Source organism: Enterobacter sp. UNJFSC 003, from assembly GCF_036903355.1.
In the GTDB taxonomy this organism is placed as follows: domain Bacteria; phylum Pseudomonadota; class Gammaproteobacteria; order Enterobacterales; family Enterobacteriaceae; genus Enterobacter.
Map to the genome: position 1 here is coordinate 57,209 of NZ_JBAKHK010000012.1, position 49,608 is coordinate 106,816.

Annotated in this window: 47 protein-coding genes (1 of these 47 running past the window's edge); 24 read left to right on the plus strand and 23 right to left on the minus strand. The window is 54.0% G+C overall.

Annotated elements, in window-relative coordinates; all coding sequences use genetic code 11:
• The 5 genes from lysM to qseB form a co-directional block, all read right to left on the minus strand.
• Window positions 1-35, minus strand: the start of a protein-coding gene (lysM, locus tag V5P19_RS19790; protein ID WP_334406720.1) for a peptidoglycan-binding protein LysM. The gene continues 406 nt to the left of window position 1, outside the view; only the first 35 of its 441 coding nucleotides appear in the window; it begins with the start codon at window positions 33-35; its stop codon lies beyond the left edge, outside the window.
• A gap of 84 nt (window positions 36-119) precedes the next feature.
• Window positions 120-434, minus strand: a complete 315-nt coding sequence (locus V5P19_RS19795; RefSeq protein ID WP_334406722.1) for a putative quinol monooxygenase — start codon at window positions 432-434, stop codon at window positions 120-122.
• Between the two features lie 30 nt (window positions 435-464).
• Entirely contained in the window at window positions 465-1,046 is a 582-nt protein-coding gene (locus V5P19_RS19800) for an NAD(P)H-dependent oxidoreductase (RefSeq protein WP_334406724.1), read from the minus strand.
• Between the two features lie 105 nt (window positions 1,047-1,151).
• Window positions 1,152-2,501: a quorum sensing histidine kinase QseC gene (gene qseC / locus V5P19_RS19805; protein WP_334406726.1), complete on the minus strand. Its 1,350-nt coding sequence runs from the start codon at window positions 2,499-2,501 to the stop codon at window positions 1,152-1,154.
• Window positions 2,498-3,157 carry a quorum sensing response regulator transcription factor QseB gene (qseB, locus tag V5P19_RS19810; protein WP_334406728.1) on the minus strand — a complete coding sequence of 220 codons (660 nt, stop codon included), beginning with the start codon at window positions 3,155-3,157 and terminating at the stop codon, window positions 2,498-2,500. The genes qseC and qseB overlap by 4 nt, the downstream gene beginning before the upstream one ends.
• Before the next feature lie 139 nt (window positions 3,158-3,296).
• Here qseB and V5P19_RS19815 point away from each other — a divergent pair, with 139 nt between their 5' ends.
• The 5 genes from V5P19_RS19815 (at window position 3,297) to V5P19_RS19835 (ending at window position 10,741) form a co-directional block, all read left to right on the plus strand.
• Entirely contained in the window at window positions 3,297-3,698 is a 402-nt protein-coding gene (locus V5P19_RS19815; protein WP_334406730.1) for a NirD/YgiW/YdeI family stress tolerance protein, read from the plus strand.
• 118 nt (window positions 3,699-3,816) lie between these two features.
• On the plus strand, window positions 3,817-6,075 hold the full coding sequence (gene parC / locus V5P19_RS19820; RefSeq protein WP_334406732.1) for a DNA topoisomerase IV subunit A: 2,259 nt from the start codon (window positions 3,817-3,819) through the stop codon (window positions 6,073-6,075).
• Between the two features lie 165 nt (window positions 6,076-6,240).
• Entirely contained in the window at window positions 6,241-6,978 is a 738-nt protein-coding gene (plsC, locus tag V5P19_RS19825; protein ID WP_334406734.1) for a 1-acylglycerol-3-phosphate O-acyltransferase, read from the plus strand.
• 59 nt (window positions 6,979-7,037) lie between these two features.
• Complete coding sequence (gene ftsP, locus V5P19_RS19830; protein ID WP_334406735.1) at window positions 7,038-8,450, plus strand: cell division protein FtsP; 1,413 nt, start codon at window positions 7,038-7,040, stop codon at window positions 8,448-8,450.
• 119 nt (window positions 8,451-8,569) lie between these two features.
• On the plus strand, window positions 8,570-10,741 hold the full coding sequence (locus V5P19_RS19835; RefSeq protein WP_334406736.1) for a YgiQ family radical SAM protein: 2,172 nt from the start codon (window positions 8,570-8,572) through the stop codon (window positions 10,739-10,741).
• Between the two features lie 30 nt (window positions 10,742-10,771).
• Here the strand turns inward: V5P19_RS19835 and dkgA are convergent, their stop codons facing one another.
• Complete coding sequence (gene dkgA, locus V5P19_RS19840) at window positions 10,772-11,599, minus strand: 2,5-didehydrogluconate reductase DkgA (protein WP_334406738.1); 828 nt, start codon at window positions 11,597-11,599, stop codon at window positions 10,772-10,774.
• 105 nt (window positions 11,600-11,704) lie between these two features.
• Window positions 11,705-12,868, minus strand: coding sequence for an alcohol dehydrogenase (gene yqhD / locus V5P19_RS19845; protein WP_334406740.1), 1,164 nt, complete (start codon window positions 12,866-12,868; stop codon window positions 11,705-11,707).
• Window positions 12,869-13,063: 195 nt separating this feature from the next.
• Between yqhD and V5P19_RS19850 the strand changes: the two genes are divergently transcribed.
• Window positions 13,064-13,963, plus strand: coding sequence for an AraC family transcriptional regulator (locus V5P19_RS19850; RefSeq protein ID WP_334406741.1), 900 nt, complete (start codon window positions 13,064-13,066; stop codon window positions 13,961-13,963).
• A gap of 39 nt (window positions 13,964-14,002) precedes the next feature.
• On the opposite strand, the gene yghB is transcribed toward V5P19_RS19850, so the two are convergent.
• Window positions 14,003-14,662, minus strand: coding sequence for a DedA family general envelope maintenance protein YghB (gene yghB, locus V5P19_RS19855; protein WP_334406743.1), 660 nt, complete (start codon window positions 14,660-14,662; stop codon window positions 14,003-14,005).
• Window positions 14,663-14,805: 143 nt separating this feature from the next.
• Complete coding sequence (gene metC / locus V5P19_RS19860; protein ID WP_334406745.1) at window positions 14,806-15,993, minus strand: cystathionine beta-lyase; 1,188 nt, start codon at window positions 15,991-15,993, stop codon at window positions 14,806-14,808.
• A gap of 251 nt (window positions 15,994-16,244) precedes the next feature.
• Between metC and exbB the strand changes: the two genes are divergently transcribed.
• The gene (exbB, locus tag V5P19_RS19865; protein WP_334406747.1) at window positions 16,245-16,976 is read left to right on the plus strand and encodes a tol-pal system-associated acyl-CoA thioesterase; all 732 of its coding nucleotides are present in this window, start codon (window positions 16,245-16,247) and stop codon (window positions 16,974-16,976) included.
• 4 nt (window positions 16,977-16,980) lie between these two features.
• A complete protein-coding gene (gene exbD / locus V5P19_RS19870) occupies window positions 16,981-17,406 on the plus strand; it encodes a TonB system transport protein ExbD (protein WP_010435590.1) in 426 nt (141 codons plus the stop codon).
• Window positions 17,407-17,452: 46 nt separating this feature from the next.
• On the opposite strand, the gene V5P19_RS19875 is transcribed toward exbD, so the two are convergent.
• Both V5P19_RS19875 and V5P19_RS19880 read right to left on the minus strand, forming a co-directional pair.
• Window positions 17,453-17,911: a cytoplasmic protein gene (locus V5P19_RS19875; protein WP_334406750.1), complete on the minus strand. Its 459-nt coding sequence runs from the start codon at window positions 17,909-17,911 to the stop codon at window positions 17,453-17,455.
• The gene (locus V5P19_RS19880; RefSeq protein WP_334406752.1) at window positions 17,892-18,296 is read right to left on the minus strand and encodes a hypothetical protein; all 405 of its coding nucleotides are present in this window, start codon (window positions 18,294-18,296) and stop codon (window positions 17,892-17,894) included. The genes V5P19_RS19875 and V5P19_RS19880 overlap by 20 nt, the downstream gene beginning before the upstream one ends.
• Window positions 18,297-18,400: 104 nt before the next feature.
• On the opposite strand from V5P19_RS19880, the gene V5P19_RS19885 reads away from it, so the two are divergent.
• On the plus strand, window positions 18,401-18,904 hold the full coding sequence (locus V5P19_RS19885) for an ESA_00282 family adhesion-associated protein (protein ID WP_334406754.1): 504 nt from the start codon (window positions 18,401-18,403) through the stop codon (window positions 18,902-18,904).
• A gap of 81 nt (window positions 18,905-18,985) precedes the next feature.
• A complete protein-coding gene (locus V5P19_RS19890) occupies window positions 18,986-19,474 on the plus strand; it encodes a TIGR00645 family protein (RefSeq protein ID WP_334406756.1) in 489 nt (162 codons plus the stop codon).
• A gap of 47 nt (window positions 19,475-19,521) precedes the next feature.
• Here V5P19_RS19890 and V5P19_RS19895 read toward each other — a convergent pair whose 3' ends face one another.
• The gene (locus V5P19_RS19895) at window positions 19,522-20,562 is read right to left on the minus strand and encodes an aldo/keto reductase (RefSeq protein WP_334406757.1); all 1,041 of its coding nucleotides are present in this window, start codon (window positions 20,560-20,562) and stop codon (window positions 19,522-19,524) included.
• 233 nt (window positions 20,563-20,795) lie between these two features.
• Here V5P19_RS19895 and V5P19_RS19900 point away from each other — a divergent pair, with 233 nt between their 5' ends.
• Window positions 20,796-22,343, plus strand: a complete 1,548-nt coding sequence (locus V5P19_RS19900) for a methyl-accepting chemotaxis protein (RefSeq protein WP_334406758.1) — start codon at window positions 20,796-20,798, stop codon at window positions 22,341-22,343.
• 35 nt (window positions 22,344-22,378) lie between these two features.
• Here V5P19_RS19900 and fucR read toward each other — a convergent pair whose 3' ends face one another.
• Window positions 22,379-23,095 (minus strand): L-fucose operon activator, encoded by a 717-nt coding sequence (gene fucR, locus V5P19_RS19905; protein ID WP_334406792.1) that lies wholly within the window; start codon window positions 23,093-23,095, stop codon window positions 22,379-22,381.
• 292 nt (window positions 23,096-23,387) lie between these two features.
• On the opposite strand from fucR, the gene V5P19_RS19910 reads away from it, so the two are divergent.
• Window positions 23,388-23,990, plus strand: a complete 603-nt coding sequence (locus V5P19_RS19910) for a LuxR C-terminal-related transcriptional regulator (protein WP_334406760.1) — start codon at window positions 23,388-23,390, stop codon at window positions 23,988-23,990.
• Window positions 23,991-24,072: 82 nt separating this feature from the next.
• Window positions 24,073-24,633, plus strand: coding sequence for a helix-turn-helix transcriptional regulator (locus V5P19_RS19915; RefSeq protein WP_334406762.1), 561 nt, complete (start codon window positions 24,073-24,075; stop codon window positions 24,631-24,633).
• Between the two features lie 45 nt (window positions 24,634-24,678).
• Here V5P19_RS19915 and V5P19_RS19920 read toward each other — a convergent pair whose 3' ends face one another.
• A complete protein-coding gene (locus V5P19_RS19920; protein ID WP_334406764.1) occupies window positions 24,679-25,011 on the minus strand; it encodes a glycine zipper family protein in 333 nt (110 codons plus the stop codon).
• A 156-nt stretch (window positions 25,012-25,167) separates the two neighbouring features.
• On the minus strand, window positions 25,168-26,034 hold the full coding sequence (gene yghU, locus V5P19_RS19925) for a glutathione-dependent disulfide-bond oxidoreductase (protein WP_334406766.1): 867 nt from the start codon (window positions 26,032-26,034) through the stop codon (window positions 25,168-25,170).
• A 245-nt stretch (window positions 26,035-26,279) separates the two neighbouring features.
• On the opposite strand from yghU, the gene V5P19_RS19930 reads away from it, so the two are divergent.
• From V5P19_RS19930 to V5P19_RS19950, 5 genes are read left to right on the plus strand one after another with little or no spacing between them, the layout of a single operon-like run.
• Entirely contained in the window at window positions 26,280-27,869 is a 1,590-nt protein-coding gene (locus V5P19_RS19930) for an ABC transporter substrate-binding protein (protein ID WP_334406768.1), read from the plus strand.
• 44 nt (window positions 27,870-27,913) lie between these two features.
• The gene (locus tag V5P19_RS19935) at window positions 27,914-28,867 is read left to right on the plus strand and encodes an ABC transporter permease (RefSeq protein WP_334406770.1); all 954 of its coding nucleotides are present in this window, start codon (window positions 27,914-27,916) and stop codon (window positions 28,865-28,867) included.
• Window positions 28,868-28,872: 5 nt separating this feature from the next.
• Window positions 28,873-29,718, plus strand: a complete 846-nt coding sequence (locus V5P19_RS19940; RefSeq protein ID WP_334406771.1) for an ABC transporter permease — start codon at window positions 28,873-28,875, stop codon at window positions 29,716-29,718.
• The gene (locus V5P19_RS19945; RefSeq protein ID WP_334406772.1) at window positions 29,711-30,688 is read left to right on the plus strand and encodes an ABC transporter ATP-binding protein; all 978 of its coding nucleotides are present in this window, start codon (window positions 29,711-29,713) and stop codon (window positions 30,686-30,688) included. The genes V5P19_RS19940 and V5P19_RS19945 overlap by 8 nt, the downstream gene beginning before the upstream one ends.
• Entirely contained in the window at window positions 30,685-31,662 is a 978-nt protein-coding gene (locus tag V5P19_RS19950; RefSeq protein WP_334406773.1) for an ABC transporter ATP-binding protein, read from the plus strand. Before V5P19_RS19945 ends, V5P19_RS19950 begins: the two co-directional genes overlap by 4 nt.
• Before the next feature lie 22 nt (window positions 31,663-31,684).
• Here V5P19_RS19950 and V5P19_RS19955 read toward each other — a convergent pair whose 3' ends face one another.
• Window positions 31,685-32,233, minus strand: a complete 549-nt coding sequence (locus V5P19_RS19955; protein WP_334406775.1) for a thioredoxin domain-containing protein — start codon at window positions 32,231-32,233, stop codon at window positions 31,685-31,687.
• Window positions 32,234-32,388: 155 nt separating this feature from the next.
• Between V5P19_RS19955 and gss the strand changes: the two genes are divergently transcribed.
• Window positions 32,389-34,251, plus strand: coding sequence for a bifunctional glutathionylspermidine amidase/synthase (gene gss, locus V5P19_RS19960; RefSeq protein WP_334406776.1), 1,863 nt, complete (start codon window positions 32,389-32,391; stop codon window positions 34,249-34,251).
• 58 nt (window positions 34,252-34,309) lie between these two features.
• Here the strand turns inward: gss and pgaD are convergent, their stop codons facing one another.
• Genes pgaD through pgaA form a run of 4 tightly spaced genes read right to left on the minus strand, consistent with a single transcriptional unit; the run spans window position 34,310 to window position 40,446 of the window.
• Window positions 34,310-34,741 (minus strand): poly-beta-1,6-N-acetyl-D-glucosamine biosynthesis protein PgaD, encoded by a 432-nt coding sequence (gene pgaD / locus V5P19_RS19965; protein WP_334406777.1) that lies wholly within the window; start codon window positions 34,739-34,741, stop codon window positions 34,310-34,312.
• Window positions 34,738-36,069, minus strand: coding sequence for a poly-beta-1,6-N-acetyl-D-glucosamine synthase (gene pgaC, locus V5P19_RS19970; RefSeq protein ID WP_334406778.1), 1,332 nt, complete (start codon window positions 36,067-36,069; stop codon window positions 34,738-34,740). Before pgaC ends, pgaD begins: the two co-directional genes overlap by 4 nt.
• Window positions 36,062-37,999: a poly-beta-1,6-N-acetyl-D-glucosamine N-deacetylase PgaB gene (gene pgaB / locus V5P19_RS19975; RefSeq protein WP_334406779.1), complete on the minus strand. Its 1,938-nt coding sequence runs from the start codon at window positions 37,997-37,999 to the stop codon at window positions 36,062-36,064. Before pgaB ends, pgaC begins: the two co-directional genes overlap by 8 nt.
• 8 nt (window positions 38,000-38,007) lie before the next feature.
• On the minus strand, window positions 38,008-40,446 hold the full coding sequence (gene pgaA, locus V5P19_RS19980; protein ID WP_334406780.1) for a poly-beta-1,6 N-acetyl-D-glucosamine export porin PgaA: 2,439 nt from the start codon (window positions 40,444-40,446) through the stop codon (window positions 38,008-38,010).
• A 671-nt stretch (window positions 40,447-41,117) separates the two neighbouring features.
• Between pgaA and V5P19_RS19985 the strand changes: the two genes are divergently transcribed.
• On the plus strand, window positions 41,118-41,627 hold the full coding sequence (locus tag V5P19_RS19985) for a LuxR family transcriptional regulator (RefSeq protein ID WP_334406794.1): 510 nt from the start codon (window positions 41,118-41,120) through the stop codon (window positions 41,625-41,627).
• Between the two features lie 178 nt (window positions 41,628-41,805).
• Here V5P19_RS19985 and V5P19_RS19990 read toward each other — a convergent pair whose 3' ends face one another.
• The 3 genes from V5P19_RS19990 to V5P19_RS20000 all read right to left on the minus strand — a co-directional run bounded on the left by V5P19_RS19990 (window position 41,806) and on the right by V5P19_RS20000 (window position 43,453).
• Window positions 41,806-42,051, minus strand: a complete 246-nt coding sequence (locus tag V5P19_RS19990; RefSeq protein ID WP_334406796.1) for a JAB domain-containing protein — start codon at window positions 42,049-42,051, stop codon at window positions 41,806-41,808.
• A 146-nt stretch (window positions 42,052-42,197) separates the two neighbouring features.
• Window positions 42,198-42,668, minus strand: a complete 471-nt coding sequence (locus tag V5P19_RS19995; RefSeq protein WP_334406781.1) for a hypothetical protein — start codon at window positions 42,666-42,668, stop codon at window positions 42,198-42,200.
• Window positions 42,665-43,453, minus strand: coding sequence for a winged helix-turn-helix domain-containing protein (locus V5P19_RS20000; protein ID WP_334406782.1), 789 nt, complete (start codon window positions 43,451-43,453; stop codon window positions 42,665-42,667). Before V5P19_RS20000 ends, V5P19_RS19995 begins: the two co-directional genes overlap by 4 nt.
• 684 nt (window positions 43,454-44,137) lie before the next feature.
• Between V5P19_RS20000 and V5P19_RS20005 the strand changes: the two genes are divergently transcribed.
• The 4 genes from V5P19_RS20005 to V5P19_RS20020 all read left to right on the plus strand — a co-directional run.
• Window positions 44,138-44,527, plus strand: a complete 390-nt coding sequence (locus V5P19_RS20005) for a helix-turn-helix domain-containing protein (protein WP_334406783.1) — start codon at window positions 44,138-44,140, stop codon at window positions 44,525-44,527.
• Between the two features lie 26 nt (window positions 44,528-44,553).
• Complete coding sequence (locus V5P19_RS20010; RefSeq protein WP_334406784.1) at window positions 44,554-45,144, plus strand: LuxR C-terminal-related transcriptional regulator; 591 nt, start codon at window positions 44,554-44,556, stop codon at window positions 45,142-45,144.
• 78 nt (window positions 45,145-45,222) lie between these two features.
• The gene (locus tag V5P19_RS20015; protein ID WP_334406785.1) at window positions 45,223-46,182 is read left to right on the plus strand and encodes an OmpA family protein; all 960 of its coding nucleotides are present in this window, start codon (window positions 45,223-45,225) and stop codon (window positions 46,180-46,182) included.
• Between the two features lie 49 nt (window positions 46,183-46,231).
• The coding region (locus tag V5P19_RS20020; protein WP_334406786.1) for an Ig-like domain-containing protein at window positions 46,232-49,608 on the plus strand (3,377 nt) is incomplete at its 3' end.

The window sequence follows — 49,608 nt, forward strand, 5'->3', positions numbered from 1 at the left end:
TCGCCTGCTTCTTTCACGAAGTTAAAAAGACCCATTCTTTCCTCCTGTTAACCATGAAGTCAGAATAAGCATAGCAGGTCAGGGAGATTTCCCTCCCCGAGAGGAGAGGGAAGACGGGTTTACACCCCTTGTTCCAGAATACGGATATGGGTTTCCAGAACGTCACCTTTCACCGCGTCGCTCCACGCCTTCATATGCGCGGTCTGCAGGTGGGCTTCAAGATGTGCCACGGTTTCCCACTGCTCAACCATGATGATTGAGTCTGGCGCCGTCGCCTGGAAGCTCGCGTCAGTGGTGGCATCTACCATCGGCGCATAGCCGTGGCAGCCTTCTTCTTTCAATACGGTCGGGATAATCTTCACGAACTGATCCAGCACCGCCTGACGGTGATGTTGGCCTGGACGAGTACGGATTTCAGCAATAACGGTAAGCATGGTTAACTCCTTCTAATTCCAGGCTAACAGTTAAGCAAAAATCTCGCCGAGATGCTTGCGATATTCTGCGATATAGCTCGGGACGTCCGGCATTTTAATGACGTCATTGACGATAAAGGTCGGCAGCGGTTCCATTCCCAGGAACTGGTTGGCCTTGTGGAACGGTAGGTATGCGCCGTCGACGCCCACGCCCTCAAAGAACTGGTCTTTCTCGGTAAAGGCTTCCAGCGGGGCGTTCCAGGTCAGAGAGAGCATGTATTTTTTGCCCTGAATCAGACCGCCAGAACCGTATTTTTTGGCGGCGTCAGAGCGGGTGCGTCCGTCACTGGCATACAGCGAGCCGTGGCCTTCGGTGAAGACATCGTCCATGTATTTTTTCACGGTCCACGGGGCGCCCATCCACCAGCCCGGCATCTGCCAGATCACCACGTCGGCCCACAGGAAGTTCTGCACCTCTGCGTTAACATCGTAATTGCTGTCTGCGCGCACGACCTTAACATCATGTCCGGCGTCGCGCAGGAAACCATCCGCGACCTCGGTCAGGGTGTCATTCAGCTGGCCTTTTGAGTGCGCGAATTCTTTCGCCCCGTTGATAATCAGAATGTTGCTCATTTTTAGTCCTCGTAGATGAGAGTATGTGCAGTAGTCTACGCGCGAGGACGGTGCGGTAAAATGGGCAAAATGTGCAAAGTCTTTTGCGTAAGAAGCAATAATCAATCACCAACTGATGTTGGCTTCAAAACCGCCCTCTGCCGCATTCCCCAGCGTGACGCGCATGCCGTGCAGGGTCGCGATGCGCTTCACGATGGATAACCCCAGACCGCTGCCGGTTTCATCTTGTCCCGGCGGGCGATAAAAGCGCTCGCCGATACGCGCCAGCGCAGCGGGAGAAATGCCTGGGCCGTTATCCCGTACGGAAAAGCTGCGGGTATTCAGCGTCACATTCACCACGCTGCCGCGCGGGCTGTAGCGAACGGCGTTATCCAGAAGATTACGAACCAGCAGGCTTAAAAGCAGCTGCTGGCCCGCGCGTTTCACCTGCGGATCGTTGACGTTCAGGCGGATATCAATCCCCGCCTGCTGCGCGAGATGCCAGATATCCAGCACTGCCGACTGCAGTAAATCAGCCATCACGACCGGTTCGACGTCGTCCAGGTTATCCAGAGAGTCCAGGCGCGAGAGCGTGAGGAGCTGATCCACCAGCCTGGAGGCGCGATCGATACCCGCATGCAGCTGCGACAGCGCTTTTTCCTGCGCCTGCGGATCGTTCAGTGAGAGCTGTGCCACGTCGGTTTGCACCTTCAGGGCTGCCAGCGGGGAACGCAACTCGTGGGCGGCATCGGAGGTGAAGCGGCGCTCGCGGGCCATCATCTCCTGCGTTCGTGCAAACAGATGGTTCAGCGCGTCGAGCAGCGGGCGCACCTCTGCAGGAACGCCGCGCGTCGGCAGCGAGTCGGTGGCATCGGGCGAACGCAGGCGCAAGGTCTGCGCCAGATTTTTCAGCGGCTTCAGTTCACGGCTTAACAGAAGGATAAGTAACAGCAACATCACGGGGAGCGCCACCAGCCAGGGCGTCAGCTGTGAACTGACCACATCCAGCGCCATCTCCTGACGGTATTCCCACTCCTGGCCGACCACCACGCGGTATTTACCGTCCGGTGAGGTCAGCCATAAGAAGCGCCACTCATCGTTGTCGTCCTGTAGCCGTCCGTTATCAAATCCATCCCGGCGATAGTGATACGGAATATAGCGCCCGTTTTCACCGTCGTTGAGGATCATGTTGCCGTCGGGGGTGAAGATGGCGAAGGCCAGCGCGTCGTCATCCAGATGCCCGTGCTTGGCCTTTTTCGGCACCTCGCGCATACGTTCCGGGGCGCGTAATTCGTCCAGCTCCATGGTCATCAGCCGTTTGGCAAACAGCATTTGCTGCGTATCAAACAGCTTATCCAGCTTGTGGGTAGTCTGCTGCCAGGCGACGATGCTGGCGGCAAACCACGCCGCGAGGGACAACACGAAAAAGAGCAGCGTCAGGCGCAGCTTCAGGCTCAGGCGTTGGGTCAATTTCATGCGTCACCCAGTGTATAGCCGATGCCGTGCACGGTGCGGATAAACTCGCTGCCGAGCTTGCGGCGAAGATGGTGCACGTGGACTTCCACGGCGTTGCTGGAGACGTCATCGTCCCAGCTATAGAGTTTTTCTTCGATGTGTTTGCGCGGGAGAACGCGGCCTGCGTTGCGCATTAACAGCTCAAGCAGGGCAAATTCTTTGGGTTTCAGCATCAGCGTTTCGCCATCCAGCGTGGCGACGAGGCTAGTTGGATCGAGCGTCACGTTGCCGTGACGAAGCTTGCTGCTCGCCTGGCCATGGCTGCGGCGGACCAGCGCCTCGAGTCTTGCGGCCACCTCGATTAGCGCGAAGGGTTTGCACAGGTAATCATCGGCCCCCAGACGCAACCCCTCGACGCGTTGGTTAAGCGCGTCCCGCGCCGTCAGGATTAAGACCGGCTCGCTGCGCCCGCTTTCGCGCCATGCGCGCAGGATCTGAAGCCCGTCAATTTCCGGCAGCGTCAGGTCGAGCACCACGGCATCATAGGGGGCGGTATAGAGTGCCGCCTGGCCGGTTTTCCCGTCGGTAAACCAGTCCACGTTGAACCCCATTTTGCTTAAGCCGGCTTTGATGCCATCGCCAATTAACTTGTCGTCTTCTACCAGTAATATGCGCATGTTCCCTCCTTGATATCGCCAGTAAACCCCGCGCTGAAGCCTGCTGTACAGTAAAAATAAATAAATTTTCCCCTTAAGAAGTTGTTAAGGTTTACCCTGTTTAATGGATTTTGAAACGACATTAAAGGGAGAGATTAAGATGAAAAAATTCGCTGCACTTGCTGCCATCATGATGATGACCACCGCACCGGTCTTTGCTGCTCAGGGCGGTTTCACTGGCCCATCGGCTACCCCAACCCAGACGCAAACCCAGCAGGGCGGTTTTGTCGATAACAATGCCAACCTGACGACGGCTGCCAAAGTCAAAGACATGAAGGACGACAGCTGGGTGAAGCTGCGCGGTAGCATTACCGAGCGCCTGTCCGACGATCGCTACACCTTCCGCGATGAGACCGGTACGGTGGTGGTAGAGATCGACCACAAACGCTGGAACGGCGTGACCGTGACGCCGCAGGATAAGGTCGAACTCCAGGGTAAGGTCGATAAAGACTGGAACGAATTTGAAATCGATGTGAAGCAGGTTATTAAGCTGAACAAATAACCCAGAAAGGGCCGCTTATCCGGCCCTTTTTCTTTGTGACTCAACTCGCCAGATGAGGTAGTATCTGCGGCAATATTGCCTGAAACCCATCGGTTTCTGAGTTGAGGAATCACACGTAATGAGCGATATGGCAGAGCGCCTCGCGCTACATGAATTCACGGAAAACGCTTACCTGAACTACTCCATGTACGTCATCATGGACAGGGCGTTGCCGTTTATCGGGGATGGCCTGAAGCCCGTTCAGCGCCGCATCGTCTATGCGATGTCCGAGCTGGGACTGAGTGCCAGCGCCAAGTTCAAGAAATCCGCCCGTACCGTCGGTGACGTGCTGGGTAAATACCATCCGCACGGTGACAGCGCCTGTTATGAAGCCATGGTGCTGATGGCGCAGCCGTTCTCGTACCGTTATCCGCTGGTTGACGGACAGGGGAACTGGGGCGCGCCGGACGATCCGAAATCCTTCGCGGCGATGCGTTATACCGAATCCCGACTCTCCAAATACGCCGAAGTGCTGCTGGGCGAGCTGGGGCAGGGAACCGTAGACTGGGTGCCAAACTTCGACGGTACGATGCAGGAGCCGAAAATGCTGCCTGCACGTCTGCCGAATATTCTCCTGAACGGCACAACCGGTATTGCCGTGGGTATGGCGACGGACATTCCGCCGCACAACCTGCGTGAAGTGGCGAAAGCCGCCATCACCTTGATTGAACAGCCGAAAACCACGCTGGATGAGGTGCTGGATATCGTGCAGGGGCCGGACTATCCGACCGAAGCCGAAATCATCACGTCGCGCGCGGAAATCCGCAAAATCTACCAGAACGGGCGCGGCTCCGTACGCATGCGCGCGGTCTGGAATAAAGAGGACGGCGCCGTGGTGATCACTGCGCTGCCGCATCAGGTGTCCGGCGCGAAAGTGCTGGAGCAGATTGCCTCCCAGATGCGCAATAAAAAGCTGCCGATGGTGGACGACCTGCGCGACGAATCCGACCACGAGAACCCGACCCGTTTGGTGATCGTGCCGCGTTCCAACCGCGTGGATATGGAGCAGGTCATGAACCACCTGTTTGCCACCACCGATCTGGAAAAAAGCTACCGCATTAACCTGAATATGATTGGTCTGGACGGTCGTCCGGCGGTGAAAAACCTGCTGGAGATCCTCACTGAGTGGCTGACCTTCCGCCGCGATACGGTGCGCCGTCGCCTGAACTATCGTCTGGAGAAAGTGCTCAAGCGCCTGCATATCCTCGACGGTTTGCTGGTGGCGTTCCTCAATATCGACGAAGTGATCGAGATCATTCGTACCGAGGACGAGCCTAAACCCGCGCTGATGTCGCGCTTTGGCATCAGCGAAACCCAGGCCGAAGCGATCCTCGAACTGAAGCTGCGTCATCTCGCCAAGCTAGAAGAGATGAAGATCCGCGGTGAGCAGAACGAGCTGGAAAAAGAACGCGATCAGCTGCAGGCGATCCTGGCGTCCGAACGCAAGATGAACACCCTGCTGAAGAAAGAGCTGCAGGCTGATGCCGATGCCTTTGGTGACGACCGTCGTTCCCCGCTGCACGAGCGTGAAGAAGCGAAGGCGATGAACGAGCATGACATGCAGCCTTCAGAGCCGGTCACCATTGTACTGTCGCAGAGCGGCTGGGTGCGGAGCGCCAAGGGGCATGATATTGATGCGCCAGGCCTGAGCTACAAAGCGGGCGATAGCTTCAAAGCGGCGGTGAAAGGCAAGAGCAACCAGCCGGTGGCGTTTATCGACTCCACGGGCCGCAGTTACGCCATCGATCCGATCACGCTGCCTTCCGCGCGCGGGCAGGGCGAGCCGCTGACCGGCAAGCTGACGCTGCCGCCGGGGGCGACGGTTGAGCACATGCTGATGGAAGCAGACGATCGGAAACTGCTGATGGCCTCTGATGCAGGCTACGGCTTTATCTGTACCTTTAACGACCTTGTCTCGCGCAACCGTGCGGGCAAAGCGCTGATCAGCCTGCCGGACAACGCCCGCGTCATGACGCCGCTGGTGATTGAAAACGACAGCGATATGCTGCTGGCCATTACTTCTGCCGGACGCATGCTGATGTTCCCGGTCAGCGATCTGCCAGAACTGTCGAAGGGTAAAGGCAACAAGATTATTAACATCCCGTCGGCGGAAGCGGCAAAAGGCGAAGATGGCCTTGCGCATCTCTTCATTCTGCCACCGCAGAGCACGCTGACCATTCACGTTGGTAAACGTAAAATTAAGCTTCGTCCGGAAGAGCTGCAGAAAGTCGTCGGGGAGCGCGGTCGCCGCGGTTCACTGATGCGTGGCCTGCAGCGTATTGACCGTATCGAGATCGATTCTCCGGTTCGTCCAGGCGTGGGCGACAGCGAAGAGTAATGCGGTGCCACTCCCCCTTCATTCCGGAGGGGGAGTTTCAATAAAATTTCCCGTAAAAACGTTGTTAATTCGTGCGTTGCGATTAACAATACGCGCTCGTAATAAAGTCCTTACCTGGCCACAGATGAAGTATAATTGTCAGCTGTTTGGGCTTAAGAGGTCGCCATGCTATACATTGTTCGTCTCATTATTACCGTTATCTACTGCATTCTGGTCTGTGTTTTCGGCTGCATCTACTGCCTGTTCAGCCCGCGTAATCCTAAGCATGTTGCCACGTTTGGCCACCTGTTCGGTCGTCTTGCGCCAGTGTATGGCCTGAAGGTTGAAAAACGTCTGCCGGAAGGTGCCGAGCACTTCGGTAACGCCATCTATATCGCTAACCATCAGAACAACTACGATATGGTGACAGCCGCAAACATCGTCCTGCCGCCGACCGTGACCGTGGGTAAAAAAAGCCTGCTGTGGGTTCCGTTTTTCGGCCTGCTGTACTGGCTCACCGGTAACCTGCTGATCGACCGCAATAATCGTGCAAAAGCGCACGGCACCATTGCCGAAATGGTGAATCACTTCAAAAAGCGCAAAATCTCTATCTGGATGTTCCCGGAAGGAACGCGCAGCCGGGGACGCGGCCTGCTGCCCTTTAAGACCGGTGCGTTTCATGCTGCAATTGCGGCAGGCGTTCCAATTATTCCCGTGTGCGTTTCGAATACATCGAATAAGATTAATCTTAACCGCCTGAATAACGGGCTGGTGATTGTCGAAATGCTGCCGCCGGTGGATACCAGCAAATATGGGAAAGATCAGGTTCGCGAGCTGGCAACGCACTGTCGTGAACTGATGGCTCAGCACATTGCGCAGCTCGACAAAGAAGTCGCAGAGAGAGAATCCGCCGGCAAGATTTAAGCTGGCGTTTAAAGGGAAAACGCATTCCCGCGTTGTTCGTTGTTTCAGATGGAGCTTATATGTCACTCAGTCGGCGTCAGTTTATTCAGGCTTCGGGGATCGCTCTCTGTGCGGGTGCGATGCCGCTGACAGCCAACGCCGCCGGGCAGCAGCAGCCGCTGCCCATCCCGCCGTTGATTGAATCCCGTCGTGGGCAACCCCTTTTTCTGACCCTACAGCGTAGCCACTGGTCCTTTACCCAGGGCACGCGTGCGTCTATATGGGGGATTAACGGGCGCTATCTTGGGCCAACCATTCGGGTATGGAATGGCGATGACGTTAAGCTTATCTACAGTAACCGTACGCCTGAAAATGTGGCCATGACCGTCAGCGGTTTGCAGGTTCCGGGTCCGTTGATTGGCGGCGCGGCGCGTATGATGTCGCCGAACGCTGACTGGGCACCGGTACTGCCGATCCGCCAGAGTGCGGCCACGCTGTGGTATCACGCCAATACGCCGAACCGTACGGCTCAGCAGGTGTACAACGGCCTGGCGGGGATGTGGCTCATTGAAGATGAGGTCAGCAAGTCCCTTCCTATTCCGAACCACTACGGCGTGGATGATTTTCCTGTCATCATCCAGGACAAACGCCTGGATAACTTTGGCACGCCGGAGTACAGCGAACCGGGCAGCGGCGGCTTCGTTGGCGATACGTTGCTGGTTAACGGTGCGCAAAGCCCCTACGTCGACGTCTCGCGCGGGTGGGTGCGCCTGCGCCTGCTCAACGCTTCTAACTCGCGTCGCTATCTGCTGCAGATGAGCGATGGCCGCCCGCTTCACGTGATTTCAGGCGATCAAGGTTTTTTGCCCGCGCCGGTTTCCGTAAAACAGCTGGCGCTCGCGCCGGGTGAGCGCCGTGAAATCCTCGTGGATATGACCAACGGCGATGAAGTGTCTTTGACCTGCGGGGAAGCGGCGAGCATTGTGGATCGCATTCGCGGATTCTTTGAACCTTCCAGCATTCTGGTTTCCACCCTGGTACTGACCCTGCGCCCAACCGGCCTGCTGCCGCTGGTGACCGACAGCCTGCCGATGCGCTTGCTGCCGCAGGAGATCATGAGCGGATCGCCGGTGCGCAGCCGGGATATTAGTTTGGGCGATGATCCGGGCATCAACGGCGCGCTGTGGGACGTCAACCGGATTGATATCACCGCGCAGCAGGGAACCTGGGAACGCTGGACGGTGCGCTCTGATATGCCGCAATCCTTCCATATTGAAGGGGTTAGCTTCCTGATCCGCAACGTTAACGGCGCGATGCCGTTCCCGGAAGATCGGGGATGGAAAGACACGGTGTGGGTGGACGGTCAGGTTGAACTGCTCGTCTACTATGGCCAGCCGTCGTGGCCGCACTTCCCGTTCCTGTTCCATAGCCAAACGCTGGAGATGATGGACAGGGGATCGGTCGGGCAGATGCTGGTCAATCCGGCACCGTAAATTGCTTTTCGCCCTCTCCCTGTGGGGGAGGGCATCAGCCCGCACAATACCCCTTCATTTCCCGTATTGATCCAGCGTATAATCCCCGCCCTTTTGTCTATTTTTTCTTCGGAAGCATTATGAGCGCAATTTCCCTGATCCAGCCGGATCGTGACCTCTTCTCCTGGCCCCAATACTGGGCGGCCTGCTTTGGACCGGCACCATTCCTGCCGATGTCCCGTGAAGAGATGGACCAACTGGGCTGGGATAGCTGCGATATCATTCTGGTGACAGGCGATGCCTACGTTGATCACCCGAGCTTTGGTATGGCCATTTGCGGCCGCATGCTCGAAGCGCAGGGCTTCCGCGTGGGGATCATCTCCCAGCCAGACTGGAACAGCAAAGATGCGTTCATGACGCTCGGCAAACCAAACCTGTTCTTTGGCGTGACCGCCGGTAACATGGACTCGATGATTAACCGCTATACCGCCGACCGTAAGCTGCGCCACGACGACGCATACACCGCCGATAACGTTGCGGGCAAACGTCCGGATCGCGCCACGCTGGTGTACACCCAACGCTGTAAAGAAGCGTGGAAAGACGTGCCGGTGATTCTGGGCGGCATTGAGGCGAGCCTGCGCCGTACCGCGCATTACGATTATTGGTCTGATACCGTTCGTCGTTCAGTGCTCGTCGATTCCAAAGCTGACATGCTGATTTTCGGCAACGGCGAACGTCCGCTGGTGGAAGTCGCACACCGTCTGGCGCAGGGTGAACCGGTCAGCGAAATCCGCGACGTGCGTAACACTGCGATTATGGTAAAAGAGGCGCTGCCGGGCTGGAGCGGTGTGGATTCCCGCATCATCGATATGCCGGGCAAAATCGACCCGATCCCGCATCCGTACGGTGAAGACCTGCCGTGTGCGGATAACAAACCGGTTGAGCCGAAAAAGGCCGAAGCCAAAGCCGTGGTGGTACAGCCGCCGCGCCCTAAGCCGTGGGAAAAGACCTACGTGCTGCTGCCGTCCTTTGAGAAGGTCAAAAGCGACAAAGTGCTTTACGCACATGCGTCCCGAATTTTGCACCATGAAACGAACCCTGGCTGTGCTCGCGCATTGATGCAAAAGCACGGTGAGCGTTATATTTGGGTTAACCCACCGGCAATCCCGCTCTCAACCGAAGAGATGGACAGCGTGTTTGCGCTGCCGTACAAGCGCGTACCGCATCCGGCGTACGGCAACAGCCGTATTCCGGCGTACGAGATGATCCGTTTCTCGATCAACATCATGCGCGGCTGCTTCGGCGGTTGCTCCTTCTGCTCTATTACCGAGCACGAAGGTCGTATTATTCAGAGCCGTTCCGAAGAGTCTATCGTTAACGAGATCGAAGCGATTCGCGATACGGTGCCGGGCTTTACCGGCGTGATCTCCGATCTGGGTGGCCCGACCGCCAACATGTATATGTTGCGCTGTAAGTCGCCGCGTGCGGAGCAAACCTGCCGTCGTCTCTCATGCGTCTATCCGAGCATCTGTGAACATATGGACACCAACCACGAGCCGACGATCAATCTCTATCGTCGCGCGCGTGACCTGAAGGGCATCAAGAAGATCCTGATCGCTTCCGGCGTACGATACGACATTGCGGTGGAAGATCCGCGCTACATTAAAGAGCTGGCGACGCACCACGTCGGTGGTTATCTGAAGATTGCGCCAGAGCACACCGAAGAAGGCCCGCTTTCCAAGATGATGAAGCCGGGCATGGGCAGCTACGATCGCTTCAAAGAGCTGTTCGACACCTATTCCAGGCAGGCTGGGAAAGAGCAGTATCTGATCCCGTACTTCATCTCCGCGCACCCTGGCACACGTGATGAAGACATGGTGAACCTGGCTCTGTGGCTGAAACAGCGCCGCTTCCGGCTGGATCAGGTACAGAACTTCTATCCGTCGCCGCTCGCCAACTCGACGACCATGTATTACACCGGCAAGAACCCGCTGAGTAAGATTGGCTACAAGAGTGAAGATGTGGTGGTGCCGAAGGGGGACAAGCAGCGCCGTCTGCATAAAGCCCTGCTGCGCTATCACGATCCGGCTAACTGGCCGCTGATCCGCCAGGCGCTGGAAGATATGGGCAAAAAGCACCTGATCGGCTCGCGCCGCGACTGTCTGGTACCTGCGCCAACGCTCGATGAGATGCGCGAAGCACGTCGTCAGAATCGCCACACGCGCCCGGCGCTGACCAAGCACACGCCGATTGTGCATCAGCGTTCGAACGGTAATTCCAGTGCGAAGAAACCGATGAAGCGCAAAGCGTAAAAGAAAAACCCCGGCTCGCCGGGGTTTTTTTTAGCCACCAAACTGATCCGGGTCCGGCCCTAAACGCTTGGCCTGATCCAGCTTCGCAATCTCCCCCAGCTCATCTTTGTCCAGGCGGAAATCCCAGACGTCGAAGTTCTCGGCAATACGCGATGGCGTGACCGATTTCGGGATCACCACCAGGCCGCTGTCTAGATGCCAGCGAATAACGATTTGCGCCGGGGTCTTGCCATATTTATCCGCCAGATCGCGAATAATTTTCTGATCGAATACTCCTTCACCGCCTTGCGCCAGCGGGCTCCAGGATTCGGTCTGGATCTTATGCGTGGCGTTCCAGGCATGCAGCTGACGCTGCTGCATCAGCGGGTGTAGCTCTATCTGGTTAATCACCGGTGCGACGCCTGTTTCATCGATCAGACGCTGCAGATGATGCACCTGGAAGTTACACACGCCGATACTCTTCACCAGCCCGGCCTGCTGCAGCTCAATCATGCCTTTCCAGGCATCAACATAATGATCGATTGCCGGAACCGGCCAGTGCATCAGATACAGATCGACGAAATCGAGCTGGAGTTTATCCAGGCTCTCCTGCAGCGCATCGTGGGGGCGTTTCTGATCGTCATTCCACAGCTTCGTGGTAATGAAAAGGTCGTCGCGGGGCATGCCAGCACTGGCCAGTGCTTTCCCCACGCCGTCCTCATTTTTGTAGGCGGCGGCGGTATCAATCGACCGATAGCCGACTTCCAGTGCTTTATGAATGGCGGAGACGACCTCGTCGTTACCGGCTTTCCATACACCTAGCCCCAATTGGGGCATCACGTTGCCGTCCTGCAGCTTGATTACGGTTTGGTTTGCCATTTTTCCTCCTTCAAGTGCTCATCGTCGGAGGGCTCCCCCGACGATGTGGTGTGCATTAAGTCTGGACGAAATGTCAAAAAACGAAAGTCGGGATGACAAAAACGCTTAGCGCGCCGCTTCGTAAATGCGACGGCTCACGTCCAGGGTGATGTCACCATGCTCACCCAACTGGGTCATTCCGTGTTCTTCCAGTTTCGCTAGCAGGGCAGGGATGGAGCTGCCATCCAGGCCGTAGCCGGAGAGACGCGTCGGCACGCCCAGGCCTTCAAAGAAGCGGCGGGTGGCTTCGATGGCAGCATCAATACGTGCATCGTCAGAACCTTCGGTGATGTTCCACACGCGCTCGGCGTACTGCAGCAGTTTAGCGCGCTTGGTGTCGCGTTTTTCATTCCACAGAGAGGGCAGAACCACCGCCAGCGTCTGCGCGTGATCCAGGCCGTGCATTGCCGTCAGCTCGTGGCCCAGCATGTGGGTTGCCCAGTCCTGCGGCACGCCAGCCCCGATCAGGCCGTTCAGGGCCTGTGTCGCTGCCCACATCACGTTGGCGCGCACGTCATAGTTTTCCGGCTCTTTCAGCGCTTTCGGGCCATCTTCGATCAGCGTCAGCAAAATGCCTTCCGCGAAACGATCCTGAATTTTGGCATCAACCGGGTAAGTCACGTACTGCTCAACGGTGTGAACGAAGGCGTCGACCACGCCGTTAGCGACCTGACGGGCAGGCAGGGTGTAGGTGTAAACCGGATCGAGAACCGCGAACACCGGCTGAACGTGATCGTTCATAAAGGCCTGCTTGTCGCCGGTCGTTTTACGGGAGATCACCGCGCCTTTGTTGGATTCAGATCCGGTGGCGGGTAGGGTCAGCACAGAACCCATCGGGATGGCGCTTGTGATGTCGCTGCCGCGGGTTTCCAGGATATGCCACGGATCGATGCCGTCAGCGTAGTGGGCAGCAGCCGCGATGAATTTGGTGCCGTCCAGTACGGAACCGCCGCCCACCGCCAGCAGGAAGGTGATGTTCTCTTCACGGGCGATGCTGACGGCGTTCATCAGCGTTTCATAAGACGGGTTGGGTTCAATACCGCCGAACTCACGCACGTCCATACCTTCGAGAGCGCTGTACACCTGATCCAGCACGCCGGTTTTTTTTACGCTGCCGCCACCGTAGGTGATCAGCACGCGAGCGTCAGCGGGGATCTGCACACGCAGATCGGCGATGGCGCCTTTACCAAACAGAATGCGGGTTGGGGTGTGGAGATTAAAGTTGTTCATTGCTCGTTCCCTATCGTGGGTGAAAAACCGTGGTGGCGCAGATGGCTACCTGATGCTGCACATTGTGGCGGGCTGGGGCTATCCCCTCAATGCACATTCCTGCCGATGTCTTGCCCATTTCTACAGAGTGCTGGAGAAACCGCGAGAAAATGCGCACACTGTCAGCGTCGGAAACCGTACCCGGAGTCACTCACTATGAACCGCGAAGCCATCTGCCTTCAGCTAACGTCGCAGATTAAGAGATTGATAGATAATGGAAATAATACAGCCACATTGCTTCCGGATATTCGCCTGCTTTACGGGACGCAGCCCGGCACCCGTACGCCGGTGATGTATCAGCCAGGCATCGTTTTTCTCTTCTCGGGGCATAAAATTGGCTATATCAACGAGCGCGTGTTTCGCTACGACACCAATGAATATCTGCTCCTGACAGTACCTTTACCCTTTGAATGTGAAACTTTCGCGACAGAGGCCGTTCCGCTGGCAGGCATTCGCGTCAACGTCGATATTCTTCAGCTGCAGGAGCTGCTCATGGAGATTGGTGAAGACGAGCTTTTCCAGCCGTCGATGGCGGCGAGCGGGATTAACTCTGCAACGCTATCCGAGGAGATCCTCTGCGCGATCGAACGCCTGCTTGACGTGATGGACCGGCCGCTGGATGCACGTATTCTCGGTAAGCAGATTGTCCGTGAAATTCTCTATCACGTCTTGATGGGGCCGGGGGGCGGAGCGCTGCTGGCGCTGGTGAGCCGGCAGACACACTTCAGCCTGATCAGCCGCGTGCTCAAGCGCATTGAAAGCCAGTACACGGAGAACCTCAGCGTCGACCAGCTGGCGGCGGAAGCCAACATGAGCGTCTCCGCGTTTCACCATAACTTCAAGTCGGTGACCAGCACCTCGCCGTTGCAGTACCTGAAAACATTCCGGCTGCATAAGGCGCGCATGCTGATGATTCATGACGGCATGAAGGCCAGCGCGGCGGCGATGCGGGTGGGTTATGAAAGTCCGTCGCAGTTCAGTCGGGAGTTTAAGCGTTATTTCGGCGTTACGCCGGGAGAAGATGCATCACGCATCAGAACGATGCAGGGTGCTTAACGTTTTTCCCTCTCCCTTTTTGGGGAGAGGGTGAGGCGCTCAGGCGCTACAGTACTTCTTCTTAATCACCACCGCGATGGTTCCCACCAGCCCCGCAACCAGCAGGAACATCGGTAGAATCATCAGGAAAGTCATTACCTGATCTTCATGGTGCTTCACGAACGGGATCATATTCAGCCCGTAGCCGAGCGCCGTGACGACGCCAACCCACAGCAGCGCGCTCAGCCAGTTGAAGAACTGGAAGCGACGGTTCGACAGTCCGGAGATCCCCGCCATCGTTGGCAGCAGGGTGCGCACAAACGCCAGGAAACGCCCGGCCAGCAGCGCCAGCAGACCGTGTCGGTCAAACATGCATGTCGCGCGCTGATGATATTTATGCGGTAACTGCGCTAGCCAGCTTTTCACCACGCGGGTGTTGCCCAGCCAGCGGCCCTGAAGATAGCTCAGCCAGCAGCCCAGGCTGGCAGCAGAGGTGAGGATAATCATTGTCGGAACGAAGTCCATGACGCCTTTACCGATTAACGCCCCTGCAAGCAGAAGCAGGCTGTCACCGGGTAAAAAAGAGGCGGGCAGTAGTCCATTTTCCAGAAACAGGGTTGCGAACATCACGAAATAGACAATACCTACCACGTGAGGGTCGGCTAGCGCGGCAAAATCGTGTTGCCAGAGCGCTGTAATAATATCTTGAATAACAGCCATGGACTTTCCTGTGGAACAGCAGATATAGCGCTATTGTACTCCCTAATTAGCCCGCTGGGTTTGATCGCGGGCGCAACTCATGCAGACTTTTCTTAGCGTAATGTTCACAAAAGAGTCCAGGGAGTACATTTTCAGCCAGCACTCTACACGATACGCTCAAATCCTGCCGCTAAATCGGCAATTAAATCGTCCACATTTTCTAAACCGATATGCAGTCGGATCAGCGTTCCCGTGAAGTCTACTTCGCCACCGGGACGCAGGGCGGCAATCTGCTCTGGCTGATTAGGCAGGATCAGGGATTCGAACCCGCCCCAGGAGTAGGCCATGCTGAAGAGCGTAAAATTATCCAGAAAGCGTGCCAGCTCGTCGTTATTCAGGCGCTTTTTAAGCACGAAAGAGAACAACCCGCTGCTGCCTGTAAAGTCACGTTGCCAGTAAGCGTGGCCTTTACTGCCCGGTAGCGCGGGATGGTTAACGCGTTCAACCTGAGGGTGCTGTGCCAGCCATTCGGCGACTTTCAGGCTACTTTCATGATGCTGGCGCAAACGCACGCCCAGCGTGCGGATGCCGCGGCTGGTCATGTAGGCGGTATCGGCATCCACCATCTGACCCATCAGATAGGCATTTTCGCGCAGTTGTTCCCAGCAGCGAGCATTAGACACGGCGGTGCCGATCATGCCGTCGGAGTGACCTATCAGGTACTTCGTGGCTGCCTGAATAGAAACATCAATATCGAAGTCCAGCGCCTTAAACAGCACGCCTGCGGCCCAGGTGTTGTCAATCATGATGACGGCATCCGGCGCTTTGCTGCGCACGGCCTTCACGATGGCCGGAACGTCATGCACTTCCATGGTGATAGAGCCCGGCGATTCCAGAAACACAATGCGCGTGTTTGGCTGAATAAGCTCAGCGATACCTTCACCAATCAGCGGGTCGAACCAGCCTGTGGTTACGCCAAGCTTGCTGAGGATTTTGGTACAGAAGTCCTGGCTCGGCTCGTAGGCGGTGTTGGTCATCAGGATGTGATCGCCCTGTTCGACAAACGCCAGAATGGTGTTGGCCACCGCCGCCGCACCGCACGGGAATAGCGCGCAGCCAGCGCCACCTTCCAGTTCACACATGGCTTCCTGAAGTGAAAAATGGGTTAGCGTGCCGCGACGACCGTAAAACAATCCACCTTTTGCGCGGTTACGGGTCGCTTCTTTTTTATCCGCTAAGGTATCAAACACCAGCGAGGAGGCCCGTTGAATCACGCTGTTGACCGATCCCTGGGTGTATTTTTTGCTGCGTCCGGCCTGTACCAGCGTGGTATCAAGATGCTTCTTTGTCATGTTCGCTAACCCTGTTTTTATACGTCTGGACGTCCAGACTACCACGATTGTAAAAAACTGCATCCGCAGGCGTATCGAATAAGCAGAAAATTTTATGAAAAATACGCATAAGAAATTTTTACTGCGTAAGCGCAAGGAAAGTGAGCGGAAATTACGGCAGTATGTAAATACTAATGAGAACTACTATCAATTCGACGACGTTTTGATATTATTACGGTCAGAATTTGTAATTTGCGTCCTGGAGATACAGAGTGGGTAATAATTTGATGCAGACGGATCTCTCCGTCTGGGGCATGTATCATCATGCTGACATCGTGGTTAAGATTGTGATGATCGGCCTGATTCTGGCGTCCGTTGTCACCTGGGCTATCTTCTTCAGTAAGAGCGTCGAGCTTATTTCTCAGAAACGTCGCCTCAAGCGCGAACAGCAGCAGTTGGCTGAAGCCCGCTCTCTGGATCAGGCATCCGACATGATCTCATCCTTCCATGCGAAAAGCCTGAGTTCCCTGTTGGTGAACGAAGCGCAAAACGAACTGGAACTCTCCGCAGGCAGTGAAGATAACGAAGGCATTAAAGAACGTACCGGCTTCCGCCTGGAGCGTCGCGTTGCCGCCGTGGGGCGTCATATGGGGCGTGGGAATGGGTATCTGGCGACTATTGGCGCAATTTCTCCGTTCGTCGGTCTCTTCGGTACGGTCTGGGGCATCATGAACAGCTTTATCGGCATTGCACAGACTCAAACGACGAACCTGGCCGTTGTTGCCCCGGGTATCGCAGAGGCGCTGTTGGCCACGGCGATCGGCCTGGTTGCGGCGATTCCGGCAGTGGTTATCTATAACATCTTCGCGCGTATGATTGGCAGCTACAAAGCGACCCTCGGCGACGTTGCTGCGCAGGTTCTGCTGTTACAAAGCCGCGACCTTGATCTGAATGCCAGCTCCGTTAAACCGGTACATGCGGCGTCTAAACTGCGCGTAGGTTAATTTTATGGCAATGCGTCTTAACGAAAATCTGGACGATAACGGCGAAATGCACGAAATCAACGTGACGCCGTTTATCGACGTTATGCTGGTTCTGCTGATTATCTTTATGGTGGCTGCGCCGCTGGCGACGGTTGACGTGAAGGTTAATCTGCCGGCCTCTTCCAGCCAGCCGCAGCCGCGTCCGGAAAAACCTATCTATCTGTCGGTGAAGGCGGATAAGTCCATGTTCCTCGGCAACGACCCGGTGACGGATGCGTCAGTTATTCCGGCGCTGGACCAGCTTACCGGTGGGAAAAAAGACACCACGGTCTTCTTCCGTGCGGATAAAACCGTCGACTACGAAACCATGATGAGGGTAATGGACACGCTGCATCAGGCGGGTTACCTGAAGATTGGCCTGGTCGGCGAAGAGAAAGCGGCCGCAAAATAAAATGAAGAGCTGGCGAAAGTCAGCTTTTTTTTGCCTGAAATAAGGCTCAGCGTTTTGTTTCGCCAGGGGCGTCGGCGTGCGCATCTTCATTGAGCGCAACATACGTGACGTTTGAGGTACGATACGCACCTTCAGACAGTTTGCGCGTCAGGCGCAGCGTTGCGGTCTCTCTGGCGAGCAGGTACTGGTAATGCGCCTCCAGCCGTCCCAGGATTTTCTCTTTCAGCTCGGGCCGCTGTTCAATGATGGCATTCATTACCGCACCGTATATCTCTTCCTTCACCTGCAGAGGATAAATTTCGCGGCGGTTCTGCCATTTTAGACGTACCAGCGTTGCCGGGATCGATACCAGGTCCTGTGTAATACGCGTCATCTCAGCGTTTTTCGTGTTTTTCAATGCTTCAAGATTTTGCTTTAAGATAAACTCATCGCTTTTTTTATCATCTAAAGCTAAATAAACATTATTATCGCTAGCGGGTTTCACGTTAATTGTCCCCGAAGTCATAAAAAATGGGGTTGTTTTTTTCACGAGTAATTAGATTAAGCCAAATTTCATTGCCCGATTCATTTATTTCTTTGGTTTTTTCGGAAATTATTTGGCTGAGTTTCTGAGCATCTATTTCACCTTCGGCCTGCAGGTCATCCAGCAGATGTACCAGGGCTTCAATTTTCACGGCGCGAAATAAACGATCTTTTATATGACGGTCATGCTCTTCCAGCAGCATATTACGGGATTTGCCAGTTCCGGAAACTCCAATTAATATATCTGACTCGAAATCGGAGAGATTTCTTTTTCCCTGAGTGAAATTAGCCTCTTTTTCCGCTTCCTTCGGTTGCTGTTCCACAGGCGTAATGTGGTACTTAGCCGGGACGAGATTGTCGGGCAGCATTTTTTAATTTCCTTTAAATACAACAGGGTAGGGTTGGTAAAGGCGTGAGATTCGTTGACAATAACATGAGGCAAATTTAAAATCAAAAAAAATGGAGCCCGCCCATGAACAGCATTTTTTTTACGGTCATTACATTACTGTTACTGACTGCTGGTGTTCTTTTATTGATGCAAGAGTTCAATAAAACGAAAGAGTTTAAAGACGCCAGCGTGCCCCCGCAGCCCGAACTGATGACGAAAGAGGAAGGGGAAGATCATTTCTCCGTTTTGATGAACTCCGTGACGCCGGTTTGGTACTGGCGGGTCAACCACGAATATATCGACTTTTTGCACGCCACAATTAAGCGAATGAAAATGTCAGAAATTAATGACACGCCGGGGCTGTTTGAAGCGCAACGCCGCTGCAGCGACCTGAATTCGGCGGTCTATAAATATTATGACAATATTAAAAAGCGTTGTCTTAACGGTGAGAAGGTGTCGTATTCCGATCTGGACGTATTAAACCTGCGCCAGTGCTTTCGTGAGTTTAGCCTGGAAGCCTATCCGGAGCTGGTGGTATTGGTCTGGCCGGAGTACACGCGTCCGGAGGTAAACCCCGAGGACGTGTAGGCGTTGTGTTGGTTAGTTGTTGCAAACAGTTAGCACCGTTGCGATATACTGCGCACTGGTTTGGTTTGCAGACAGGACTTTATGGAACGCTTCTTTGAAAACGCGATGTACGCCTCCCGCTGGATACTGGCGCCCGTCTATTTTGGCCTTTCCCTGGCACTGGTCGCCCTGACGATTAAGTTCTTCCAGGAAATCTTACATGTTCTGCCGAACATTTTTTCTATTGCTGAGGCAGATTTGATCCTGGTGCTGCTGTCACTGGTGGACATGACCCTGGTGGGAGGATTACTGGTGATGGTAATGTTCTCGGGTTATGAGAACTTTGTCTCCCAGCTTAATATTGACGCACACAAAGAGAAGCTGAGCTGGCTGGGCAAAATGGATGCCACGTCGCTGAAAAACAAAGTGGCCGCTGCGATTGTGGCAATCTCTTCAATCCACCTGTTACGCGTGTTTATGGACGCGAAGAATGTCCCTGATAACAAGCTGATGTGGTATGTGATTATCCACCTGACGTTTGTGCTGTCGGCGTTTGTGATGGGGTATCTGGATAAGATCAGTAAGAAGTAAAGCATGACGACTTACCCTCTCCCCAATGGGAAGAGGGTGAATACCCACTATTTATCCGACGACGCCTGCCACAAATTCAACGCACCGTCCGTAATATGCCTATCTATCCGCTTCAGCTCCTCGTCGGTAAAACGCAGATTACTCAGCGCCTGAACGTTCTCTTCCAGCTGTTCCGGACGGCTGGCGCCAATCAGCACTGACGTCACGCGTTCATCCTTCAACAGCCAGCTTAGCGCCATCTGCGCCATCGTCTGCCCGCGCGCGTGCGCCATCTCATTCAGTAAACGCAGGCTGTTCAGGTTCTCTTCGGTGAGCATTTTCTCCGTCAGGCCGCGCACCTTTTTACCTTCGCGCTGCATTCTTGAATCTTCAGGAATGCCGTTCAGGTATTTACCGGTCAGCAGGCCCTGCGCCAGCGGGGTAAAGGCGATACAGCCGGTACCGTTCGCGGCCAGCGCATCCAGAAGGCCGGTTTTGTCTACCCAGCGGTTCAGCAGGTTATAGGACGGCTGATGGATAAGCAGCGGGATCTTCCACTCACGCAGCAGCTCGGCCATTTTCTGCGTGCGCTCCGTTGAGTAAGAAGAAATCCCAACGTACAGCGCCTTTCCGCTTTGCACGGCATGAGCCAGCGCCGCAGCCGTCTCCTCCATCGGCGTGTTTTCATCCACGCGGTGGGAATAGAAAATATCGACATACTCCACGCCCATGCGCTTCAGGCTCTGGTCGAGACTGGCGAGAAGGTATTTGCGCGAACCGCCTGAACCGTATGGCCCTGGCCACATGTCGTAGCCCGCTTTGGTGGAAATAATCAGCTCATCGCGATACGCGGCAAAATCTTCCCGCAGCAGACGGCCAAAATTCTCTTCCGCGCTGCCCGCCGGCGGGCCGTAGTTATTGGCGAGATCGAAGTGGGTTATGCCCAGATCGAATGCTTTACGCAGAAGTGCCCGCTGGGAATCAAGCGGCTGGACGTGACCGAAGCTGTGCCACAGGCCCAGCGACAGCGCGGGCAGGCGCAGACCGCTCTTTCCGCAGTAACGGTACTGCATATTCTCATAGCGGCCGGTGTAAGGGTGCCAGGACATGATGTCTCCTTTCTTATCAATGAATTTTCGAAACAATGTTTTTATTCTTTAATTATCAAATCACAAATCCTGATGAGAAGCGATGAACGCATAAGTATTAACCACTGCTGTGGTACCAATGAAGCCACGCTAATCAAAAATAATCACAAAAGGTTATAATTTCCGCTTTTCCTGCCGATAACGAGAGAAGTGTTCGCCTGCGGGCGAACTCACCCTCACGGCAAGGAAGATTTATGAATATGCTCCGTAATTTCACGATCCGTTTCGTCATGCTGATGATTCTGGGCATCTTTTGTTTAATGTGGGCGGGTGTTGGCCTGTACAGCACCTGGTCACTGTCTCGCGTTTCTGATGGCAACGAGGTTGACCGGCAGCTGGTAAAACAGATGACGGTACTCAGCCAGGGTAACGATCAATATTTTCGCTTTGTTACGCGCCTGAGCCGTGCAATGGAAACCAAAGCCGCGGGCGGTACACCGGATCTGGCCTCGGCTCAGCAGGCACTGGATAACATGACCAGCAAGCTGGCGGAGATGAAGGCTATTTCGCCCGGCCCAATGGATGAGCAAGTTTCCGCTCAGGTCATTGGCACCTGGCAAGCGTTGCTTGAGCAGGGCGTGACGCCGCAAATGCAGCAGGCAAAGCAAGGCTCGCTTGAGGGGTATCGCCAGCTGGCCAACAGCGTTACGCCACCGCTGAGCCGCGCGTTTGGCGCTGCTGCTGAAAACTTCAACAATGCTGCCGCGAAGGCACTCGACAGCACCCGCGTGGTCGTTGATGGTCTCACCAGCATGACCCGCACGGTGATTATTGCAGCCACGCTTATGGGCCTGCTGATCCTGATCTTCTCTGACCGCTACCTGGTAGCCATGCTGGTTAAACCGCTGGATCGCATCCGCCAGCAGTTCCGCCAAATTGCTCAGGGCGATCTCAGTCAGCCGATCGAGCCGTTTGGCCGTAACTGCGTCGGACAGCTGGTTCCTCTGCTGAGCGCCATGCAGGACAGCCTGCGCGAAGCGGTTAGCACTATCCGTTCCGGCAGCGAAAATATCTGGCGCGGCGCGACCGAAATTTCCAGCGGTAACAACGATCTCTCTTCCCGTACGGAAGAGCAGGCGGCAGCGCTGGAAGAGACCGCCGCCAGCATGGAGCAGCTGACCGCCACGGTGAAACTGAACGCCGAAAGCGCGCGTCAGGCAAGCGAGCTGGCGGATGTTGCGTCCACGACAGCCAGCCGGGGCGGCTCGCTGGTGGAGGATGTGGTTACCACTATGAGCGGCATCTCCGACAGCTCGAAGAAAATTGCTGAAATCACCAACGTGATCAACAGCATTGCTTTCCAGACCAATATTCTGGCGCTCAACGCCGCCGTGGAAGCGGCTCGTGCGGGTGAGCAGGGGCGCGGTTTTGCGGTGGTCGCGGGCGAGGTCCGTAATCTGGCAAGCCGAAGCGCGAATGCAGCAAAAGAGATTGAAGGACTGATCGCCGATTCCGTAGCGCGTGTTGAGCAGGGCGCGCAGCTGGTTAACGATACCGGCACGACCATGGAAGCCATTCTGCGCGATGTGACCGAAGTGACCACCATCATGAAGCAGATCGCCTCTGCGTCTGAGGAGCAAAGCAAGGGCATTTCTCAGGTTGGCATTGCCATTACCCAGATGGATGGGGTGACGCAGCAGAACGCCTCGCTCGTTGAACAGGTCTCCGCAGCCGCCGCTGCGCTTGAACGTCAAACGGAAGAACTCCAGCGTTCGGTGCAAAAATTCCGCCTGACCGCATAGTCTTCACCCCGAGGCCGCCGCGTGCGGCCTTATCATTACCGTCTGGAAACAGGATCGCCGTGAATAACCTGCGTGACCTGTGACAGCATGCCGATCCTCACCTCGCTCGACCGCTGGAATTTGCTTTTATCAATCAACAGCAGCGACTGGCTGGCGCGGCTTAACAGCTGGGCTTTATAAGCCGCGTTATGCTCAACCGGATCCCACATGGTGCCCTGCTCATCGACCCCCTCACAGGAGAAGATGAACAGATCGATCTCCAGGCTTTTAAGCTGTGTGACCAGCGCCGGATTCACATAGCAGCGATACTTACGCGCCAGCGTGCCGCCCGAACAAATAAGCGTGATGCGGTCGCGCCTGGCCATTTCATGGCAGATGGGCAGGCTGTTGGTAAAAACGGTGAGTTCAATATTCGGCAGCTGGCGCGCCAGCTGAAAGCAGGTTGAGCTGGCATCAAGGGCGATGGTCATGCCTTCGCTAATCCAGTCCAGGGCGTGGCGGGCGATATCAACCTTATCGCCATAATGGCTTTTCAACCGTGCGCCAAAGGGCTCGCCGCCGTCACGGCTCTTCGGGTGAATCAGGCGTGCCCGGCCGTGCTGGCGCAGGATCTTACCCTGCTGCTGAAGGGCGCTCAGATCGCGGCGGATCGTCTCTTTACTGACATCAAGCTTTTCTGCCAGGATATCGGTGGCTAGCCAATCACAGTTGCGCAGCAATTCAACGATATTCTGCTGTCGGCGCTGTTTCATCATCTGTCCCCGTGGGTGAAATGGAGATAAGCGTTGTCCCCCTCGCCGCGCTGCGCTTTTTCGGATTCTGGAGCGGCTGTTTTAACGCCTGCCCGGACATGCGACGATCCTTCGGAGACCAGAGTAATTCTTGCCAGTTTACTTGGCATTGTAAATATGATGTTGAAAAAAGAAGAGAATTTACGATAAGGCATTTTGTGAGTTATCGCATCCTAAATTGGATCGCATTTTCATTGAATAACATTGCCTGAGAATTATCCTGTCTCCACACTATTTATCAGGAAATTTGGTAATGAACAGCTCTTCCCCGATTAATCGGGTCATTCTTTTTGAACCTCGGGCATTGGTTCGTAGTGGAGTTTGTTCCCTCTTACACAATCATCATTGTGAGGTTGTGCATTGTTGGTCTTTGGAAAAACTTATTGAGACGATTTGCAATCAAGGGGATGACAGACAAATTTTGCTTGCAGGTCTCGGTGGCATTGGAAATATGATCCCCAGCTTTATTCGCATCTTACATTATACCCGGAGTATGTCCCTAACCTCGTTTGTTTATCTGCCCGTTCAGGATGTATTGCTGACTAAAATGTTGATGGGGGTAGGCGTCGATCTCTGCACTACTGAAGATCGGTTGGAAAGCGAGTTGAATAAGCTATTCAGTAAGCCCAGTGTGGCAAAACGGCATGGTGATTGCCTCTCTCCAGCAGAACTTAATGTTTTACTGGATTACGCTTCCGGTCTGCAAACAAAGGAGATAGCGACGCGTCGTACGTGTAATTATAAAACGGTATTCACGTTTAAGCGTAATGCACGTATTCGCCTGAACATTGAAAATAGTTCTGGTTGGATAAATTTAATGTCTCAAATTTCATTACTTACCTCACTTTATGAATAAGACCTCAACGCACACCTTTCAGATTCGATATATTGCGCAAGATAATATTTATCTGACAGGAATACGCAGCTGCCTGGAAAATATGGCGTGTAACCATAAAAATTGGGAGTATGATATTGCACCCTATTCATTCACCGGGAATGACGACATCCCGCTTCTGGTTGTAGATGCAACCCAAAGCAAAACGGTAAATGACTTACCGCCCGATGTTCTGCCCTTATTGCAATGTAAGTCTATATTGATACTGGTCAATGCGTTGCAGAAAACGTTTATACAGAGTCTGGTGAACGATTTTCGTTGCTCCCTGTTGTGTGTGGATGAAATAAATATCCATATGCGCGATATCATTGAAATGGCTATGCGTAAAAAACGCTACCTGAGTCCTTTAACTCTCCGTGCCCAACATAAACAAAGTATTGATACGGATATTAAATTCACGCCCACAGAGCATAGGATTATCACCTATTTTGGGGAGGGGCTATCGGGCGTTGAAATATCGAAAAGACTGTTTCGCAGTGAAAAAACGATAAGCAGCCATAAGCGGAGAATTATGCAAAAGATTGGCGCGAAGAACGACGTTGAGCTCTGTCAGAAGATCAATACGGTGATGTCGAAGCAACGATATCTCCGAGCCTGCCTCTGAAAACATAATTCATAGTGCCCGGTCAAAAGAACCGGGCCATGTTTATCAATGCGTTGCTTCACCAATCAGCGCGCCAGAACCGGCGCCGACAGCTGCACCTTTTAACACGCTATTGCCCGTCACCGCGGCCGCGCCTGCGCCAACGACAGCGCCAACGGCACCGCCTTTGCGTGCTGCTTTACCTTTGTCGCCATTTTTAAACATCGCGCCCGTACCGGCACCCACAACCGCGCCGCCGACGGTGGATTTCACGTCTTTGCCCGCAATAGCGCCAATGGCCGCGCCCGCGACTGCACCGGCGGCGGTTTTATCCATCGCCATGCTGGAGGTGGAAACGAGAAGTGCGCTAAGAAGAAGCGTGGTTTTGAGGTATTTCATAACAGTTCCTTGTACAGAGAGATCAGACATCGCGGTGAAGTCTGCCAGCCTGCCTGCATTCCCGGTAGGCCAATGATGCTTGTCCTCGTCATCCATTCCTGAGAACAATGATGCCGCGGGCCCTCAGCCCTGTCATGAGGGCTGAGGGCCACACGATTAACCCTGACGCTTATCTTCCGTATGGGTATCGAAATCGCTCGCCGCATGACGCTCATGCAGTTGCTCATTCAGCTCGCCGTTGGTGCGGTTCACAATGCGCCCGCGCTTCACTGCCGGGCGATTTGCCACATCTTTTGCCCAGCGCTGCACGTTGGTGTACTTCTCTGCATCCAGGAACTCGGCTGCGTTATAGACGCTGCCAAGCGCCACGCTGCCGAACCATGGCCAGATCGCCATATCGGCGATGGTGTACTCTTCACCCGCGACGTAACGACCGCGTGCCAGCTGTTTATCCAGCACGTCGAACAGGCGCTTGGCCTCCATGGTGAAGCGGTCGATCGCGTACTCAATTTTCACGGGCGCGTAGTTGTAGAAGTGGCCGAAACCGCCGCCGAGGAAAGGTGCGGCCCCTTGCAGCCAGAACAGCCAGTTCAGGGTTTCAGTTCGTCCCGCCGGATCTTTTGGCAGGAAGTGACCAAACTTTTCTGCCAGATACAGCAGGATATTGCCGGATTCAAATACGCGCGTGGGTGGCGTTGTGGAATGGTCGCGCAGTGCCGGTATTTTCGAGTTCGGGTTCACCTCAACAAAGCCGCTGGAGAACTGATCGCCTTCACCGATACGAATTAACCATGCGTCGTACTCCGCTTCCGTCACGCCCAGCGCCAGTAGCTCTTCAAGCATGATGGTGACTTTCTGGCCGTTTGGTGTTCCCAACGAGTAGAGCTGCAGCGGATGCGCGCCGACAGGCAAGTCTTTCTCATGGGTTGCGCCGGAAATCGGACGGTTGATATTGGCGAACGCGCCGCCGTTGTTCTTTTTCCATTCCCACACTTTCGGTGGCTGATATGCGTTGTCTGACATGTTGATCTGCCTTTTAGTGATGTGTTTGAGGCAGTGTAGCAGGAGATGTGTGAAGCGTTTAACGTTGTGAGCGCAATCAATCCCCCGCTATTCCTTCTGGCGCTTATATATATCAAAAGCGTTATAAGCTTAATCGAAAATCGCATTTTCATTGTTAATGCGTAAATACGTAAAGCTGAATATGATGCTTCAACATAAATAAAAGATGCAGTAATAAATACTTTATCAGGCAAGGAGTTAGTGAGATGCGTAAGCTTCTGTTATCGGCAGTGGTAGTATCGCTCGCCTTAGGTCTGGCAGGCTGTGATGATGCGAAAAATAAAGAAACGAATAATGCGCCGGCGGCAAAAAACGACGCGCCCAAAGAAGGCGGTTCGCTCATTATCGGCATCACCTCCGGCGACCCGCTTGCCGTGAACCCGCTCTATGCCAGCGACCGCACTACCTTAACCATTATGCAGGCGCTTTATGCCCCGCTGTACAGCTTCAACAACGGCAACATTGAGTGGGGCCTCGCGGAAAGCCTGACGCCATCCGCAGATAACCTGAGCTACACCCTGACCTTAAAACCGAACCTGAAATGGCAGGACGGGCAGCCGCTGACGGCGGACGATGTGGTGTTCACCTTCAATAAACTGCTGGATGCGAAACAGCACAGCTTCTTCCGCAGCATGTTTACCTACGGTGATAAACCCGTCGTCGTCAGCAAGGTCGACGATCGTACCGTGAAGTTCACACTGCCGCAGGTGAGCGCTGCCTTTACCGGAACGCTGGTACAGATCTACCCGATCCCGCAACACGTGTTCGCCAGTGAAGGCGACCTGGAAAAGAGCAGCAAAAACGATGCGCCGGTGGGTTCCGGGCCGTTCAAGTTTAAGGAGTATCGCGCCGGGCAGTATTATGCCCTGACCCGTTTTGACGATTACTGGAACGGCAAAGCGAAGCTCGATTCCGTCACCTACCGTTTTGCGAAAGACAGCAACTCTGCCAACCTTGCGCTACAAAATGGGGAAATCAACCTCAAGATGGTTGACCCGCAGGACGTGAATCGCCTAAAAAACACCGGCAAGTTTGACTTCGTGGTCTATCCGGAAGGTCGCCTGGCTTACATGACCTTCAATCAGAACGTGCCGGTCATGAAGAGTAAGGAACTGCGTCAGGCCATCGCTTATGCCATCAATAAAGACGAGCTGACCCAGACCGCGTTTACCTCTCTGGATTACGCCAAACCGGCGACCTCCTTCCTGACGCCGGATACGCTCTACCAGACCGACGATGTGGAGCAATACCGGTTCGATCGGCAAAAAGCGAAAGATCTGCTCAAAGCCTCCGGCGCGCCGGATAACCTCAAGCTGCGCCTGGCGTACGTGAACACCAACAAAACCCAGGAGAGCATGGCGCTCTACATTCAACAGGCGCTGAAGGGGATAGGGGTGAACGTGGAGCTGATGCCGCTGGATTCCAACGCGATGTCTCAGCGCAGCCTGGACATGAACAACACCGCGTGGGAGCTGAATCTTGGGGGCTACATCATGGGCTCAGAGCCGGACGGCTACAAATCGCTGTTTATGAGCAACGAGGCATATAACTACGCGCACTACAAAAATCCGCAGTTCGATGCCCTCTGGGATAAAGGCGCCGTGGAGTCCGATGCCGCAAAACGCGCCGATATCTATCGGCACATTCAGCAAACCGTGGCGAACGACATGACGTACTACCCCATCGCCTATACCAATGCGACCGTTGCGGTGGATAAACGCTTCGGCGGCACCCAGGAAGCGGAACCGAAGCCGGTTTACCTGTTCCAGGATCTGTCAAAAATCTACCAAAAATAAGCTGTTGCCCCGGTCGACGGATCGGGGCTTTTTAAGGGCATGTCGTGAACACATTACTTACGCGTCGGCTGCTGCAGCTTCTGCCGATGCTTTTCTTTATTTCACTGGTGGCGTTTTTGCTGGTCAAACTTGCGCCCGGCGATCCGGTGGCGGCGTACATTACGCCGCGCATGGCCCCGGACGATATCGAGCGTATTCGCCAGAGTATGGGGCTGGATAAGCCGCTGGTGACGCAGTACGTCCTGTGGCTAAAAAACGTTTTGCAGGGCGATCTTGGCTATTCGCTGATCTATCACCGTCCCGTGCTGGAGATGATCGGCGAGCGTATACCGGCTACGCTCGGATTGATGGGCGCGTCGCTGCTGCTGGCCATCGTTCTAGCTGTACCGCTGGGTCTTCTGGCAGGGGCGTTTAAGCATCGCTGGCTGGATCATGTGCTGAATCTGTTCGCCTATATTGGCATTTCGGTGCCCATTTTCTGGCTCGGTATTCTGTTGATTACCGTTTTTGCCGTGCAGCTCAACTGGTTTCCCAGCATGGGAATGCGCACCATCGGCATGGACGACAGCTGGCTGGATGTGGTGCGCCACGGCGTACTGCCGTGTATTGCGCTTACCTTTTACAACCTTTCCAGCTACGTGCGTTACATCCGTTCGAATACCATCTCGCAGCTTTCTGCCGACTATGTGCAGACCCAGCTCGCCTACGGCGCTACGCGTTCCAGCATTCTGTTCCGCCATGTGCTGAAAAACGTGCTGTTGCCGGTCATCACCCTGTTTGGCCTGTCGTTTGGCGAGCTTGTTGTCGGCGCCTACGTGACGGAAAGCGTCTTCTCGTGGCCGGGGATGGGGCTGCTGGGGATCCAGTCGATCGCCTCGCTGGACTATCCGCTGATCATGGCGATCGTCATGCTCTCTTCAATGATGCTGATCGTTGGCAATCTGATCGCCGATTTGCTTTATCGCTTCGCCGATCCCCGCATACGTACCCTGAGGTAACCCGGATGAGCAGATGCTGGCAACAGGTTCGTCACCAGCTGCGCCGCAACCGTCCGGCGCAGTTCTCGCTATTTATCCTTTTCATTTTTATTGTCGCCGCGCTTTGCGCTGGGCTGAGTCCGTACGATCCTGACCAGATGGCGCTCGGCGCGCGCACGCTGCCGCCCGATGCCGCACACTGGTTTGGTACCGATGAGTACGGCCGGGATTACTTTACCCGGGCGCTTTACGGCGGACAGATTTCACTGATGGTCGGCATTCTTGCGATGATCTTTTCCACGCTGATTGGCACGGTGGTCGGGACGGTAAGCGGCTATTTCGGTGGCTGGCTCGATAACCTGATGATGCGCGCCGTCGATATTCTGATGGCTATACCGGCATTCTTTCTGCTGCTGGTGGTGAATGCCTACCTCAAGCCGGGCGTAGACAACATCATTCTGATTATCAGCCTGCTGACGTGGATGAACATGTCGCGGCTGGTGCGTGCAGAAACCCTCTCGGTTAAAGAGCGTGAGTATGTGCTTTATGCCCGCGCATCGGGGGAACATCCACTGCGCATTATCCTGCGGCATATTGTCCCCGGCGTGCTGCCGACCATCATCGTGGCCGCCACGCTGAATATCGCCTCTGCCATTTTAATGGAATCCACCCTGAGCTTTCTGGGGCTGGGCGTGCAGGCGCCTGCAGCGTCATGGGGAAGCATGCTCAATAACGCGCAGTCTTACATTGGTGAGGCCTCGTGGTTGGCCATATTCCCCGGCATTCTGATCCTGCTGACGGTGTTCAGTTTTAACGTATTGGGCGACGTATTCCGCACCGCCTTTGAGCCGGGAGCGAACCGCGATGAGTAACTTATTAGAACTCGATAATTTGCACACCACGTTCCGCACGCGCGATGGCGACGTACACGCGGTGCGCGGCGTGAGCTTTCACGTTCAGCCGGGTGAACTGGTTGGCATTGTCGGTGAATCCGGCTGCGGGAAAAGCGTAACCTGCAAGTCGATCGTTCAGCTTCTGGGAAACAACGGGCGGATCGCCGGGGGGAGCATTCGTTTTCAGAATGACGATCTGGCGCAGAAAACGCCCGAGCAGATGCGCACCATTCGCGGCAATGAGATCGCAATGATTTTCCAGGATCCCATGACGGCGCTGAACCCGGTGCTGACTGTCGGCAAGCAGATGTCTGAGATCCTGGTGCGAAATAAAAAGCTTTCTAAAAAAGCGGCCAAAGCGGCGGCGATAGCCATGCTGGAGCAGGTAGGCATTGTGGAAGCTGAGCGCCGCTACGGTCAGTACCCGCACGAGTTTAGCGGCGGAATGCGCCAGCGCGTGATGATCGCCATTGCGCTCTCCTGCCATCCGAAGCTGCTGATTGCCGACGAGCCGACGACCGCGCTGGACGTGACCATTCAGGCACAGATTTTGCGGCTGCTGAAAAGCCTGCAGCAGAAGACCCAAACCGCGATTTTGCTGATCACCCACGATCTCGGCGTGGTGGCGCAGGTGTGTAGCCGGGTCGTGGTGATGTACGGCGGGCTGGTGATGGAAGAGGGGAGCGTGGAGGACATTTTTTATCGTCCGGCACACCCGTACACTCAGGGGCTTCTGGCTTCTTTGCCCCGCCCGGATGCGGTGAATCAGCGTCTGTCACCTATCGAAGGCACGCCGCCGGGCTTGCTTATTCCCCCGCCGGGCTGCCCTTTCGCCGAACGATGCCCGATGCGGATGCCGCAGTGCGATAGACAGCCGACGTTTTACACCGCCGGAGAAGGCCATCGCGCCGCCTGCTGGCTATGGGCAGATCGGGAGGTTCAGGCATGAGCGAAAAACAAACGCCGTTAGTGAGCGTGCGCGAACTGCGTAAACATTATCAGCTGAACGCGGGGCTGTTGCGTAAAGGCCTGGCAATAAAAGCGGTGGATGGCGTGAGTTTTGATATTCAGCGTGGCGAAACCTTTGGCCTGGTAGGGGAGTCCGGCTGCGGAAAATCGACCCTCGGACGCGCCATCCTGCGCCTGTTCGACATCACCTCGGGCGAGATCCATTTTGACGGTCAGGCGATTGCCCACGCCCGTGAAAAAGAGCTCAAGCCGCTGCGTAAACGCATGCAGGCGATTTTTCAGGATCCCTATTCCTCGCTCAATCCGGGCATGACCGTGCAGCAACTGGTGGCCGAGCCGATGCAGATCCACGGCTACAGCCGGGAAGAACAGCGGGAACGTACGGAAACGCTGCTCTACAAAGTCGGGCTTAAGCAGGAACACCTTGAACGGTTCCCGCATGAGTTCAGCGGCGGGCAACGACAGCGTATTAGCATTGCGCGCGCGTTGTCCGTACGCCCGGAGTTCGTGCTCTGCGATGAGCCGCTTTCGGCGCTGGATGTCTCGGTGCAGGCCCAGGTGGTGAATATTCTGCAGGACCTTCAGCAGGAGCTGGCGTTAACCTATCTGTTTATCGCCCATGACCTGTCGATGGTGCGCCATATCTCCAGCCGTATCGGGGTGATGTATCTCGGCAAGCTGGTGGAGGTTGCGCCGGCGAATGCGCTGTATCAGCACCCGGCGCACCCGTACACGCGTGCGCTGCTGGCGGCAGTCCCCCAGCCCGACCCGCGGGTTCGCCACCTCGAAGACACCACCTTACGCGGCGAAACCCCCGGGCCAACCTCGGTTCTGCCAGGCTGTAAGTTCTGTAGCCGCTGTCCGCACGTCATGCCGGTTTGCCAGGCGCAGGAACCGGCGATGCAGGAGATTGCCCCAGGGCATTTCGCGGCGTGCTGGTTATTTAAGGTTTGAGATCTGAAGGTGTCGGGTGGCGCTAGCCCAGGATCCGCTTCACCCACACCTCAATGTCATCGCCGCTGCCCAAATCCACCTGCACCAGTCCGTTGACCATAAAGGTAGGCGAGACGTGAATACCGTTCTGACGCGCGTATTTACAGTGCCATTTAATCTCGGTTTGCAGTTCAGGGCGAGCAAAGGCCTGCGCGACCTGCACCCCGCTGTAGCGCTCAATCCGGGCGATGATCTCTTCCGGCGTAGCCTGCATATTTGGGCCGCTGCAGTGGTCGGTAAATTCAAACTCATCACGACGATCGGCCACCGCCTGCATCACTTTATGTGCCGCCGCTTTGCCATCGGGCAGGGTGGATGCGGCCAGAATACAGCGCACAATCACCCCGGAGAACAGATGCCACGGCTGCGACTGTAAACGGATTTTAAGCGTGACCTTGTCTTCGCCCGCCTGTTCCAGAAACGCGTTGAGCTTATTGAATGCTTTAACCGAGAACGGGCAGGTCGGTTCCAGGAACACTTCGAACGTGCGGGGGCCGTGACCCCATTCCAGCGGCTGCGCCTGTATGCTCATGTTGACTCCTGATGATGTGAATATTTTCGACATTGTTGCGACGAATAATTTGCCACGCAGGTGTATGATAAATCCACCTCTGTCAGGTTAATTACAACGTGCAGACGACGACAACCCCTCAAAAATTGCCGCCTGCCTGTTTTTAGGTTGGATACATGCGTAAAGGAAAGTTAAGCAGTGACGCTCCATTTGGAACGTTGTTAGGCTATGCGCCGGGTGGCGTGGCGATTTACTCTTCAAACTACGGCAGCCTGGATCCGCGCAACTACCCGGAAGATGCGGAATTCAGAAGCTATATCAGCAACGAATACATGGGCCACAAGTGGCAATGTGTTGAGTTCGCCCGCCGTTTCCTGTTTCTCAACTACGGTTTTGTTTTCACCGACGTCGGCATGGCGTGGGAGATTTTCTCCCTGCGTTTTTTGCGCGAGGTGGTGAACGATAATATCCTCCCGCTTCAGGCTTTTGCCAATGGATCGAAACGCGCGCCGCAAACGGGGGCGCTGTTGATCTGGCAAAAGGGCGGCGAGTTCCATGAAACCGGCCACGTGGCGGTGATCACCCAGCTGTTGGGTGACAAAGTTCGTATTGCGGAGCAGAACGTTATTCACTCTCCGCTTCCGCTGGGCCAGCAGTGGACGCGTGAACTGCGCCTCAGCGTGGAGAACGGCAGTTATCGGATCCACGACACCTTCAACGACACCGACATTCTCGGCTGGATGATCCAGACGGCGGACACCGAACATAGCGAACCGGCGCCAGGAATTGACGGCGAGCTGCTGAAAATCAGCGGTGCACGGTTGAAGAACACGCGTCAGTTCGACGGGAAATGGCTCAACGAAGACGATGCCTTACAGCAGGCGTATGTCCGCGCGAATGGGCACTTTATCAATAAAGATCCTTGCCAGTATTTCACCATCACCGAAAGCGCCGAGCAGGAGCTGATTAAAGCGACCAACGAACTGCATCTGATGTATCTGCACGCGACCGACAAAGTGCTGAAAGATGATAACCTGCTGGCGCTTTTCGACATTCCCAAAATCCTCTGGCCGCGCCTGCGCCTCTCCTGGCAGTGGCGTCGCCATCATATGATCACCGGTCGTATGGATTTCTGCATGGATGAACGCGGTATCAAGGTGTATGAGTACAACGCCGACTCCGCCTCCTGCCATACCGAAGGGGGATTGATCCTCGAAGAGTGGGTGAAAAACGGCTATCGCGGCACCGGACACAATCCGGCGGAAGGTTTGCTGGAAGAACTTACCGGAGCGTGGAAGCACAGCAACGCGCGTCCGTTCGTGCACATCATGCAGGACAACGACATTGAAGAGGACTACCATGCGCTCTTTATTCAGCGTTCGCTGATGCAGGCCGGGTTTGAAACCCGGATCCTGCACGGGCTTGGCGCGTTAAGCTGGGATAGCGCCGGGCAGCTGATTGACGACGAAGGCCGACACGTCAACTGCGTGTGGAAGACCTGGGCATGGGAAACGGCGATTGAGCAGATCCGTGAGGTGAGCGAAACCGAGTACGCTGCCGTGCCGATCCGCACCGGACATCCGGCAGGCGACGTGCGTCTGATTGACGTGCTGCTGCGCCCGGAAGTGCTGGTCTTCGAACCGCTGTGGACGGTGATCCCCGGCAACAAGGCGATTCTGCCGGTGCTCTGGCAGCTGTTCCCGAATCACCGTTACCTGCTGGATACCGATTTTGAGGTTAACGATCTGCTCCGACAGACCGGCTACGCCGCCAAGCCCATTGCCGGACGCTGCGGCAGCAATATCGATCTGATCGGCGCTCAGGACGAACTGCTGGATAAATCCAGCGGCAAGTTTGTTGACCGTAAAAATATCTACCAGCAGCTATGGTGCCTGCCGAAGGTTGACGGTAAGTACATTCAGGTGTGTACCTTTACCGTTGGCGGGAATTACGGCGGGACCTGCCTGCGCGGGGATGAAACGCTGGTGGTGAAGAAAGACAGCGATATTGAGCCGTTGATAGTGGTGAAGGATAGCTAGCCCATCCGGACGGTAAGCGAGCCTCCGCACGATGTCGTGTGGAGGCTTTTTGTTCCTGTTATTCGGTGTCGTCCTGCTGTTCACTGATCTTTAAATCAATAATGCGCCCGATCTGGTCATGATATACCGTCAACAGGTTGTACTGGCTCATCTCGGACATGATTTGCGGGGTGACGTTAAAGCTTCTGGCCAGCTCATCATGCTGCAAGTCGCCCGGACGGCGGCGGCGCACATGGGCGCGGCGGCGATTATATTGATACCAGAGGATCAGCAACCAGCCGTTGAGCGTGGCGACCAGCAGATAGATCAACACCGTATTAAAAGAGGCGATAATGACCCCCCAACGGTAGGTGTTCTCTTCGGTTATCTGCATCCACAAATTGGCATAGAGGAAAAACAGAAATCCTCCCCATGCCAGCACGGTCAATACCGCATCGAACAAACGGGGTAATAGCCGATGTTCAGTCAAAATTAACGTGTTTTCGTTCATTGAATACTCCCTTTGCCTCTATCCGGGCTGATCCAGCGCGCGCGCGACCGCTGACGTTTAAGCATGACTTTTGGGAAGGCGACGAGGGTGGTGAACAGACCGATCATCCAGTACACCATCGGGAACCAGATCACCCAGAAAAGCGAACTCGCCACCTTCCGTTCATAGCGCCGCTCGATGTACAAGCTGACGAGAAACTGCAGCAGGCACATGACCCCCAGCAGCAGCCCGGTAAACTCCGGCGGGAACAGGCTCGCGACGGTCAAGTTTGCGGGAAGCGGGGTGAGATGGCTGACGACGAATAACACGACGGTCACCGCGTAGGCGAAAGCCCACAGCGTCGACAGGGCATACTCTAAAAACAGGGGCCACATGCGGTGATGCTCCCAGCGCACTATCTTGCGAAGATTGACCAGAAACACCTCCGCGCCGCCCTGCGCCCAGCGTAGACGCTGTTTCCACAGCCCCTTTAGGGTCTCCGGCATCAGGATCCAGCACAGCGCCCGCGGTTCGAAAAAAATGTCCCAATGGCGAAGCTGGAGTTTCCAGCTGATGTCGATGTCTTCGGTGATCATATCCGGACTCCAGTAACCCACATCCGCCAGCGCCTGGCGGCGAAAGGCCGCAATCACGCCGGAGACGGTGAATACCCTGCCATAGATGCGCTGCGTCCGTTTAATGAGCCCAATGATCGATGAGAATTCACCCACCTGAATGCGGCCAATCAGCGTGGCGCGCGTGCGAATGCGCGGGTTGCCGGTGACGGCCCCCACGTGGGGATACTGAATGAGGGGGGCGACCAGATAAGCGGCGGTATCGCGATCGAGCAGGGCGTCGCCATCAATGCAGACCAGCAGATCCCCTCTGGCCGCCGCTGCGCCCGCCTTCAGCGCCAGTGCTTTCCCCTGATTTTCCGCAAGATGAATCACGCGCAGACGCGGCTGTTCTTGCGCAAGCTGCTGAAGCACCTGCGCGGTGTTATCGGAAGAACCGTCGTTGATCGCGATAACCTCAATATTCGTGTAGCGCTGATCCAGCGCGGCACTGATGGTCTCCCGCGCGTTTCGTTCCTCATTGAAGCAGGGGATGAGAATTGAAATTAACGGCTCGCCGGGCAACGTTGGGGCGGGCGTTTGCCTGTTCCATGACCAGTGTCGTTCAAGCTGAAACCAAAAATAGAGACCGCCCGTTATCCAGAACACGGACATGAACAGCGGCCAAAAGAAGACAAAGTCCAGAATCAGTTCGCCGGTGAAAATAGCCGCCACGCCTAATGGCAGCCCGAATACCAGGCATAAGATTGAGAAGGCGATGATGCGATCAGTCATTGTCAGGATACCAGTACGAAGAGAATTCAGGCCTGATGCGTGAAATATCAGGTTGGTTATTGATGAAATCGTCGGGGTAGTAACCATAGTTTTTGATGCCGTTAAGCTGGAGCACGCGCATCCACTGTGCAAGCTGGCTATTGGAAACGGCGCGCTGCGGCTTCCGATCCCAGTCCCTGGCCTGCAGCTCGAAAATGGTTTTATTGAGCGCGTGGGGCCGTTGGGCAACGGCGTTAACCAGACGCGTCAGCCAGGCGTTGCTCTCGTCGACCGGGACAGACTCCATCAGCGGCATGGCCATCGGCACCGTCCAGTCATAGGCAGCCAGAAAATCATCAAGATTCTGCGCAAACCACGCCTCGCTTTCGGGTTCGAGAATGGGCAGGGCGAAGATATTGCGCGCGGTTTTGACCTGCGGACCCCGTATGTTTTTCACCGCCTCGCTCAGAGTGCGGGTAAACCCGATCAGCAGCTGGCTTTTCTGACGCGTCGTCTCCTGTCCGGCATCGTCCACGTCCGTCAGCACCGCATCGTCATGGAACAAGATCCCATTGAAGCTGGCATAGCGGGCCAGATCTTCATAGATTTCAGTCACCTCTTGGCGTACCTGCAGGTCCCAGGGGGAGAGCCGGATATAGGGCTCGGCGGCATCGCTCAGCCGGCCGGTCTGACGATCCCGGCGCTGCACGCGCGGCAGGGCAGGATCGAGATCGAACGAGAGCACCGGCATCCACGCGAAGACTTTTACCCCCGCGCGGGTTTGCAGCTGCCAGGCGACAAAATTAAAGAGATCGGCCCGGACCGGAAGCCGGCGATTGGGGAAATAGAGCGCCTTGATCCTGCCGTCGCCCTGCGGATCGGCAAACGCCTGCAGAAACACATGGCTGATTTTCATGTCGTAGACCCGCTGGACGAGCTTATTGATGTTCCTGGTTTGTTGCGCCAGATCGCTGTCGTAGACATAGTCCAGATCGACATGCATGACGCGTACGGGATCTTCCTCCTGAATCTGCGCGAGGGTACTGGCAAAGGATTTGAGCGAGGGGTTGCCGGAAATCAGCAGACGCGGAATGTTATCGAGATGACGCACGTCCGCCAGCCCGTCTTCAAGCGTGAAGGCCAGCTGATAGCCCTGCTTTCTGGCGATGGCAAACGACGTACCGTTGGCTGCCCCGTAGGGCCAGACCCAGGCGCGCGGTGCTTTACCCGTTACCTGGGCGATTTTGCCGGTGATTTTTCGCACGTCGTCGCCAATACGCTGGCTGAACTGTTGATCAGTTTCATAGCGCCCCGTCGCGTTATCATAAAAGCGGTTGGCGATGGCCGGCTCGCGGCTTCCCTGAGGGTTGGCGGGTATGCCGTAGTGGGAAGCCCAGGTATGTGAACCAATCTCGACCAGGGGAGACTGGCTGAGCTCCCGCACCATATCCCAGGTTGCAAAACGGTCGCGGGAGGTCATCAGCCCGCCGAAGTTGACCTGCCGATTGGCTGGTGTATCCACCCAACTGCCTACCGGCGCCCACAGCGCAGGGACGTTCCAGGCCTGAAGCAGCGGCCAGACGCGGGTGTAAAAGCTGCTGTAGCCGTCGTCAAAACTGAGCAAGAATGCCTTCTCAGGCAGCGTTTTTTTACCGTCATGCGCGTCCAGAATATCCTGCACGCTAACGGCGTGATAGCCGTTGTGCACAAGCCAGCTTATCTGCTCGTTTAACGCACTGGTGCGCACGGACAGATAGCGCTGATCGGCAGCATCATCTTCAACATCGTGGTAGGCCAGCACCAGAAAGTGATTCTTCGGCCACGGCTTATTCGCCTCCAGCTGCGGCCTTTCTGCGGGTGAAATAAACGAGAGGGCCTGGGCGCAGACGCTCGCGCTCAGACATAACCAGCCGATAACGATCAGGCTTACGGGAAAACGTTTCATCAGCATATTCATCCTTAAAACCGTAAATTCGCATCAAACGTGACGGAGAGATTGCTTTCGCGTTTGCCGTCGTAGGGGCGCTTATCCCAGTTCAACATCACGCCAGTCTCGACGACGTTGTTCCACTGAACGCGCTGCCCGTAACCGAGCAGGGTGATGGCTCCTGCGGGCTGATGTTTCTGCCAGTAACGTCCGGCTCCAGCAAGTAACTGCTGGCTCCAGAGGGTGTCGTAATAGCGGTATAGCTGGTGATCGGCGGACAGCGCCGCCGTTGCGGACAGATCTCGCTCGGGGTTGTAATAGAGCGTATCCCGCCGGCTATTGGCGCTGGCCGATAGGCCCGGTTCGAGATCCAGCGTCAGGGAAGGGGTTTGCCAAAGACGTTCTTTGCCCGTGAGGGCATATTCCTGCCGGCGGTTACGATCGGAAAAGTCGCTGGCTGCGGCGCTTAGCTGATACTCACGACGTTCGTTTTGATACCAGCGAACCCAGCCTTCTCCACGGTTAGCGCTTATCCCGTTGCGCAATGCGCGTAAAGGCGTGGTGCGCGAGATGCGTTCCAGACTGCCACCTACCTGCCAGTTATCCGTCAGGCTGTACCGCCCAGAGAGACGAGCGCCGGGCTTGTTTTCGCCGTGATAGCCGTTGCTGGACAGTTCCGCTTCAAGCCAGACGTCGCGCGGTCGCCATTCGACGCCCCCGAACAGGTGACGGCTGGACCCTTTGCCTTCATCAAACTTGCCCTGGGCAAAACGAGTACCGCCAAACAACCGCCAGTTATCCGCGACCGGGGGGCCATAGAGCGTGGCATCTCCGTTCAGATCGTGGCTACCGCTAACCGGGTTATCGGAGTGCAATCCCTTGCCGGCGTTCAGCCGCAGCTCGGAAAGGTGATGCACATTTCTGATCCTGTTCAGACGCTGGACGCCGCGATCGATGGGCGCGCGGGCGAGCGCGTCGTCGGCCAGTAAATCCATCTGCCGCCACGCCTGCAGGTCCATTGCGACATAGGCCTGCTGCTGCTCAAGCTCTACGTTAGACGGCTCCAGCGCCTCCGCCATTTTTAGCTTTTCCTCCGCCGCGCGCGGCAGGCCTCGCGCCTGAAGTAAGGTGGCATAATCAATCTGTAGCCCCTGATTTCCTGGCGCTGTTTCCGCCAGGCGTTGCGCCAGTTTCCCGGCTTCCGGCAGAGCGTGCGTTGCCAGCAAATACTGAAAGGTAAGCGACTTGCCGATTAGCCATCGATCGTTTGGCTGGGCGGTTGGCGAACCGAAATCGTAGCGGCTCCACGAGGCGTTACGCGTTATCCGCTCAACGTACTGGCGGGCGGCCTGATACTGCCCGGTATCCAGCCAGGCATAGAAGAGCGCATGTTCATCGTCCTGCGGGTCACGTGCATAGTCAGGATAATGGTGAAGGAGAGCCAGGGCCGCATCGGCGTTTTTCTCCTGCAGATAGGCAGAAATAACCCAGCCGATTGCCCAGTCCGGCACGGGATGCTGCGCTGAGGTCAGCGCGTGATATTCACTGATGACCTGCGGGTAATCACCCTGAGCGTACAGAGCGCCGAGCCGGTCTATGCGGGCGCGAATAATGTCTTCTGCTGCCTGCGGGTCGTGTTGCCAGCGGGCAAGCAGAACGTCATAGTGTTTTATGGCCGCGTTCGCGAGACGCATGCGTTCTTTTTCCGTGCGGGCAGGCACATCAGCAAGGCGAATCCTTTCTGCGGCTGCGTTAAGCTCAAGCTGGCGACGCTGGGCCGGGGGCAGTGCGATCCTTTCAGAAAGCGCCAGGGCAGGCGTATTGACCCGATTATCGTTTAGCGAGTTGATGAGGGCGTTGATCAGCGCATTATTCTCAGGCGCGGTCTGCAGGGCGCGAGTATCTGCTAAAAGACGATCCCAGCTTTTCCCCTGGCGTAAGTAAACATACGAGAGCGTTTCGAGACCTGCCTGGCCAGGGCGCTCCGCCACCCATTTTTGAGCTTCCTGCAGGGCCAGCCGATCCATACGGGCATCCGCCAGCGTTTTGATATAGCCGATACGGTAATCGTCGTTTTTTGGGGCAAGACGACATGCTTGCTTCCAGAGCGCTAGCGCAGGTTGCCATTTTTTTTGATTTCTCCAGGATTGAGCCGCCGCCGCTACCCCTCTGGCCGGAAGAGGCATATAAACGTTGTAACGTTGCCATACCTGAATAACGTCTTCATCGCGGCCTGCCCAGGATGCTACCTGTAGCCAGTCCGCAACTTGCTCGGGCGTCAGGGCATGTTGCTGTTGATAACGCTGAACATAATGAAGAAACGTTGTGTATTTACCATTACGAGCCTGTCGAATGTGTTGGTCATATACTGATTCTGCTGCCTGAACAAGAATGGGAAACAGTAATAGCAGACACAATAACTTTGGCGCGTGGTAAAAGAATAACGTATTGAAGCGGAGCGATCTTTCCATATCTTTTTGCCATTTGTTTATCATAAATCCATTGCACGACACGGCTGCCTTTAAACTCAGCATTAAAGGCCATAAATGAGAACATTAAATCTATATGCAGTTATGTTATGAGGTACTTACTAAAAGGTAATTATGGGTCCTTATCATCAGGAGGTGAGTGGGAGGTAATGTACACCTGATATGTTGACGGATAAATATGTTGAAAAGGCGGGGTGTGGTTTTGAGATAAATCTGTATATAAACACTTTTTGTGATTATTTTGAATTGAAGAGTGGTTTGTAACTTATTGAAAATAATTGTTTTTATTTTGATTTTTACGGGTATTTTTATATTTTAAATACCGTTCGCAGGCTCGAATTAAAGTAGTTTCTGATGCATGTTTGGGAAGATTCATGACAAAAACTCTTAATATCGAAACAAGAGTCTTTTCTGAGAAGCTTTTTTACTTATAATTAAAGTCAGCCATTGAATGATAGTCTATGGGAAGTCTTGTTAATCAATGTGTAAATCGAGGATGAGCAACGTCAGAATACATTTTTCGAAAAAATAAAAATGCTATAAACGAAAGCGAACTTCTTTCTTAAGGGGCGTGCTTGCTTTAATCTAAAAAGGGATGATTAGTGGCAACTTCAATATTGTTAGTGACGCAGGATCGCTACCTCGTCCGCGGCATGAGGATATTTTTTCCGGATATTATCCTGCTGGACTCGATTGACAGAAAGATATTTGATAATGATGCAGATGAATATTCTGTGCTGATTGATAATCGTTCACCACTCCGTTTATATGATTACCTAATACGCCATCCGGCCAGAACGAAAAAAACAATATGCTGCGTGATGCTTGATATGCATCATCGAGAGGAGAGCGTGCTTAGCATGAGGCTGTTGATGAATTCCTCGCTCGCCGCACCCGATATGGCGTCGTTATTTAATCTGGTTCTCAATACAAAGGGGAAGCGTCTGACGACGAGGTGGTTGCTTAACTTACCGCTTAGCACAGATGAAGCGATGATGTTACGGCTGCTCAGGTCGGGAATGACGATGGAAGAGGCGGCAAGTGCGCTGAAGACATCGGTTAAGAGCCTTTATCGAAAACGAACGGCGCTGACTGAACGGTTGGGGGCGCAGAATTTTAACGAGGCGTGTTTGTTTATTTTTAAAAACAAATTGCTGGATTGAGATGGGAACGATCCCTGACTTATCGGGAGCCAGAAAGCAAAAAACCAGCCCATAGGCTGGTTTCTTTGAATAGTGGTGCCGGACTCGGTGCTAAATGTCCCAGTGAGAATGCTGCGGGGGCTGATGGTGTATCGCCATCACCTGACGTTTGCTGATGATTTTCATTGCACTTTACTGCTTAAAGCCAGCCATGTTCGGAAATTGAAGCGTTATCCATACCCCCGATAACCAGGGCATCCAGTAGACAAGTATCAACCAGTTCAAGTGCCTGCTTCAGGCGCTCCGCAATCAGCCTTTCGGCTTTGCTCGGTGCAGCCCTACCCGTGGGGCGCGCAAGAAGGAAAACGGCGGCATGGTTTATCAGAGCGGACTTAACGACCTTACACGGATGTATCGTGATAGAGTTGATCGCCCCTGGGAACAGCGTGTCGTTTCTTGTCGGGCCGGACTCCGGCTAAATAACAGGGCAATCTCTACTCGTCGGCGGCTGAAGGGTGTTTAAATGATATGCCCTCTCGTCACCCTAAACCCTGCCACTGCCTGGTATATCCTTCTTTCTGCATCACCTGCTTAGCTTTGGCAATACCCTAGCGGTAGTTTGCCATCCTCGATCAGATAGTCCCCGTTCTTCTGGGCAAAAAAGCGATAGAGCAGCTTATGCCCCTCTTCAAAGAAAAAGGGGGCAACAAACTGAGCGAGTGATGCATCATCCGCTTCGTCATGGGGTGGGGTAAATTTCTTTTTTGAAATCATAAGATAATGAGAAGCGGTATGTGTAAAGGAATAGAGCATTTTTTTATTGACCACCTGTGACCCGCCGCGTTCATCGTTAACTCTCCCCGTCATCGTTACAATCCCCTCATCGCCATTAAAATCAAACCGTAATATGACATTCAGACTTAATGTATTTTTACGGGAATGGTAATGCGTATAGCAACTAAAATGTCGTTGTTGATGGCTTCTGTTGAGCAAGATAAATGTTGTCAGGAGCACCATGCTCACTGCTGTTACTAATATTCCGTAAGAAAATTGTTTTCTCATGATTCTCCTCCCTCCGTTACGAAGAATGAATCACAGTTAGGTTTGTTATAAGAGATAGGTTTTTCGCAGATTATAATAGACGCTAAAGGTAAAACGTTATAGGCGGTAATATATACATGAGGTGAGTGTGAGCATTTCTGAAGAATGAAAGGTAAAAATTTTTCATGTAAATAAGGCGGGCGGGCAATTTTATTAATGTTCAACTTACACAAATCATAGGACTTGTACAAAAAGAAATTATCAGCGAATTCCGTTTTTTTATAGGTATATTGATCTACGACCAGATAGCAAACAATCGCCAGGGCAACAAGAAAAAAATAACTACAGTATTTGAAGAGTTGGGGAAGATGTTGAGCAATGTAATCTGAAGGGAGGTTTTTATTTACGGATGTTATTACCCGCGTTACGTCAGGCGCTTCTGGGTAGGGTTCTTGCTCTTCACTTCGCTTTACCTCCACCTCCACAGACGGGGAAAGTCTAAACCCTTGCCTCGGTACGGTTACCACCCAAGTGTGCCCATCTGGGGTAATACTGCGTAGCGCTTTACGAAGTAACGATATGTTTTGATATAGGTTGTTAGGCATGATCTGAGCTGCTTCATTACCCCATACATAAGGATAAAACTCTTTATGGGTAACGAGCTCCCCTCTTTCCAGCAGCAGAGTAAAGCAGCGGGCAGAAGGTAATGGTAACACAACTCTGCGAACCGGCTCTGTGTGACAAACGAGCAAACTATTGCTGGGCTGAAATTCAACAAAATTGTTAATTAAATATTTTTTTTGCATGAAAAATTATCACTATGGCCGGTAGTAGTCTCATATATATACAATTCAAAGTGGCATAATAAATACACGTTATGTTGCCGGGATGCAAGTATTTCATTTTCGAACGTAAGTGGCTGGCGTTCCGATTTTAAGCACAATTTTCCCCGACAGGGGGCGCGTCATGGCGACATATGATAAGAGCAAGGCCCGCTTTTTTCTATAAATAGAGCTTTGATTAAGATCTTAATAATGCCATTAAGAATTTTTTTACCCTCTATATATCAATGAGTTACATATCTTTTTTTTATGTAAATACGTTTGCATATATTAGAGCCCTGAAAGAGCTCTTTCGCGTTGATTTTGGCGCGTGGTTCGCTGAAAGTGAGGAGGAACGGGGCACCAGGCCATGAACTAAAATTTTGTTCTGCCTTTTGTTGAAATTCGGTGTTTTATTTTTATGTGTACTTTGGTGCAAACGAATAACCACTTTATAACTAATGTTATTGTGTTGTTAAATTATGGGTGCCTCTGATGACTGTGTTCGACATAAATTACTATTTTTAAATTTCTTTACAGTTAATTATTTTGATTATTTGTTGAGCTATTTAGTTGTTTTCTTTTTTTTTATTAAAAATATGATGTAGCAACATTGTGCTGCTGTGTGGGTTCTGTGAACTTGTATTTAAAAAGTGAGGCAATTCTTTTATGGAAAAAGAACTCGTTGGGTACTATATCGGTGAGAATTTTCAATTCGATATTATGCATAAGAAAGTCACGAGTTACGATTGTAAAGGAACACCACAGAAATTTTTCGTCATGCGAGAGACAATGATGCGGCTCTTTGTTTATCTGCTGCAAAATGCCTGCGATCGAATTGTGACTACTGAAGAGATTCTTTACAACGTATGGGATTTGCATGGGCTCAAGTCGTCCAGTCAGCGGCTATGGCAAGTAATGCAATCACTCAGATTTAAATTAGCCATGCTTGGTGTTTCTCACGATTTTATTATGCGTATTGAAACGATAGAGACCAAAGGCTTTTCAATTAAGAAAGACAGTGTCAGGCCTTTATTTTTAATTAGGGAAGAAGTATAGGTTATTTTATAGCGAGGATAGTCAATATGAAAGCATACGTCTTGTCTAATGATATCTATTTTAAGTTAGGGATGATTACCCTTTTGACTGAAGCTGGATTTGAGGTTTGTCTGTCCGAGATGAGTTATGACGAGATTATTAACACTGAAGAGGCTCTGCCCGGCAGTCTGATCTTATTTGATCTGCGTAATAAAACACAATCAATAGATTTTTTTACCAGCGATATTTATAGCGGAGCGAATGTCGTATTTATTGTTGAACGTTTTGGTGTACAAGATTTCATGTGCAATAGCTTTATTCTTGCAGTACCGGACAAAGCGCGTCTTGCAAGCCTGATAACCAGGTTGAAAAATATCGTTAAAAATTGTCAGCGACGCTATGCGAGGAAGTCTTTAAGCCTTTCTGACAGGGAGAACATAGTTTTAATGCACTATATCAATGGAGATTCACCGAAAGACATTTCAGAGAGACTGAATATTTCAATTAAAACGTTTTCTACGTACAAACTGAATGCTCTTAATAAACTTGGTGTCAGGAGGATAAGCAGTAGATCGCTAATATATCTCAACAGTTATATTTCAAGAAGAATGAGTGAACTCCCCATAAACACACTTTAATTCACCGTGTTGGTATTAGGTGGCTATGGCGAAACACTTCTTTGGGAAAACATTGTCATGCTTAATCTATGGAATAATATGGACGTGACCAAAAAACTATTTATAAAGCTGTTGTTTACCTTTTTTATAAGCAGCTTTACCTTTGGCTCTTGCGCATACGCGCAGGAAACGCAGTCAAAATCTGAAGCGCATTCTCCGTGGGTATTAGATACCTCACCGGGTAAAGACCAGTGGGTGACAGAAGATACCCGGGCGCGTGTAGTAATATTTCGGCTAGCTCGCGATCAGGATACGCTTGCAGCAAAGCCCCTTAACATTTTTCTTAACGGTAGTTATCACGCCAGCCTTTTACCGGAGCATCAAGCTGTGGCGCTTTCCCTTTGCCCTGGCAAAAAAGAGCTGAGCGTGGTTCCCGGCGATATGAATGATGATGTGAAAAATCCTTTGAGAGCCGTCGAGGAAACACCGGATTTAGAGCCGGGTACACTCTATTTCTATCAGGTTGCCGCCGATGACCAAGGGAAAGTGGTCACACGTTGGGTCGATCGCGATCAGGCGAAACAGGTCTTAGCCAATGTGAAGGTGCAGTCACATACGGTATCACGCGTAGTGGAAGACAATAATTGCCCGACCGGGATCTATTCTATCAGCTCTTCCGCGCTCTTTAAGCTGAACCGCCATGACCGCGGCGGCATGTTGCCAGGCGCTGCTCAAACGCTACAAAAGCTGGCTGTCCAGATTGATAGTGATTATAAGACGCTGGATAAAATTATCGTCAAAGGATATACCGACCCGCTTGGGGACGTTGAATATAACCAGCGACTCTCGGAGAAACGAGCAAAAACTATTGTGTCATTACTTATCGAATCAGGGTTACCTGAAAATGTCATTACTTCTCAGGGGATGGGGTCGACGAATCTTCTTATTACTGATTGCCAGGCTCGCAATTTGAAGAAAAAGCAGCTTATTGAGTGCAATCAGCCAAACAGAAGAGTGGAAGTGGAAATATACGGCACTAAACAACACGCAGTAGGATAAGAACTTTTGTTCTGACATTTATTCATACCTTGTTAGATAAGGATAAAAAATGGTTACCATGGTAAAAATTAATTTACGTGGGACTAAAGGGATTGTTTCGTCTCACGAAGTCACAGCAGGAAAACATGCCGCTACGGTATTACAGGTGCCGCATAGTGGAAAATATAATATTGAGCTTATTGACGAAGCTACTGGCCATGCGCCACAGGTAGTTTCGACTAAGCGTGTCGGAAATAATCTAGTTTTATTCTTTGATGGTGGAGACGAAGGCGCTCCGGATGTCATTTTGCAGGATTATTATGATAATGATGGCGTGCATTTAATTGGCCAGGCCGAAAATGGACAATACTATGAATACATTCCGACGTCTGGCGATGTAGCGGATTATCCGCCCGCCATGATTGACGGTCAGGAGAGTCAGGTTGCGTTAGGCGGCGATGCTTCAAGCATCGCCGATCCCGTTGCTGACGGTAATAACTTTGCCTGGCTGCCCTTCTTGCTGCTGGGCGGGGCGGCGGCTGGAATCGCCGGTATTGCTTATGCGGCATCCGATGATGACGACGGCTCAAGCCACAGCAAACCCCCCATGAGCGTTACCATTAATCCGGCCACTGATGCTGATAAAGATGGTCGCCCTGAGCTTTCTGGCACCTCTTCCAGCCCGGACTCCACGGTAACCATTACCCTGCCGGACGGCACAACGCTGACCACCACCACCGACAAAGATGGCAACTGGACTGTAGAAGCGCCTACCGCCCAGCCTAACGGCACCATTACCGTTACGGTAACGGCCTCGGATGGCAGTACCGCCACGGTGACTGGTAGCTATGAAGATACCACCGCGCCAGAGATTCCGACGTTAACGCAAAATGATGATGGCGGGCTGGCTGGGACGGCTGAGCCAGGTTCCAAAGTGACTATTACCGATCCTGATAATGGCACCACCACCACCGTCACCGCTGATGAAGATGGCAACTGGAGCATTCAGCCTAACCCTATCAGTGAAGGGGACAAGAATGTCACGATTGTGGCGGAAGATCCCGCTGGCAACGTCTCCCCACCGCTCTCAATTGACCGGCCGGATCTTACCGCGCCGGATAATATCACCTCTGGAATTGTCGCTGGTTCTATCGCGCTAACGGATGATGTTGCGCCAGTTACAGGCGTGATTGCTGACGGCAGCGTGACAAACGATACGCGTCCTACTTACTCCGGTAAGGTCACCGCCGATATCGATCACGTTAATATCTACGATAACGGTACCCTGGTGAGCAGCGTAGCGGTGAAAAGCGACGGCTCGTGGAGCTATACGCCGACGACCAGCCTTGCGGAAGGTTCTACCCATGAATACACCGTTTCAGCGGTGGACAAAGGTGGTAACGAAGGCCCGCAGGTAAGCGGCACTGCCGACAGCAGCTGGTCCTTCACGGTGGATACTATTGCACCGGATAACACTACCTCCGGGATCGTGGATGGTTCTGAAGGATTGAACGACGATGTTGGTCCGGTAACCGGTCCGATCGCTGACGGCGGTACTACTGATGATGCCCGTCCAACCTTCACCGGTCAGGCCACCGATGATATCGATCACGTCAATATCTATGACAATGGCAACCTGATCGGCAGCGTGCCGGTAGATTCAGACGGCAATTGGAGCTTTACACCTGATACCGATCTGACCGAGGGCAATCACTCCCTGACCGTGTCAGCGGTAGATAAGGCCGGGAACGAAGGTCCCCAGACCAGCGGCACCGATGACGGCAGCTGGGACTTTATCGTGGACACTACAGCCCCGGACAACACCACTTCCGGGATCGTCAGCGGCTCGCTGGATCTGCTGGATGATGTCGGCACCGTTGTTGGCTCCATCGCTGACGGCAGTACGACCGATGACACGCGCCCGACTTACAACGGTAAAGTCACTGCGGACATTGACCACGTTAATATCTATGACAATGGCACCCTGATTGGCTCCGCTCCTGTGGATGCGGAAGGCAACTGGAGCTTCACCCCGGAAACCGATCTGGCGGCGGGCAATCACGCCTTTACCGCAGCGGCGGTGGACAAGGCGGGACTGGAAGGCCCGCAGGTTAGCGGCACCGATGATGCGGCCTGGAACTTCACCCTTGAAACCAATGCGCCAGGTACCGGCGTGTTTGAAGGCGGCAGTATCACGCTGACGGATGATGTTGCACCGGTCATCGGTACCATCGCCGATGGCAGCAGCACCAATGACACCCGCCCAACCTACGCGGGTACCATTACCGCAGAGGGGCTGGCGTCAGGTGTCACCAGTGTCAATATATACGACAACGGCACGAAGATTGGCAGCGCGGCGGTGGATCAGACCAGCGGTGCATGGAGCTTCACGCCGGAAACTGACCTGTCTGCAGGTAGCCACGCCTTTACCGTCGCGGCAGTTAACAACGCCGGTATTGAGGGTGCTCAGGTGAGCGGCACTGATGATGCGGCCTGGGACTTCCTCCTCGACACCACCGCGCCGGACAATATCACCTCCGGGATCGTGGATGGCTCGCTGGGTCTGACCGACGATGTTGGCCCGGTAACCGGCCCGATCGCTGACGGCGATACCACCGATGATACCCGTCCGACCTTTGCAGGTCAGGCCACCGATGATATCGATCACGTCAATATCTACGACAACGGCAACCTGATCGGCAGCGTGCCGGTAGATGAAAACGGCAACTGGAGCTACACGCCGGAAACCGATCTGGCGGAAGGGGATCACTCCCTGACGGTGGCCGCGGTAGATAAGGCCGGGAACGAAGGTCCACAGACCAGCGGCACCGACGACGGAAGCTGGGACTTCACCGTGGATACCACTGTGCCGGACAATATCACCTCCGGGATCGTGGATGGCTCGCTGGGGCTGACCGACGATGTGGGTCCGGTAACCGGACCGATTGCTGACGGCGATACCACCGATGATAGCCGTCCGACCTTTGCAGGTCAGGCCACCGACGATATCGATCACGTCAATATCTACGACAACGGCAACCTGATCGGCAGTGCGCCGGTAGATGCAGACGGCAACTGGAGCTATACGCCGGAAACCGATCTGGCGGAAGGGGATCACTCCCTGACGGTGGCCGCGGTGGACAAGGCGGGCCAGGAAGGTCCACAGACCAGCGGCACCGACGACGGAAGCTGGGACTTCACCGTGGACACCACCGCGCCGGACAATACCACCTCCGGGATCGTGGATGGTTCGCTGGGGCTAACCGACGATGTGGGTCCGGTAACCGGCCCGATCGCTGACGGCGGTACTACCGATGATACCCGTCCGACCTTTGCAGGTCAGGCTACCGACGATATCGATCACGTCAACATCTACGACAACGGCAACCTGATCGGCAGCGCGCCGGTGGATGAAAACGGCAACTGGAGCTACACGCCGGAAACCGA

Excerpts from the sequence above, each read along its gene's own strand:
- V5P19_RS19890 (WP_334406756.1), top strand. The coding sequence starts at position 18,986 with ATGGAACGCTTCTTTGAAAACGCGATGTACGCCTCCCGCTGGATACTG.
- pgaB (WP_334406779.1), bottom strand. The coding sequence starts at position 37,999 with ATGCTGATGAAACGTTTTCCCGTAAGCCTGATCGTTATCGGCTGGTTA.
- V5P19_RS20005 (WP_334406783.1), top strand. The coding sequence starts at position 44,138 with ATGGAAAAAGAACTCGTTGGGTACTATATCGGTGAGAATTTTCAATTC.
- V5P19_RS19875 (WP_334406750.1), bottom strand. The coding sequence starts at position 17,911 with ATGACTTCGGGGACAATTAACGTGAAACCCGCTAGCGATAATAATGTT.
- V5P19_RS19955 (WP_334406775.1), bottom strand. The coding sequence starts at position 32,233 with ATGAGCATACAGGCGCAGCCGCTGGAATGGGGTCACGGCCCCCGCACG.
- dkgA (WP_334406738.1), bottom strand. The coding sequence starts at position 11,599 with ATGGCAAACCAAACCGTAATCAAGCTGCAGGACGGCAACGTGATGCCC.
- yghB (WP_334406743.1), bottom strand. The coding sequence starts at position 14,662 with ATGGCTGTTATTCAAGATATTATTACAGCGCTCTGGCAACACGATTTT.
- yghU (WP_334406766.1), bottom strand. The coding sequence starts at position 26,034 with ATGTCAGACAACGCATATCAGCCACCGAAAGTGTGGGAATGGAAAAAG.
- parC (WP_334406732.1), top strand. The coding sequence starts at position 3,817 with ATGAGCGATATGGCAGAGCGCCTCGCGCTACATGAATTCACGGAAAAC.
- gss (WP_334406776.1), top strand. The coding sequence starts at position 32,389 with ATGCGTAAAGGAAAGTTAAGCAGTGACGCTCCATTTGGAACGTTGTTA.
- yqhD (WP_334406740.1), bottom strand. The coding sequence starts at position 12,868 with ATGAACAACTTTAATCTCCACACCCCAACCCGCATTCTGTTTGGTAAA.
- V5P19_RS19895 (WP_334406757.1), bottom strand. The coding sequence starts at position 20,562 with ATGTCCTGGCACCCTTACACCGGCCGCTATGAGAATATGCAGTACCGT.
- pgaA (WP_334406780.1), bottom strand. The coding sequence starts at position 40,446 with ATGGAAAGATCGCTCCGCTTCAATACGTTATTCTTTTACCACGCGCCA.
- qseC (WP_334406726.1), bottom strand. The coding sequence starts at position 2,501 with ATGAAATTGACCCAACGCCTGAGCCTGAAGCTGCGCCTGACGCTGCTC.
- V5P19_RS19900 (WP_334406758.1), top strand. The coding sequence starts at position 20,796 with ATGAATATGCTCCGTAATTTCACGATCCGTTTCGTCATGCTGATGATT.
- pgaC (WP_334406778.1), bottom strand. The coding sequence starts at position 36,069 with ATGACTGATCGCATCATCGCCTTCTCAATCTTATGCCTGGTATTCGGG.
- V5P19_RS19885 (WP_334406754.1), top strand. The coding sequence starts at position 18,401 with ATGAACAGCATTTTTTTTACGGTCATTACATTACTGTTACTGACTGCT.
- V5P19_RS19835 (WP_334406736.1), top strand. The coding sequence starts at position 8,570 with ATGAGCGCAATTTCCCTGATCCAGCCGGATCGTGACCTCTTCTCCTGG.
- V5P19_RS20010 (WP_334406784.1), top strand. The coding sequence starts at position 44,554 with ATGAAAGCATACGTCTTGTCTAATGATATCTATTTTAAGTTAGGGATG.
- exbD (WP_010435590.1), top strand. The coding sequence starts at position 16,981 with ATGGCAATGCGTCTTAACGAAAATCTGGACGATAACGGCGAAATGCAC.
- fucR (WP_334406792.1), bottom strand. The coding sequence starts at position 23,095 with ATGAAACAGCGCCGACAGCAGAATATCGTTGAATTGCTGCGCAACTGT.
- V5P19_RS19940 (WP_334406771.1), top strand. The coding sequence starts at position 28,873 with ATGAGCAGATGCTGGCAACAGGTTCGTCACCAGCTGCGCCGCAACCGT.
- V5P19_RS19945 (WP_334406772.1), top strand. The coding sequence starts at position 29,711 with ATGAGTAACTTATTAGAACTCGATAATTTGCACACCACGTTCCGCACG.
- pgaD (WP_334406777.1), bottom strand. The coding sequence starts at position 34,741 with ATGAACGAAAACACGTTAATTTTGACTGAACATCGGCTATTACCCCGT.
- plsC (WP_334406734.1), top strand. The coding sequence starts at position 6,241 with ATGCTATACATTGTTCGTCTCATTATTACCGTTATCTACTGCATTCTG.
- V5P19_RS19930 (WP_334406768.1), top strand. The coding sequence starts at position 26,280 with ATGCGTAAGCTTCTGTTATCGGCAGTGGTAGTATCGCTCGCCTTAGGT.
- V5P19_RS19920 (WP_334406764.1), bottom strand. The coding sequence starts at position 25,011 with ATGAAATACCTCAAAACCACGCTTCTTCTTAGCGCACTTCTCGTTTCC.
- V5P19_RS19850 (WP_334406741.1), top strand. The coding sequence starts at position 13,064 with ATGAACCGCGAAGCCATCTGCCTTCAGCTAACGTCGCAGATTAAGAGA.
- V5P19_RS19995 (WP_334406781.1), bottom strand. The coding sequence starts at position 42,668 with ATGAGAAAACAATTTTCTTACGGAATATTAGTAACAGCAGTGAGCATG.
- V5P19_RS20015 (WP_334406785.1), top strand. The coding sequence starts at position 45,223 with ATGGACGTGACCAAAAAACTATTTATAAAGCTGTTGTTTACCTTTTTT.
- V5P19_RS19815 (WP_334406730.1), top strand. The coding sequence starts at position 3,297 with ATGAAAAAATTCGCTGCACTTGCTGCCATCATGATGATGACCACCGCA.
- V5P19_RS20000 (WP_334406782.1), bottom strand. The coding sequence starts at position 43,453 with ATGCAAAAAAAATATTTAATTAACAATTTTGTTGAATTTCAGCCCAGC.
- V5P19_RS19800 (WP_334406724.1), bottom strand. The coding sequence starts at position 1,046 with ATGAGCAACATTCTGATTATCAACGGGGCGAAAGAATTCGCGCACTCA.
- ftsP (WP_334406735.1), top strand. The coding sequence starts at position 7,038 with ATGTCACTCAGTCGGCGTCAGTTTATTCAGGCTTCGGGGATCGCTCTC.
- V5P19_RS19950 (WP_334406773.1), top strand. The coding sequence starts at position 30,685 with ATGAGCGAAAAACAAACGCCGTTAGTGAGCGTGCGCGAACTGCGTAAA.
- V5P19_RS19880 (WP_334406752.1), bottom strand. The coding sequence starts at position 18,296 with ATGCTGCCCGACAATCTCGTCCCGGCTAAGTACCACATTACGCCTGTG.
- qseB (WP_334406728.1), bottom strand. The coding sequence starts at position 3,157 with ATGCGCATATTACTGGTAGAAGACGACAAGTTAATTGGCGATGGCATC.
- V5P19_RS19795 (WP_334406722.1), bottom strand. The coding sequence starts at position 434 with ATGCTTACCGTTATTGCTGAAATCCGTACTCGTCCAGGCCAACATCAC.
- V5P19_RS19910 (WP_334406760.1), top strand. The coding sequence starts at position 23,388 with ATGAACAGCTCTTCCCCGATTAATCGGGTCATTCTTTTTGAACCTCGG.
- metC (WP_334406745.1), bottom strand. The coding sequence starts at position 15,993 with ATGACAAAGAAGCATCTTGATACCACGCTGGTACAGGCCGGACGCAGC.
- V5P19_RS19915 (WP_334406762.1), top strand. The coding sequence starts at position 24,073 with ATGGCGTGTAACCATAAAAATTGGGAGTATGATATTGCACCCTATTCA.
- V5P19_RS19985 (WP_334406794.1), top strand. The coding sequence starts at position 41,118 with ATGAGGATATTTTTTCCGGATATTATCCTGCTGGACTCGATTGACAGA.